This is a genomic window from Phytohabitans maris, assembly GCF_031085175.1.
GTDB lineage: Bacteria > Actinomycetota > Actinomycetes > Mycobacteriales > Micromonosporaceae > Phytohabitans > Phytohabitans maris.
Genome location: NZ_JAVHUY010000020.1, coordinates 56,373 through 114,043, shown reverse-complemented (window position 1 = coordinate 114,043; position 57,671 = coordinate 56,373). Strand labels below are relative to the sequence as shown.

The 57,671-nt window shown below is 72.0% G+C and carries 49 protein-coding genes (1 of these 49 only partly in view); 32 read left to right on the top strand and 17 right to left on the bottom strand.

Annotated features, from left to right (window positions below; translation table 11 throughout):
• A protein-coding gene (locus RB614_RS22090; RefSeq protein WP_308714480.1) for a hypothetical protein crosses the window boundary here: on the top strand, nt 1-137 show its 3' portion. It extends 739 nt beyond the left edge of the window; 137 of the gene's 876 nt are visible here — the last part of the coding sequence; the start codon falls outside the window, past its left edge; its stop codon occupies nt 135-137.
• On the opposite strand, the gene RB614_RS22085 is transcribed toward RB614_RS22090, so the two are convergent.
• Complete coding sequence (locus RB614_RS22085; RefSeq protein WP_308714479.1) at nt 106-891, bottom strand: SDR family NAD(P)-dependent oxidoreductase; 786 nt, start codon at nt 889-891, stop codon at nt 106-108. The two genes, RB614_RS22090 and RB614_RS22085, sit on opposite strands and share 32 nt — an antisense overlap.
• 74 nt (nt 892-965) lie before the next feature.
• Here RB614_RS22085 and RB614_RS22080 point away from each other — a divergent pair, with 74 nt between their 5' ends.
• Nucleotides 966-2,168 carry a hypothetical protein gene (locus tag RB614_RS22080; protein ID WP_308714478.1) on the top strand — a complete coding sequence of 401 codons (1,203 nt, stop codon included), beginning with the start codon at nt 966-968 and terminating at the stop codon, nt 2,166-2,168.
• A 45-nt stretch (nt 2,169-2,213) separates the two neighbouring features.
• On the opposite strand, the gene RB614_RS22075 is transcribed toward RB614_RS22080, so the two are convergent.
• Nucleotides 2,214-2,753, bottom strand: coding sequence for a TetR/AcrR family transcriptional regulator (locus RB614_RS22075; protein ID WP_308714477.1), 540 nt, complete (start codon nt 2,751-2,753; stop codon nt 2,214-2,216).
• 140 nt (nt 2,754-2,893) lie between these two features.
• Between RB614_RS22075 and RB614_RS22070 the strand changes: the two genes are divergently transcribed.
• Complete coding sequence (locus RB614_RS22070; protein WP_308714476.1) at nt 2,894-3,838, top strand: SDR family NAD(P)-dependent oxidoreductase; 945 nt, start codon at nt 2,894-2,896, stop codon at nt 3,836-3,838.
• Between the two features lie 61 nt (nt 3,839-3,899).
• Here the strand turns inward: RB614_RS22070 and RB614_RS22065 are convergent, their stop codons facing one another.
• Complete coding sequence (locus tag RB614_RS22065; protein WP_308714475.1) at nt 3,900-5,006, bottom strand: polysaccharide deacetylase family protein; 1,107 nt, start codon at nt 5,004-5,006, stop codon at nt 3,900-3,902.
• A gap of 278 nt (nt 5,007-5,284) precedes the next feature.
• On the opposite strand from RB614_RS22065, the gene RB614_RS22060 reads away from it, so the two are divergent.
• Together RB614_RS22060 and RB614_RS22055 are read left to right on the top strand one after the other, a co-directional pair.
• Nucleotides 5,285-6,607, top strand: coding sequence for a cytochrome ubiquinol oxidase subunit I (locus RB614_RS22060; RefSeq protein WP_308714474.1), 1,323 nt, complete (start codon nt 5,285-5,287; stop codon nt 6,605-6,607).
• A 28-nt stretch (nt 6,608-6,635) separates the two neighbouring features.
• Entirely contained in the window at nt 6,636-7,670 is a 1,035-nt protein-coding gene (locus RB614_RS22055; protein ID WP_308714473.1) for a cytochrome d ubiquinol oxidase subunit II, read from the top strand.
• A 61-nt stretch (nt 7,671-7,731) separates the two neighbouring features.
• On the opposite strand, the gene RB614_RS22050 is transcribed toward RB614_RS22055, so the two are convergent.
• The 5 genes from RB614_RS22050 to RB614_RS22030 form a co-directional block, all read right to left on the bottom strand.
• Nucleotides 7,732-8,709: a pirin family protein gene (locus RB614_RS22050; protein ID WP_308714472.1), complete on the bottom strand. Its 978-nt coding sequence runs from the start codon at nt 8,707-8,709 to the stop codon at nt 7,732-7,734.
• A gap of 10 nt (nt 8,710-8,719) precedes the next feature.
• Entirely contained in the window at nt 8,720-8,905 is a 186-nt protein-coding gene (locus RB614_RS22045) for a DUF6104 family protein (protein WP_308714471.1), read from the bottom strand.
• Nucleotides 8,892-12,605: a multifunctional oxoglutarate decarboxylase/oxoglutarate dehydrogenase thiamine pyrophosphate-binding subunit/dihydrolipoyllysine-residue succinyltransferase subunit gene (locus tag RB614_RS22040; protein ID WP_308714470.1), complete on the bottom strand. Its 3,714-nt coding sequence runs from the start codon at nt 12,603-12,605 to the stop codon at nt 8,892-8,894. Before RB614_RS22040 ends, RB614_RS22045 begins: the two co-directional genes overlap by 14 nt.
• A gap of 197 nt (nt 12,606-12,802) precedes the next feature.
• Nucleotides 12,803-13,621 carry an ABC transporter permease gene (locus RB614_RS22035; protein ID WP_308714469.1) on the bottom strand — a complete coding sequence of 273 codons (819 nt, stop codon included), beginning with the start codon at nt 13,619-13,621 and terminating at the stop codon, nt 12,803-12,805.
• The gene (locus RB614_RS22030) at nt 13,618-14,529 is read right to left on the bottom strand and encodes an ABC transporter ATP-binding protein (protein ID WP_308714468.1); all 912 of its coding nucleotides are present in this window, start codon (nt 14,527-14,529) and stop codon (nt 13,618-13,620) included. The genes RB614_RS22035 and RB614_RS22030 overlap by 4 nt, the downstream gene beginning before the upstream one ends.
• Nucleotides 14,530-14,778: 249 nt before the next feature.
• Between RB614_RS22030 and RB614_RS22025 the strand changes: the two genes are divergently transcribed.
• The 8 genes from RB614_RS22025 (at nt 14,779) to RB614_RS21990 (ending at nt 25,661) form a co-directional block, all read left to right on the top strand.
• On the top strand, nt 14,779-15,582 hold the full coding sequence (locus RB614_RS22025; protein WP_308714467.1) for a GNAT family N-acetyltransferase: 804 nt from the start codon (nt 14,779-14,781) through the stop codon (nt 15,580-15,582).
• On the top strand, nt 15,579-16,409 hold the full coding sequence (locus tag RB614_RS22020; RefSeq protein ID WP_308714466.1) for a lysophospholipid acyltransferase family protein: 831 nt from the start codon (nt 15,579-15,581) through the stop codon (nt 16,407-16,409). Before RB614_RS22025 ends, RB614_RS22020 begins: the two co-directional genes overlap by 4 nt.
• A 70-nt stretch (nt 16,410-16,479) precedes the next feature.
• A complete protein-coding gene (locus RB614_RS22015; RefSeq protein ID WP_308714465.1) occupies nt 16,480-17,322 on the top strand; it encodes a DUF4097 family beta strand repeat-containing protein in 843 nt (280 codons plus the stop codon).
• Nucleotides 17,319-17,951 carry a PadR family transcriptional regulator gene (locus RB614_RS22010; RefSeq protein WP_308714464.1) on the top strand — a complete coding sequence of 211 codons (633 nt, stop codon included), beginning with the start codon at nt 17,319-17,321 and terminating at the stop codon, nt 17,949-17,951. The genes RB614_RS22015 and RB614_RS22010 overlap by 4 nt, the downstream gene beginning before the upstream one ends.
• Before the next feature lie 69 nt (nt 17,952-18,020).
• On the top strand, nt 18,021-18,722 hold the full coding sequence (locus RB614_RS22005; protein WP_308714463.1) for a response regulator transcription factor: 702 nt from the start codon (nt 18,021-18,023) through the stop codon (nt 18,720-18,722).
• 17 nt (nt 18,723-18,739) lie between these two features.
• The gene (locus RB614_RS22000) at nt 18,740-20,314 is read left to right on the top strand and encodes a sensor histidine kinase (protein ID WP_308714462.1); all 1,575 of its coding nucleotides are present in this window, start codon (nt 18,740-18,742) and stop codon (nt 20,312-20,314) included.
• A gap of 63 nt (nt 20,315-20,377) precedes the next feature.
• Entirely contained in the window at nt 20,378-22,006 is a 1,629-nt protein-coding gene (locus RB614_RS21995) for a trypsin-like peptidase domain-containing protein (protein WP_308714461.1), read from the top strand.
• Nucleotides 22,007-22,259: 253 nt separating this feature from the next.
• Nucleotides 22,260-25,661: a cyclic nucleotide-binding protein gene (locus RB614_RS21990; RefSeq protein ID WP_308714460.1), complete on the top strand. Its 3,402-nt coding sequence runs from the start codon at nt 22,260-22,262 to the stop codon at nt 25,659-25,661.
• A gap of 237 nt (nt 25,662-25,898) precedes the next feature.
• Here RB614_RS21990 and RB614_RS21985 read toward each other — a convergent pair whose 3' ends face one another.
• Nucleotides 25,899-26,060 carry a hypothetical protein gene (locus RB614_RS21985; protein ID WP_308714459.1) on the bottom strand — a complete coding sequence of 54 codons (162 nt, stop codon included), beginning with the start codon at nt 26,058-26,060 and terminating at the stop codon, nt 25,899-25,901.
• Between RB614_RS21985 and RB614_RS21980 the strand changes: the two genes are divergently transcribed.
• From RB614_RS21980 to RB614_RS21970, 3 genes are all read left to right on the top strand, one after another.
• Nucleotides 26,059-27,900, top strand: coding sequence for an Os1348 family NHLP clan protein (locus RB614_RS21980; protein WP_308714458.1), 1,842 nt, complete (start codon nt 26,059-26,061; stop codon nt 27,898-27,900). The two genes, RB614_RS21985 and RB614_RS21980, sit on opposite strands and share 2 nt — an antisense overlap.
• Before the next feature lie 92 nt (nt 27,901-27,992).
• On the top strand, nt 27,993-29,306 hold the full coding sequence (locus RB614_RS21975) for an ABC transporter ATP-binding protein (RefSeq protein WP_308714457.1): 1,314 nt from the start codon (nt 27,993-27,995) through the stop codon (nt 29,304-29,306).
• Between the two features lie 514 nt (nt 29,307-29,820).
• Nucleotides 29,821-31,338 (top strand): chitinase, encoded by a 1,518-nt coding sequence (locus tag RB614_RS21970; protein WP_428983084.1) that lies wholly within the window; start codon nt 29,821-29,823, stop codon nt 31,336-31,338.
• On the opposite strand, the gene RB614_RS21965 is transcribed toward RB614_RS21970, so the two are convergent.
• A complete protein-coding gene (locus tag RB614_RS21965) occupies nt 31,335-32,834 on the bottom strand; it encodes a serine/threonine-protein kinase (RefSeq protein WP_308714456.1) in 1,500 nt (499 codons plus the stop codon). The two genes, RB614_RS21970 and RB614_RS21965, sit on opposite strands and share 4 nt — an antisense overlap.
• Nucleotides 32,835-33,003: 169 nt before the next feature.
• Here RB614_RS21965 and RB614_RS21960 point away from each other — a divergent pair, with 169 nt between their 5' ends.
• The 7 genes from RB614_RS21960 to RB614_RS21930 all read left to right on the top strand — a co-directional run bounded on the left by RB614_RS21960 (nt 33,004) and on the right by RB614_RS21930 (nt 38,874).
• A complete protein-coding gene (locus RB614_RS21960; RefSeq protein WP_308714529.1) occupies nt 33,004-33,840 on the top strand; it encodes a patatin-like phospholipase family protein in 837 nt (278 codons plus the stop codon).
• Nucleotides 33,840-34,847 (top strand): 1-acyl-sn-glycerol-3-phosphate acyltransferase, encoded by a 1,008-nt coding sequence (locus RB614_RS21955; RefSeq protein WP_308714455.1) that lies wholly within the window; start codon nt 33,840-33,842, stop codon nt 34,845-34,847. Before RB614_RS21960 ends, RB614_RS21955 begins: the two co-directional genes overlap by 1 nt.
• 25 nt (nt 34,848-34,872) lie before the next feature.
• The gene (gene cutA / locus RB614_RS21950) at nt 34,873-35,193 is read left to right on the top strand and encodes a divalent-cation tolerance protein CutA (protein WP_308714454.1); all 321 of its coding nucleotides are present in this window, start codon (nt 34,873-34,875) and stop codon (nt 35,191-35,193) included.
• A gap of 138 nt (nt 35,194-35,331) precedes the next feature.
• Nucleotides 35,332-36,354, top strand: coding sequence for a fatty acid desaturase family protein (locus RB614_RS21945; RefSeq protein ID WP_308714453.1), 1,023 nt, complete (start codon nt 35,332-35,334; stop codon nt 36,352-36,354).
• Nucleotides 36,355-36,394: 40 nt separating this feature from the next.
• Nucleotides 36,395-37,420 carry a cation diffusion facilitator family transporter gene (locus tag RB614_RS21940; RefSeq protein WP_308714452.1) on the top strand — a complete coding sequence of 342 codons (1,026 nt, stop codon included), beginning with the start codon at nt 36,395-36,397 and terminating at the stop codon, nt 37,418-37,420.
• Nucleotides 37,417-37,677 carry a 4a-hydroxytetrahydrobiopterin dehydratase gene (locus RB614_RS21935; RefSeq protein ID WP_308714451.1) on the top strand — a complete coding sequence of 87 codons (261 nt, stop codon included), beginning with the start codon at nt 37,417-37,419 and terminating at the stop codon, nt 37,675-37,677. The genes RB614_RS21940 and RB614_RS21935 overlap by 4 nt, the downstream gene beginning before the upstream one ends.
• Before the next feature lie 60 nt (nt 37,678-37,737).
• Nucleotides 37,738-38,874, top strand: a complete 1,137-nt coding sequence (locus RB614_RS21930; protein WP_308714450.1) for an FHA domain-containing protein — start codon at nt 37,738-37,740, stop codon at nt 38,872-38,874.
• Here RB614_RS21930 and RB614_RS21925 read toward each other — a convergent pair whose 3' ends face one another.
• A complete protein-coding gene (locus RB614_RS21925) occupies nt 38,875-39,444 on the bottom strand; it encodes a TetR/AcrR family transcriptional regulator (RefSeq protein ID WP_308714449.1) in 570 nt (189 codons plus the stop codon).
• A gap of 104 nt (nt 39,445-39,548) precedes the next feature.
• On the opposite strand from RB614_RS21925, the gene RB614_RS21920 reads away from it, so the two are divergent.
• The gene (locus RB614_RS21920; protein WP_308714448.1) at nt 39,549-40,481 is read left to right on the top strand and encodes an NmrA/HSCARG family protein; all 933 of its coding nucleotides are present in this window, start codon (nt 39,549-39,551) and stop codon (nt 40,479-40,481) included.
• A 302-nt stretch (nt 40,482-40,783) separates the two neighbouring features.
• Here RB614_RS21920 and rocD read toward each other — a convergent pair whose 3' ends face one another.
• The 3 genes from rocD to RB614_RS21905 all read right to left on the bottom strand — a co-directional run bounded on the left by rocD (nt 40,784) and on the right by RB614_RS21905 (nt 43,597).
• Nucleotides 40,784-41,992, bottom strand: coding sequence for an ornithine--oxo-acid transaminase (rocD, locus tag RB614_RS21915; RefSeq protein ID WP_308714528.1), 1,209 nt, complete (start codon nt 41,990-41,992; stop codon nt 40,784-40,786).
• Complete coding sequence (ddaH, locus tag RB614_RS21910) at nt 41,992-42,792, bottom strand: dimethylargininase (RefSeq protein ID WP_308714527.1); 801 nt, start codon at nt 42,790-42,792, stop codon at nt 41,992-41,994. The genes rocD and ddaH overlap by 1 nt, the downstream gene beginning before the upstream one ends.
• Nucleotides 42,793-43,039: 247 nt before the next feature.
• Entirely contained in the window at nt 43,040-43,597 is a 558-nt protein-coding gene (locus tag RB614_RS21905; RefSeq protein ID WP_308714447.1) for a hypothetical protein, read from the bottom strand.
• Between the two features lie 241 nt (nt 43,598-43,838).
• On the opposite strand from RB614_RS21905, the gene RB614_RS21900 reads away from it, so the two are divergent.
• The 5 genes from RB614_RS21900 (at nt 43,839) to RB614_RS21880 (ending at nt 48,206) form a co-directional block, all read left to right on the top strand.
• Nucleotides 43,839-44,657: an Fpg/Nei family DNA glycosylase gene (locus RB614_RS21900; protein ID WP_308714446.1), complete on the top strand. Its 819-nt coding sequence runs from the start codon at nt 43,839-43,841 to the stop codon at nt 44,655-44,657.
• Nucleotides 44,658-44,734: 77 nt separating this feature from the next.
• Nucleotides 44,735-45,835 carry a carboxylate-amine ligase gene (locus tag RB614_RS21895; RefSeq protein WP_308714445.1) on the top strand — a complete coding sequence of 367 codons (1,101 nt, stop codon included), beginning with the start codon at nt 44,735-44,737 and terminating at the stop codon, nt 45,833-45,835.
• A 327-nt stretch (nt 45,836-46,162) separates the two neighbouring features.
• Entirely contained in the window at nt 46,163-46,453 is a 291-nt protein-coding gene (locus tag RB614_RS21890; protein WP_308714444.1) for a hypothetical protein, read from the top strand.
• A complete protein-coding gene (locus RB614_RS21885) occupies nt 46,420-46,713 on the top strand; it encodes a hypothetical protein (protein ID WP_308714443.1) in 294 nt (97 codons plus the stop codon). The genes RB614_RS21890 and RB614_RS21885 overlap by 34 nt, the downstream gene beginning before the upstream one ends.
• 83 nt (nt 46,714-46,796) lie before the next feature.
• The gene (locus tag RB614_RS21880) at nt 46,797-48,206 is read left to right on the top strand and encodes a carbohydrate-binding protein (RefSeq protein WP_428983083.1); all 1,410 of its coding nucleotides are present in this window, start codon (nt 46,797-46,799) and stop codon (nt 48,204-48,206) included.
• 84 nt (nt 48,207-48,290) lie between these two features.
• On the opposite strand, the gene RB614_RS21875 is transcribed toward RB614_RS21880, so the two are convergent.
• A complete protein-coding gene (locus tag RB614_RS21875; protein WP_308714525.1) occupies nt 48,291-49,262 on the bottom strand; it encodes a LacI family DNA-binding transcriptional regulator in 972 nt (323 codons plus the stop codon).
• A 122-nt stretch (nt 49,263-49,384) separates the two neighbouring features.
• Nucleotides 49,385-52,507, bottom strand: coding sequence for a GH92 family glycosyl hydrolase (locus RB614_RS21870; RefSeq protein WP_308714442.1), 3,123 nt, complete (start codon nt 52,505-52,507; stop codon nt 49,385-49,387).
• A 142-nt stretch (nt 52,508-52,649) separates the two neighbouring features.
• Here RB614_RS21870 and RB614_RS21865 point away from each other — a divergent pair, with 142 nt between their 5' ends.
• A complete protein-coding gene (locus RB614_RS21865; protein WP_308714441.1) occupies nt 52,650-54,035 on the top strand; it encodes a chitinase in 1,386 nt (461 codons plus the stop codon).
• A 9-nt stretch (nt 54,036-54,044) separates the two neighbouring features.
• Nucleotides 54,045-55,589 carry a cellulose binding domain-containing protein gene (locus RB614_RS21860; protein ID WP_308714440.1) on the top strand — a complete coding sequence of 515 codons (1,545 nt, stop codon included), beginning with the start codon at nt 54,045-54,047 and terminating at the stop codon, nt 55,587-55,589.
• A 60-nt stretch (nt 55,590-55,649) separates the two neighbouring features.
• On the opposite strand, the gene RB614_RS21855 is transcribed toward RB614_RS21860, so the two are convergent.
• Nucleotides 55,650-56,651, bottom strand: a complete 1,002-nt coding sequence (locus RB614_RS21855) for a LacI family DNA-binding transcriptional regulator (protein ID WP_308714439.1) — start codon at nt 56,649-56,651, stop codon at nt 55,650-55,652.
• 191 nt (nt 56,652-56,842) lie between these two features.
• On the opposite strand from RB614_RS21855, the gene RB614_RS21850 reads away from it, so the two are divergent.
• Nucleotides 56,843-57,598 carry an SDR family oxidoreductase gene (locus tag RB614_RS21850; RefSeq protein ID WP_308714438.1) on the top strand — a complete coding sequence of 252 codons (756 nt, stop codon included), beginning with the start codon at nt 56,843-56,845 and terminating at the stop codon, nt 57,596-57,598.
• Nucleotides 57,599-57,671 lie beyond the last annotated feature (73 nt).

Here is a 57,671-nt window from a genome sequence, read left to right as displayed (position 1 = left end):
CCGACTTCCAGCCGCGGATCGACGCGGTCCGCGAGCGGCAGCCCGACCTGTGTTTCGTGGGAGTCAAGACGGCCCCCGCCGCCGTCCGCCGGCCGCGCCCTCGGCTCATCCCCGCGTTCGGGTCAGCGACTCGCTGAGATCCCGCAGGCGCTTGCGAAAGTCCAGGTCGTACGCCTGGTCCAGGGCCCGCCCCGGGCGATCGCGATCGAAGTAGCGGCCGGTCACGCCCGCCAGCGCCGGGTCGACGACGAGGCGCAGCGTCGACCGCAGTCCCGTCTCCAGCGTGTCGACCTGGGGCGTACCGGCCTGGCGCACCATCGTCGTCGGCATCAGGGTCGCCGGGTGCAGGCAGTTGGCGGTCACGCCGGTGCCGGCCAGCTCCTCGGCCAGGTCGAAGGTGTACGCGACGAGGGCCAGCTTCGCCCGCCGGTACGCCTCCGTGCCGTCGTAGCCGCGCTCCATCATCGGATCGTCCACATCGAAGGGTCGCTGCCCGACCGAGGCCACGTTGACGATCCGGGCCGGCGCCGACCGCTTCAGCCGCGGGATCAGGAGCCGGGTCAGCAGGTACGGCGCGAGGTAGTTGACGGCCAGCCGCAGCTCGTACCCGTCCGCGGAGAGCTGCCGGGGTGCGCCGGGTGCGCCGAAGCCGATGCCCGCGTTGTTGACCAGCACGTCCAGGTCGCCCTCGACCGCGGCGGCCAGGCGGCGCACCTCGGCGAGGGAGGCGAGGTCGGCCTGGATCGCCTGGGCGCCGGTCCGCTCGGCCACCTCGGCGAGCCGCTCGGTGTCGCGGCCGTGCACGACGAGCTGGTACCCCCGCTCGGCCAGCGCGAACGCGAGTGCCCGCCCCAGCCCGTCCGACGCCCCGGTGACCAAGACCCGTGTCATCGCTCCACGTTATCGGGGTACTGAGGCCCGTACGGGGGACCGACGTGGCGCCGCCCAGCCGTTAGATTCGGCGGGTGCGCCTGAGAGCCGGATCGTTGCTGCTGGTCGCCGCGCTCCTCGCGGGGTGTGGTGGCGGTGACGAGCGGGGTGCGGATCCGCCGCCGCCCGCCCCGACCGAGGGCGGTGCGGTGGCCACCGAGGCGCCCGCCGGAACGGCCGCGCTGGGCGCCGCGCCCACCACCAAGCCGCCCGCCTCGAAGAAGCCGCCGGCCGCCGTGCCGCGCGCCGGCAACCCCAACGGCAAGGCGTCGGTGCCGGCCGAGGGGCGCGCGGTCGACACCAGCAAGCCGGACCGCGTCGTGGGCAACGGCACGCCGGCCAGCTGCACCTCCAAGGCGGTCGTCTCGGCGGTGGCGGCCGGCGGGATCATCACGTTCTCCTGCGGTCCCGACCCGATCACCATCACGATGGCGCAGACCGCAAAGATCAAGAACTCCACCCGCAAGGTGGTCATCGACGGCGGCGGCAAGGTCACGCTCAGCGGCGGCGGCAAGCGCCGGATCATCTACCAGAACACCTGTGACGAGGCTCAGGGCTGGGAAAACTCCGACTGCACCAACCAGGACCACCCCCACCTCACCGTGCAAAACATCACCCTCGCCGACGGCAGCTCGATCGGCGTCGACCCCGACATCGAGGTGACCAACGGCGGTGGTGGCGGCGCGCTCTACGTGCGGGGCGGGCGGTTCAAGGTGGTCAACACCAAGTTCGTCCGCAACAAGTGCGACAGCGGCGGCCCCGACCTCGGCGGCGCGGCGATCCGCGCCCTGGACCAAAACCAGGACCTCCCCGTGTACGTGGTGAGCAGCACCTTCGGCGGTGCCTCCGGCCAGGGCGGGCGCTGCTCCAACGGTGGCGCGCTGAGCAGCATCGGCGTCTCGTGGATCGTGCTCAACAGCCTGTTCAGCTACAACGAGGCGATCGGGTACGGCGCCAACCAGGCCGCCAACGGCACGCCCGGCGGCGGCAACGGCGGCGCGATGTACTTCGACGGCAACACCATCACCGTCCGGGTGGCCGGCACCATCATGGAGCGCAACCACGCCCGCGAGGGCGGCGGCGCGATCTTCTTCGTCAGCAACGACCTCAGCGGCAGCCTCAAGCTGGAAAACTCCACGCTGCGGCGCAACCCGAGCGACGAGTTCGAGACGCTGCCGGGGATCTTCTACCGCGGCACCAGCAAGCTCCCGTCGATCACCGGCCCCAAGCCGACCTGACGGCGGGCAGCGTGAGCGACTCGCGCAGACCCGGCAGCGCGGCGGTCACGTGCGGTAGCGGAGGCCGTCGACGAGCAGGTCGAGGAGGCGGCCGGCCTGGTCGCGCTCGCCGGCGGCCATCGAGACGCCGCTCAGGGCGATGAGTACGTCGCCGGGCTGCGCGTCCGGCCGGATCACGCCGGCCGCCACACCCGCCTCCAGCAGCGCGGTGATCGCGGTGGTGAGCCGGTCGCGGCTCTGCGCGTACGGGTTGACGCCGGCCGCGATCACCACCCGCAGCGCGTCGGACATCTCCCGCTTGGTGCCCATGTAGTCGACGAAGCGGTCCATCCAGGTGCGGAGCGCCTGGTCCGGCGGCTGGCCGGCGAGCAGGTCGTCCACCGAGTCGCAGAGCCGGGCGAGCTCGTTGCGGTACGCGGCCTCGATCAGCGCCTCCCGCGTGGGGAAGTGCCGGTAGAGCGTGCCGATTCCGACGCCCGCGTCCTTGGCGATCGCGTCGAGCGTGACGTCCGGCCCGTCCTGCGAGAACGCGCGGACCGCGGCGTCGAGCAGCCGCTCGCGGTTGCGCTGTGCGTCGGCGCGCACCGTGTTCCTCCCCGTGGGTGGTGCAGGTCACTGGTTACCGGAGGAGGCTCCGCTTAGTGTTGGCGGTGAAGTGGAGGCCCCTCCGTTTTAGCGTACAGGTTGGGTGCTCCAAGGGGTCCGACGATCGAGACGGGAAGATCATGACTGGGACCACACGCATCACCACGCCGTTCAACGCCGAGTCCACGGCCGCCGAAGTGGTGGCGGGGATCGACCTGAGCGGCCGCCGGGCGATCGTCACGGGTGGCGCGTCCGGCATCGGCATCGAGACCGCGCGGGCGCTGGCCGGCGCCGGCGCCGAGGTCACGCTCGCGGTCCGCAACCTCGCGGCGGGCGAGCGTACCGCCGAGGACATCACCGCCACCACCGGCAACAAGCAGGTGTACGTCGCGCCGCTCGAACTCGCCGACCGTTCCTCCGTCGCCGCACTCGTCACGGCGTGGGAGGGCCCGCTGCACATCCTGGTCAACAACGCCGGTGTGATGGCGCCGCCGCTGACCCGAACCGCCGATGGGTGGGAGCTCCAGTTCGCCACCAACCACCTCGGCCACTTCGGCCTCGCGACCGGGCTGCACCGGGCGCTGGCCGAGGCGGGCGGGGCGCGCGTCGTGTCGGTCAGCTCCTCCGCGCACCAGCGCTCGCCGGTCGTCTTCGACGACATCAACTTCGAGCGCCGCGAGTACCTGCCGTGGGAGGGGTACGGCCAGTCCAAGACCGCCAACGTGCTCTTCGCGGTCGAGGCGAGCAAGCGGTGGGCCGGCGACGGCATCACCGTGAACGCGCTGCACCCGGGCGGCATCCGCACGGGCCTCCAGAGGTACGTCAGCGAGGAGGAGCTCGCCCGCCTCCGTGCCCGGGCCGGCGCCAGCGTAGCGGCCTGGAAGACGCCGGAGCAGGGCGCCGCCACCTCGGTACTGCTCGCCACGTCGCCGCTGCTCGACGGCGTGGGCGGTCGCTACTTCGAGGACTGCGACGAGGCCGTGGCGCACCAGCCGGGCTCGGTGCGCGGCGTGGCCGGGTACGCCCTGGACCCGGAGGCGGCCGCCCGGCTCTGGGCGGTCAGCGAGGAGCTGCTCGGCTCCTGAGCGTGATCGAAGCTCCCGCCAAGTCGTTAGAGCTACTTGGCGGGAGCTTCGATCACGGCGTTCAGGCGACCGTGCAGGCGGTGCCGTTCAGGGTGAACGACGCGGGACGGCCGGTGTTTCCGGTGTGGGTCGCCTGGAAGCCGATGCCGACCGAGGCGCTCGGCGCGATGCTCCCGTTGTACGCGGCGTTGCGAGCGGTCACCGCCCCGCTGCTCGGCGAGTACGACGCGTTCCAGCCGGACGTGATCGTCTGTCCACTGGGGAGGGTGAAGGCCAGCGTCCAGCCGTTCACCGCCGCGCTGCTCGTGTTGGTGATGGTGATCGACGCGGTCAGTCCGGTGTTCCAGGCGCTGACCGTGTAGCCGACGCGGCACGCACCGTCACCACCGGGCGGGGGCGTGGTGACCGGCGGCGTGGTCGTCGGTGGGGTCGTCGGCGGCCGGGTGGTCGGCGGCGTGGTCGGGTTGCCGCCGTCCGGCGCGACCGCCCGGCCGGTCGACGTGGAGATCATGCCGGCGCACAGGTTGCGGCTGGCCAGGTTGGACGCGATCTGCGGCACCGCCTGGATCGTCGTCTGGTAGCCGTCGTGCATCAGGATCACCTGGCCGTTCTGCAGGCGGCCGGCGGCCTGGACGATCGCGCTGGTGCTGGCGCCGTTCCAGTCTTGCGAGTCGACGTCCCACAGCACCTCGGTGAGGCCGAGCTGGGACTCGATCGAGCGGATGGTCGCGTTGGTCTCGCCGTACGGCGGGCGGAAGAGGCGCGGCGTCTGCCCGGTCGCCTGCTGGATCGCCTGCTGCGTCTGGGTCAGCTCCGAGGTGATCTGCTGGCTGCTCATCTGCGGCAGGTGGGGATGGGTCCAGCTGTGGTTGCCGACCCACATGCCGGCCGAGACCTGGGCCCGGGCGAGCGCCGAGTTTTGCTGGACGCGCTGGCCGATGTTGAAGAACGTGGCCCGCAGGCCGGCCGAGGTCAGCGCGTTGAGCAGCGCGGTCGTCGTACCGGAGTTGGGACCGTCGTCGTACGTGAGGCCGACGTAGCCACCGCTGCAGTCGGCGGCCGCGCTGGAGGGCGTGGCGGCGACGGTCAGCGTGAGGGCGGCCGCGGCCGCGGTGGCCAGCGAGGCCAGGGCGGCTGCCGTACGTCGGGACAGGCGGGTGGGCGGCATGGCGGCTCCTGGGCGTGGGGTGGATGTTGCGGGGCCGTGATGAAACATTCCGTAGTATGAGCCGGAACGTATGCGAGCGCAACATCCATCAATATAGCCAGGTCAGGACCGCACATCTAGCTCAGGTCGAGTGGGTTACGATGCGCTTTCGGCAGAGTGCCTGAGACTGTATTCCGGAAAATATGCGTCTGTTACGGGCGTCGCTCTGCCGCCCGTAGAGCGAAAAATGGTCCCCTTCGTCGCGGTTGGGCGTTCCCTTCCCGGGGTAGCCCAGCCGCGTGATCGAGGACCTGGCCGCGGCGCGCCTGCAGATGGCGCTGTCGCTGGGCTGGCACATCGTGATCGCCTCGTTCGGCGTGGGGATGCCGGCGGTCACCCTCTTTGCGGAGTGGCGGGGTTACCGCACCGGCGACCCGGTGTACACCCGTCTCGCCCACCGCTGGGCCAAGTCGATGGGGGTGCTGTTCGCCGTCGGCGCGGTCTCCGGCACGATCCTGTCGTTCGAGATGGGGCTGCTCTGGCCGGGGCTGATGGACCGGTACGGCGACGTGATCGGGCTGCCGTTCGCGCTGGAGGGCTTCGCGTTCTTCATCGAGGCGATCTTCCTCGGCATCTACCTGTACGCCTGGGACCGGCTGCCGCCCCGAGCACACCTGCTCTCCGGCATCCCGCTCTGCGTGGCCGGGGTGGCGTCCGCGTTCTTCGTCGTCAGCGCGAACGCGTGGATGAACCAGCCGCGCGGCTTCGATCTGGTCTCCGGCGAGGTGACCGACGTGAACCCGTGGGTGGCGATGTTCAACCCGGCGACGCCGCCGCAGACGGTACACATGATCGTGGCGGCCTTCATGGTCACCGGCTTCGGCATCGCCGGCGTGTACGCGGTGGCGTACCTGCGCGGGCGGCGGGACCGGTACCACCGGCTGGGCTTCGCCGTGCCGTTCACGATCGCCGCCCTGCTCGCGCCGGTGCAGGTCGTCGTCGGCGACTGGGCGGCCCGCTTCCTGGCCGAGTACCAGCCGACCAAGCTCGCCGCCCTGGAAGGGCTGGCCCGGACGGAGCGGGGCGCGCCCCTCTCGCTCGGCGGCGTCTACCTCGACGGTGAGCTCCGCTACGCCGTGGCGATCCCGAACGCGCTCTCCCTCCTCGCCCACGGCAGCCCGAACGCCGAGGTCATCGGCCTCGACCAGGTGCCGGACGACGCGGAGCCGCCGGTGACCGTGGTGAAGTGGGCGTTCCAGGTGATGGTGGCGATCGGCTTCGGCCTGCTCGGGCTGGCCGGCTGGTGGGCACTGGCCTGGTGGCGGCGGCGCGGGCCGCCGCGCTCGGCCTGGTTCTGGCGGGCCGCGGCCGTCGCCGGGATCGGGGCCGCCGTCGCAGTCGAGGCCGGATGGGTCGTCACGGAGGTGGGGCGCCAACCCTGGATCGTGTACGGGCACCTGCGCACCGCCGAGGCCGTCAACCCGGCGCCGGGGCTGGCCACCGGGCTGCTGATCGTCGCCTCCGTGTACCTGGTGCTGACGGTGGCCACCGTGACCGTGCTCCGCCGGATGGCCCGCCGCGCCGCCGAGGAGCCGGTCGCGCCCCAGGAGGAGACGCCGTGAGCGAGCGAACCAGAAGGCACAGCGCGATATGAGCGTCGCGGACGCGCTGCTCGGGGTGCTGTGGCTGGGGCTGACGCTGTATACGCTGCTCGGCGGCGCGGACTTCGGTGGCGGCTTCTGGGACCTGGTCTCCGGCGGCGCGCGGCGGGGTGCCAGCCGGCGGGAGCTGATCGAGCACTCGATCGGTCCGGTGTGGGAGGCCAACCACGTCTGGCTGATCCTCGTGGTGACGCTCTTCTGGACCGCGTTCCCGCCCGCGTTCGCCTCGTTCGCGTCCACGCTGTACATCCCGCTGACGCTCGCCGCGCTCGGCATCATCGGGCGGGGCGCGGCGTTCGCGTTCCGCAAGGCCAGCGAAACCCTCGGCGAGCGGCGCCTCTACGGCGCCGCCTTCGCCGCCTCGTCCGTCCTCACCCCCTTCTTCCTGGGTACGGCCGTCGGCGGGATCGCCTCCCGCCGGGTGCCGAGCGGCGTGGCGGCCGGCGACATCTGGACGAGCTGGCTCAACCCGACGTCCATCTACTGTGGAGTGCTGGCGGTCGGCGTCTGCGCGTACCTGGCCGCCGTGTACCTGATCGCCGACGCGCGCCGCGCGAACAAGCCGGTGCTGGTCGCCGAGTTCCGCCGGCGGGCGCTGGTCACCGGCGTGGTGGTCGGCGCCGTCGCGCTGGCCGGTGTCGCGGTGCTCGCGGCGGACGCCCCGGCCCTCTACGACGGCCTGCGCGGCCAGGGACTGCCGGTGGCGGCCGTCTCGATCGTGGCCGGGTTGGTGTCGCTGGTGCTGATCGCCGCCGGCCGCTACCGGCTGGTCCGGGTCACCGCCGCCCTCGCCGTGGCCGCCATGCTCTGGGCGTGGGGTGCGGCCCAGTACCCGCTGCTCCTGCCCCCGGACCTGACGGTGGACGAGGCCGCCGGCGCCCCGATGGTCCTCTCCACCGTGCTGGGCGCCCTCGGGATCGGCGCGCTCCTGCTGGTCCCGTCGCTGCTCTGGCTCTTCACCATCTTCCAGCGCACGCCCGGCGCCCACCGCGCCCCACCCCCTGGCTCCCCTCCCGCGGGTTGACCAGGGACTTCGTGGCCCGGCACGCCGGCGGACCCGCCCACCAGGTCCCTGATCAACTTGGTTAGTGGGTCTTGCCGTGGCGGTCGCGGGACTTGAGGCGGGTCGTGGGCATCGCCGGGGCGGGGAGCCGGTCGCCGGCGTAGCCGCGGACCTCGCCGAAGCGGGGCGCGGCCGCCATCCACTCCTCGCGGGCCGCGACAATCTCCTCGTGCGTGCGCCCCACGAAGTTCCACCACATGACCAGCGGCTCCTCGAACGGCACGCCGCCGAGCAGGAACAGCCGCGTCTCGTCGGCCGCGCTCAGCGCCAGCGTCTCCCGCCCGCTGCCGAGGTAGAGCAGCGCGCCTGGGTCGAGCGGGCTGCCGCCGACCAGCGCGGTACCGGTGAGCGTGATCGCCGCGTACTCGAAGTCGGGCCGGAGCGGGACCGAGACCTCGGCGCCACCGGCGAGCGCGACGTCGGCGCCGAAGAGCGGGGTGTGTACCCGCGCCGGCGAGCGGAGGTCGCCGAGCTCGCCGACCACGAGCGTGATCGTCGCGCCCTCGCCGCGGAGCACCGGCATCGCCGCGTGGTGCTCGAACCGCGCCGCACCCGCCCGGGCACCCTCCGGGAGCGCCACCCACAGCTGCAGCCCGTGCATGCCCGGCGGGTGGTCGGGTGGCGACTCCTCGGAGTGCGAGATGCCGTGGCCGGAGGTCATCAGGTTGAGCTGGCCGGGCACGATCGTCTGCAGGCTGCCCAGGCTGTCGCGGTGCAGCACCTCGCCGTCGAGCAGCCAGGTCACCGTCTGCAGGCCGGTGTGCGGGTGCGGCGGCACCTGCATGCCCGGCCCGCTGCCGATGTCTTCCGGTCCGAAGTGGTCGGCGAAGCACCAGGCGCCCACCATGCGCCGCTCGCGGTGCGGGAGCAGGCGGCGGACCACCGTGTACTTGCCGATGGGCACGTCGTGGCCGGGCAGCAGCACGCTCGTCGGCGCGGTGATCACCGTCGCGGTGCCGCCGCAGAGCGTCTCCTGCGGGTCCGCCTCCAGGTTGCTCATGAGCGGAGCCCTACTCGTCGTCGAGGTCGTCGTCGTCCAGCCGGGCCAGCCAAGTGGCGAACCGCTCGATCGGCGTCTCGAACTCCGGGTTGAGGTCGACGAAGTCGCGCAGCCGCTCGGCCACCCACTCCATCGTCACCGACTCGTCGCCGCGCCGCTCGGCCAGCTCCTCGATGCCGCGGTCAGTGAAGTACATGGAAGGCGGCCTCCATCAGCGCGGCCTGCTCGCCCTCGTGCAGCTTCGCCGAACCCACGGAAGGGGCGGCCGCCGCCGGGCGGGAGATCCGCCGCAGGCGCACGCCTTCGAGGTGCTCCAGCAGGTTGAGCGCGATGAACGACCAGGCGCCCTGGTTGGCCGGCTCCTCCTGGACCCAGGCGAAGTCCTCCGCCGCGGTGTAGACCGCGAGGGCCGCCTTGAGCTCCTCGATCGGCAGCGGGTAGAGCTGCTCCATCCGGAGGATCGCGGTGTCGGTGATCTTGCGGTCGGCCCGCGCCTGGAACAGGTCGTAGTAGACCTTGCCGCTGCAGAGCAGCACCCGCTTGACCTGGTCGGCCGGGGGCGCGCCCGGGTCGGCGATGACCGGCTGGAACGTACCGGTGGTGAAGTCCTCCACCGCGGAGACGGCGAGCCGGTGACGCAGCAGTGACTTGGGCGTGAAGACCACGAGCGGCTTGCGCTTGACCGACAGGCCCTGCCGGCGCAACAGGTGGAAGTAGTTGGCCGGAGTGGTCGGGATCGCCACCCGCATGTTGTCTTCGGCGCAGAGCTGCAGGTAGCGCTCGGGCCGCCCGGAGGTGTGGTCGGGGCCCTGGCCCTCGTGGCTGTGCGGCAGCAGCAGCGTCAGCGACGACTGCTGGCCCCACTTGACCTCGCCGGAGGAGACGAACTCGTCGACCACGGACTGCGCGCCGTTGGCGAAGTCGCCGAACTGCGCCTCCCACAGCACCAGCGCCTCGGTGTTTTCCACCGAGTAGCCGTACTCGAAGCCCATCGCGGCGAACTCGGACAGCAGCGAGTCGTGCACGAAGAACCGGGCCCGCTCCTCGGCCAGCGCGGAGAGCGGCAGGTAGTCGTTGCCGGTACGGGCGTCCACGATGGACGCGTGCCGCTGGACGAAGGTGCCGCGGCGGGAGTCCTGGCCGGCGAGGCGGACGGTCACGCCGTCGTGCAGCAGCGCGCCGAACGCGATGATCTCGCCGAAGCCCCAGTCGATCGCGCCCTCGACGGACATCTTGGCCCGCCGGTCGAGCAGCTGCTGGATGCGCTTGTGCGGCGTGAAGCCGTCGGGCAGGTTGACGTGCGCGTCGCCGACCGCCTTGACGACCGCGGCGTCGACGGCGGTCTCCACCTTCGGCTCCGGCTCGGGCTGCCGGCTGCGGCTCGGGCGGGTCTCCGTGGTGACCGCGTCGCGGGTCGCCTTGAAGACCTGCTCCAGCTGGGCCTGGTAGTCGCGGAGCAGCTCCTCCGCGTCGCCGACGGTGATGTCGCCGCGGCCGATCAGCTCCTCGGTGTAGAGCTTTCGCACCGAGCGCTTCTTGTCGATGATCGCGTACATCAGCGGGTTGGTCATCGACGGGTCGTCGCCCTCGTTGTGGCCGCGCCGGCGGTAGCAGACCAGGTCGATCACGACGTCCTTGTTGAACGCCTGCCGGTACTCGAACGCCAGCCGGGCGACCCGGACGACCGCCTCGGGGTCGTCGCCGTTGACGTGGAAGATCGGCGCCTGGATCATCCGGGCCACGTCGGTGGAGTAGAGCGAGGAGCGGCTGTACTCCGGGGCGGTGGTGAAGCCGACCTGGTTGTTGACCACCACGTGCACCGAGCCGCCGGTGCGGTAGCCGCGCAGCTGGGAGAGGTTGAGCGTCTCGGCCACCACGCCCTGCCCGGCGAACGCGGCGTCGCCGTGCACCGCGAGCGGCAGCACGGTGTAGCCCTCCAGCTTGAGGTCGATCCGGTCCTGCTTGGCCCGGACGATGCCCTCCATCACCGGGTCGACGGCCTCGAGGTGGGACGGGTTGGCGGTCACCGACACGGGGATCGAGTGCTCGCCGTCGGGCGTCGTGAACTTGCCGACCTGACCCAGGTGGTACTTGACGTCGCCGGAGCCGTGCGCGGTCTTGGGGTCGATGTGCCCCTCGAACTCCGAGAAGATCTTCTCGTACGGCTTGCCGACGATGTTGGCCAGCACGTTGAGCCGGCCGCGGTGGGCCATGCCGATGACGACCTCGTCGAGCTCGGCCTCGGCGGACGCCTGGAGCACCTCGTCGAGGAGCGGGATCAGTGACTCGGCGCCCTCCAGCGAGAAGCGCTTCTGCCCGACGTACTTGGTCTGCAGGAAGGTCTCGAAAGCCTCCGCCGCGTTCAGCCTGTTGAGGATGTGCTTCTGCTCGCCGGCGTCCGGCTTCTCGTACTTGCGCTCGATCCGCTCCTGGATCCAGCGCCGCTCCTCCGGGTCCTGGATGTGCATGTACTCCACGCCGACCCGCCGGCAGTACGAGTCGCGCAGCACGCCGAGGATCTCGCGCAGCTTCATCCGCTGCTTGCCGGCGAAACCGGCGACCGGGAAGTAGCGGTCGAGGTCCCAGAGGGTGAGGCCGTGCTGCAGCACGTCGAGATCCGGGTGCTTGCGGATCTGGAACTCCAGCGGGTCGGTGTCGGCCATGAGGTGGCCGCGCACCCGGTACGCGTGGATCAGCTCGTGCACCCGGGCGGTCTTGTTGATCTGGCCCTCGGAGCTGGCCACCACGTCGCGGACCCAGCGCACCGGCTCGTACGGCAGGCGCAGCGAGGTGAAGATCTCGTCGTAGAAGCCGTGCTCGCCGAGCAGCAGCTCGTGGATCGTCTTGAGGAATTCGCCGGACTGCGCGCCCTGGATGATCCGGTGGTCGTACGTGCTGGTCAGTGTGATGATCTTGCTGACCGCGAGGTCGGCGAGGGTCTCCTCGGACATACCCGCGTAGGGCGCCGGGTACTCCATCGCGCCGACGCCGATGATCGTGCCCTGCCCGGTCATCAGCCGCGGCATCGAGTGCACGGTGCCGATGCCACCCGGGTTGGTCAGCGAGATCGTGGTGCCGGAGTAGTCCTCCATGGTCAGCTCGTTGCGGCGGGCGCGCCGGACCACGTCCTCGTACGCCTGCCAGAACTGCCGGAAGTCCATCTGCTCGGTGCCCTTGATGCTCGGCACCACGAGCGCGCGCGAGCCGTCCGGCTTGGCGAGGTCGATCGCGATGCCGAGGTTGACGTGGGCGGGCTCGACCAGCGCCGGCTTACCGTCGACCTCCGCGTACGAGCTGTTCATCTCCGGGTAGGTGGCGAGCGCCTTGACCAGCGCATACCCGATCAGGTGGGTGAAGCTGACCTTGCCGCCGCGCCCCCGCGCGAGGTGATTGTTGATCACGATGCGGTTGTCGACCAGCAGCTTGGCCGGCACCGCCCGCACGCTCGTCGCGGTGGGGACGGCCAGCGAGGCGTCCATGTTTTGCACGATGCGGGCGGCGACGCCGCGCAGCGTGGTGGTCTTGGCGTCGGTCGGGACGGCGGTGGCGGGCTGCTTGGCCGGCTGCTTCGCGGCCTCCTTGGGAGCGGCCTTCGCGGTCGCCTTCGCCGCGGTGCCGACGGCCGCCTTCGCCTCGGCGCGGGGCTTCGCGCCGTCCGGGCCGGGCTTGGCGCCGTCGGTGGCGGGCGTGGCGGGCGCGCTCTTGGCGGCGGCGGGCGGAGCGGTGGTGGCCGGCTGTGCCGGGGCCTCCGGCTTGTAGTCGGCGAAGAAGTCGTGCCAGGCGGGGTCTACGCTGGCCGGATCGGCGAGATAGCGCTGGTACATCTCCTCGACGATCCACTCGTTGGGCCCGAAGCCCGCCAGCGGGTTGTCCTGCGATGCCTGTTGGGTCGACACGGCCGGTAATCGCCTCTTTCACGCGGTGAACGTCTTGGGCGGGGACTCAGAAGTCGGCATCAAGGCTACGCCGTGCCTATAACGGGTGCGTGGCCGCCGTCTGCCCGTGTCGTGATTCACAAATGTCACAGGCGCGGGCGGGGCGCCCCGTGGGTCACGGAGCGCCCCGGACAGCAACTGCGTGTGGTCGCGACTGGCTACGAGATGTCCCGCGTACGGGTGATCATCGTGCCGATCACGCCGGTGACCGCCACCCACGCGACGAGCACCACCGCGCCGACCCAGTACTGGGGCTGGCCCGGGATGTTGGTGCCGCTGACCATCAGGCCGGAGGCGATCGAGGGCAGGCCGAACTGCAGGTCCTCGAACCACTCCCAGTCGAGCCAGTTGGCGATCAGCGAGAAGAAGACCGCGCCGGCGATCGTGCCGATCAGGTAGAGCACCACCGCGGTCACCGTCGCGCCGATCTGGCTGCGGATCAGCACGCCGAACCCGACCCCGAGGATCCCCCAGAGGACGTAGGCGAGCAGGTTCAGCCCGATCGCCCGGATTACCGACGTATCGCCCAGATGGCTGGAGAAGCCCTCGGCGTTCAGGAAGATGATCGTCGCCGGGATGTTGAGCGCGGTGGTGACGAGCCAGTAGCCGAAGCCGGCGAGCGCGGCCGCGACGAACTTGGCGACGATCACCGCGGTCCGGTGCGGCGTGGTGAGGAACGTCGTGGTCACCGTCTGGTGCTGGAACTCGCTGGTGATCACCACGATGCCGAGCAGCAGCACGAAGAGCAGCCCGAAGAACTGGCCCGACGTGTAGAGGTTGGCCGCCTGGTAGACCTCGTCGTACGTCGCCGAGACCTGCGGACCGGCCCCCTCCGGCGGCGGCTCGGTGAGCGAGTAGTGCGCGCCCACCGCGTTGATCAGGAAGGTCAGCGCCAGCATGGCGAACGCGCCGAGCCCGAACAGCCACCACGCGTTCGTGGTACGGATCTTGAGGAACTCGCTCCGGACCAGGTTCATCGGATGGCCGCCTTTCCCGCGGTGAGCTCGAGGAACACGCGTTCCAGGTCGGGCCGTTCGACGGTCAGCTCGTGCAGCTCGACGCCCGCCTTGAGGGCGGCCCGCCCCACGCCGGGCGCGTCCACCCCGGTGACCAGCAGGGCGCCGTCGCCGTTCGGGGTGACCGTGGCGTTCAGCTCGGCGAGGGCCGAGGTGAGCTCCTCCACCTGCGGCGTACGCACCCGCACCTCCGCGCTGTGCGCCATCGAGTCCATCACCTGCGTGACCGTGCCCTGGCGGACCAGCTTGCCGGCGGCGATGATCACCAGGTCGTCGGCGAGCAGCTGCATCTCGGAGAGCAGGTGGCTGGAGACGAGCACGGTACGCCCGTGCGCGGCGAGCGACTTGAGCAGGTCACGCATCCACCGGATGCCCTCGGGGTCGAGGCCGTTGGCCGGCTCGTCGAGCACCAGCACCTTGGGATCGCCCAGCATCGCGGCCGCGATGCCGAGCCGCTGCCGCATACCGAGCGAGTACCCCTTGAACTTGCGCTTGGCGGCCGGGGTGAGGCCGACCATGGCCAGTACCTCGTCGGCCCTGCTGCGCGGAAAGCCGGCCGCCGCGCAGATCACCCGCAGGTGGTTGATGCCCGTGCGTCCCTTGTGCGCGCTGGATGCCTCCAGCACCGCGCCCACGGTGTGCAGGGGGTCCTTCAGGTCGGCGTACCGCTGGCCGCCGATCGTGGCCGTGCCGGCGGTCGGCTTGACCAGGTTGAGCAGCATGCGCAGCGTCGTCGTCTTACCCGCACCGTTGGGGCCCAGGAAGCCCGTCACGCGGCCCGGTTCGACGGTAAACGACAAGTTGTCGACCGCTCTGACGTTTTTGTAATGTTTCGTCAGCCCGGACACGACAATCTGCCCGTCAGACATCTCTCTCCTCCCGTGGACACGGCGCGAAGCCCGCGCCGCGCGCACACAGGGTGACGGTTGCGAAGGGGATTTTCAATCCCGCCGCGTACCGGGAATCTCATCCGGCACGGCGTTGATCCCCAGCTTGTGGGGCGAGAGGGGCCGCTGAGTAACCACTCACGTGCGCACGGTCCCACATTCCAGATAAGCGCCACGCGTGATACACGCACGGGATACTCGCTGATCACCGTGGATGCCTACACAGAGAGCATGGCTGTACTCCTCACCAGCGCGGCATCCGCGGGGTCCACCGGCACCAGCGGATACTCGCTGCTGATCGCCGATGACGGCGCGGAGGTCGCCGCCGCACAGCGGCTGCGCTACGACGTCTTCGCCGCGGAACTGGGCGCCAACCTGCCCACCGCCGGCTCGGGACTCGACACCGACGAGTTCGACGAGTTCTGTGACCACCTCATCGTGCGCGAGGACGCGACGGGTGCGGTCGTCGGCACGTACCGGATGCTCCCGCCGCACGCCGCTGCCCGCGCCGGCCGCCGGTACTCCGACACCGAGTTCGAGATGGGCGCGCTGAGCCCGCTGCGGGACCACCTCGTGGAGACCGGGCGCTCGTGCGTGCACCCCGACCACCGCAGCGGCGCGGTGATCAACCTGATGTGGGCCGGGATCGCCCGGTACCTGCACCTCAAGAACCTGCGCTGGCTCGGCGGCTGCGCCTCGGTCCCGCTCGCCGAGGGCCCGGAGATCGCCGCCGGCGTGTGGGACCTGGTCCGCACCAAGCACATGTCGCCGCCCGCGCTGCGGGTGCGGCCGCGCCACCCGTGGCTGGCCGAGCCGGGCGCCGCCGAGGCGGTCGCCGCGCACACCGGCCGGGCCACCGTCCCGCCCCTGCTCCGCGGCTACCTGCGGCTGGGCGCGTGGATCTGCGGAGAGCCGGCGTACGACCCGGACTTCGGTGTCGCCGACCTGTACGTGCTGCTCTCGCTCGACCGGATGGACCCGAGATACCTCAAGCACTTCCTCGGAAGCGGGCGCAGCCTTGGAGACCGGGCATGAGCACCGCGATGAGCACGCTGTGGCAGCCGCGGTCGGACTGCGGTCCGGAGTGCCTGCCCGGCCCGGAGGCGAGCGCGCGCGTCTCGCGGGTGCGCCAGGTGGCCCGCTTCTTTGCCCTGATCGGCGCGCTGATCGGCGGGGTGGCGTTGCTCCCCGTACTCCCTCTTATGAACCAGCGCGGGCGCCGGGCCGCCGGACGGGCCTGGGCCCGGTCGATCCTGGCGGCCCTGGAGATCCGGCTGGTGACCAAGGGGCGGCTGCCCGCGGAGAAGGCGCTGCTGGTGTCCAACCACATCTCCTGGCTGGACATCGTCGCGGTGCTCGCGGTGGCGCCGGCCCGGATGCTGGCCAAGCACGACGTGCGGGACTGGCCGGTGATCGGCCGGCTGGCCGCGTCGGCCGGCACGATCTTCGTGGACCGGACGCGGCCGCGGGCCCTGCCGGGCACGGTGGCCGACGTCGCCGCGGCGCTGCGCGGTGGCGGGGTGGTCGCGGTCTTCCCGGAGGGTACGACCTGGTGCGGCGCGATGGCCGGCCACTTCCGTCCGGCGATGTTCCAGGCGGCGCTGGACGCCGGCGCGCAGGTGGTGCCGGTCGCGATCAACTACGGTGAGCGGCCGACCACGGTCGCGTTCCTCGGCGAGGACAGCCTGTGGGTGTCGCTGCGCCGGGTGCTGGCCGTGCGGCGGCTCACCGTGTCGGTGACCGCGACGCCCGCGCTGCACCCGGAGGCGGTCGCGACCCGGCGCCAGCTGGCCCGGGTGGCTGAGGCCGCGGTGCGCACCGAGGGCCCGGTCTACCAGGGGGCGATGGGCCTGGCCGCGTAGTTTTGGGGCCGGCCGTAGGTCGCGACCGGACCGCTAGCCTATCGCGATGTATCGCGTTAGGCTGAGGGGCATGCCCACCTGGACGGTCGACGCACCGCAGCGGCTCAGCTTCGAGGAGCCGGTCACCCGCCTTGACGTGTATCTCATATCCGGCCGGCTCAACGTGGTCGGCACCGACGGGCCGGCCCGCGTCGAGATCGCCAACGCCGGGACCAAACCGATCATCGTGGCGGAGCGCGACGGGCATCTCACCGTGCGGCACGAGCGGATCCCCAGGTGGCCGAGCTTCCTGCGCTGGCTGCTCCAGTTCGGCCGGCGGGTCCGGGTCGACGTCTCGATCGCCGTGCCGGTCGACGCCCGCGCCGATCTCCACCTCGTCGAGGGCTCGGTGATCGTCTCGGGGCTGCGCCGGGAGACGTTCGTCGACGTCACCTCCGGCCGCATCACGCTGATGGGCCTCGGCGGGCGCACGGTCGCCAAGCTCGTCTCCGGGCCGGTCGAGGCGCTCGGCGTGGCCGGCGACCTGACCATGGAGACGATCTCCGGCGAGCTGATCCTGGCCGACAGCTCAGCCGAGCGGGTGCACGCCCGCGCCGTCTCCGGCTCGATCACCTGCGACCTGGACAACCCGCGACGCAGCGAGATCCGGCTCGGCACCACCTCGGGCAGCGTGACCGTGCGGGTGCGCGAAGACAGCGACCTGAGCGTCCACCTGCACACCATGTCGGGGCGGATCACCAGCGCGTTCCCGGGGCTGCGCTCGGGCGGCCCGTCCTGGACCAGGGACGCGCAGGGCGTGCTCGGCGCCGGCGAGGGCAAGCTCTGGGCGAGCACCACCTCCGGCAGCATCGCGCTGCTCTCCAGACCCGCGCCCGATCCGCAGGACGCCGAGCCCGAGGACGCGGCGATATGACCGCCGTGTTCAGCCACGGGCGGCTCCGGCTCTACCTGCTCAAGCTGCTCGACGAGGGTCCCAAGCACGGGTACGAGCTGATCCGGCTGCTGGAAAACCGCTTCCTGGGGCTGTACGCGCCGAGTGCCGGCACCATCTACCCGCGGCTGCAGCGGATGGAGGCCGAGGGGCTGGTCTCGCACACGGCCGCCGGCGGTCGAAAGGTGTACGAGATCACCGACGCCGGCCGCGCCGAGCTGCGCCAGCGGGCGGGCGAGCTGGAGGCCCTGGAGTCGGACATCCGTGCCTCGGTCGAAGACCTGGCCACGCTCGCCAACGAGATACAGGACGAGGTGCGCGGCTCGGTGCGCGACCTCAAGCGCGAGCTCAGCCAGGCGGCGCGGGAGACCCGGCGCGGCGGCGGGCGGGACTACCACTGGGAGTTCCAGTGGGCGGGGCCCGGGTCGCCCACCCGTGGCGAGCCGGCCTCGGGCAGCGCGCTCGACGAGCTGGAAAAGCGGATCGACGCGTTCGCGGCGGAGGTACGGCAGCTGGTGCGCGGCGCCCGGCTCACCGAGGGGCAGGCGCGTACGGCGACGCGGGTGCTCGACGCCTCGCTGGTCACGCTCCGGCGCCTCTTCCGCGGCTGACGGCTACTCTCAGGTTCTTCTCAGCGACTCCCCAGTCACGGCCCAGCGCCGAGGGGAATGATGACTGGTATGGCCGCACCGCAGACTGAGGCGAGACTGCTCGTCGTCGAGGACGATCCAAACATCCTCGAGCTGCTCTCCGCCAGCCTGCGCTTCGCCGGATTCGACGTGTCGACCGCGACCAGCGGCAGCGCGGCGGTCAACGCCGCCAAGGACCGCCGTCCCGATCTGGTGGTGCTCGACGTGATGCTTCCCGACCTCGACGGGTTCGAGGTCATCCGGCTGATGCGGGAGAGCGGCACGCGTACGCCGGTTGTGTTCCTCACCGCCCGGGACGCCACCGACGACAAGATCCGCGGCCTCACGCTCGGCGGCGACGACTACGTCACCAAGCCGTTCAGCCTGGAGGAGCTCACCGCCCGCATCCGGGCCGTGCTCCGCCGCACCACCGCCGGCGAGCAGTCGCCCTCCCGTCTCACCTTCGCCGACCTGGAGCTCGACGAGGAGACGCACGAGGTCTACCGGGCCGGCGAGCGCATCCAGCTCTCGCCCACCGAGTTCAAGCTGCTGCGCTACCTGATGCTCAATGCCAACCGCGTGCTTTCCAAGGCGCAGATCCTCGACCACGTGTGGAATTACGACTTCCGCGGCGATGACAACATCGTGGAGTCGTACATCTCTTATCTGCGCCGCAAGGTCGACACGACCCAGCCGCGTCTGATCCACACCCTGCGTGGCGTCGGCTACGTCTTGCGAAAGCCGGCGACCTGACCGCTTGGTGGGCGGCAATGTTAAAGCTGGTCCGGCGCGTCCCGCTCCGCGTCAAGCTGGTGACCTCGGTCCTCGTACTGGTCGGCGCGGCGCTCCTGGTGATCAGCATCGGCAGTGCGTTCGCCCTGCGCAGCTACCTCATCGACAAGGTCGACGCCGAGTTGGGCGTGCTCAGCTCGGCGGCGCAGGCGTCGGCGATGAGTGGGCAGAAGGTCTTCGTCGGCCTCTCCACCGACATCGTGGTCGCCACCGTCCGCCCGGACTCGGACGAACCGCCGCTGGTCGACTCTCCGAACCTCGTCAAGGCCAGCCAGTTGCCCCGGCTCCCGCAGGACTACGCGGGTTTCCAGGAGCGCATCGGCGAGCCGTTCACGGTTAAGGCGCCCGACCAGCGGGTGCGGTGGCGGGTGCAGGTCACCCAGCTGCCAAACGGCTGGCTGGTGGCGGTGGCGCAGAGCCTTGTCGACGTCGACGAGGCGGTCACCCGGCTGATCTGGGTCGACGCGCTCGTCGGCGGCGCGGTGCTGATCCTGCTGGCTACGATCGGCGCGGCGATCGTCCGCAGCAGCCTTGGACCGCTCAACGAGATCGAGCGCACCGCCGCCGCGATCGCCGGCGGTGACCTGACCCGCCGCGTGCCCGACCCCGAGCCGGGGGAGGAGGAGCCGCAGACCGAGCTGGGCCGGCTCTCCCGCGCGCTCAACTCGATGCTGGCGCAGATCGAGGCCGCGTTCACCGCCCGCGCCGACTCCGAGACGGCCGCCCGGGCGGCGGAGTCGGCGGCCCGCGACGCCGCGTTCGCCGCCCAGGCCTCCGAGGCCCGGGCCCGCCGTTCCGAGGAGCGGATGCGGCAGTTCGTCGCGGACGCCTCGCACGAGCTGCGCACCCCGCTGACCACGATCCGCGGCTTCGCCGAGTTGTACCGGCAGGGCGCCGCCGGTTCGCCGGAAGACATCGCCCGACTCGTCCGCCGGATCGAAGACGAGGCGTCCCGGATGGGGCTGCTCGTCGAAGACCTGCTGCTGCTGGCCCGCCTCGACCGCGAGCGCCCGGTGGAGCTGGCGCCGGTCGAGCTGCCGGTGCTGGCCGCCGACGCCGTGCAGGCCGCCCGCGCGATGGCGCCCGACCGGGAGATCCACCTGGAGGTCGCTCCGGGCGCCGGACAGCTGGTCGTGCTCGGTGACGACGCCCGGCTGCGCCAGGTGATCGGCAACCTGATGACCAACGCGCTCACGCACACCCCGGCCGACGCCTCGGTTACCCTGCGCCTACTGGCCGACCGGCGCGGCGGCCAGGGCGAGGCGGTGGTCGAGGTCGCGGACACCGGCCCGGGCCTCACCGCCGAGCAGGCCGAACGGGTCTTCGAGCGCTTCTACCGCGCCGACGCCGCGCGCACCCGGCGGGTCGACGGCTCCACCGGCAGCGGCCTGGGGCTGGCCATCGTGGCCGCGCTGGTCGCCGCGCACAACGGCACCGTCGAGGTCGACTCCACCCCGGACAAAGGCGCGACCTTCCGGGTACGACTGCCGCTGGCGCCGGACGACGGCGAGGCGCTCGCGCTCGACGACGGTGAGCAGCCCGACGGCCCGTAATTCACAGCGAACGTTCAGTGCCGTCTCAGGAGCGTTGAAGAGCGAGCGGGGAAGGTAAATGTCATGAGCGAGCATGAGACCAACCCGCAGCGGCAGCCGGTCAGCCCCGACGCCGAGCCGTCGCACCCGACCTCCGAGCTGCCCCCCGCCGCACGGGAGCAGTCCGGCTCTTCCGACGAGACCCAGCAGGTCCCGGTCGTCTCCGAGCAGCCCACCCCGCCCGCCCCGGCTCCTTCCGCGGCGCCGGACACGCCCGCCCCGGACGCGACCGCCCCGATCCCGGCCACGCCGCCCGCGCCTCCGGCCTTCACCGCCCCGGCCGCGACGCCCGCCGGCCCGGCGCCGGGGCACTACGCTCCGCCGCCCAGCCCGTGGCAGCACCCCGACCGTGCCCACCAGCCGACCTGGCCGGGCAACGCGGGATACCCCAGCGCCGGCGTGCCGCCGGTGACCGCGCCTCCGGCCGGCGCTCCCGGCCCGGTCTCCCCGGGGCCCGCGGCGCACGGCCCGGTGCCGCCGGGCGCGGTGCCGCCGCCGGCGAGCGGCGTTCCCCACTACGGCCCGCTCCCGCCCGGCCAGGTGCCGGTGTGGGCGCAGCCGCCCGGTGCCCCGCCCGGGCAGCACCAGCGCTCCGGCCGCTTCGGGCGTTACGCGATGCTCGGCGTCGCCGCGCTCGTGCTGATGGCCGGCTCCGGCGTGGCCGGCGGCGCGATCGCGACCGCCCTCGACGACTCGCCCGCCACGGTCAACCGCACCTACTCCGCGGCCCCCGTCCTCAACCAGGCGGATCTGCCGGGCATCGCGGCCAAGGTGGCGGGGAGCGTCGTCTCGATCACCGCGGGCAACGCCGGCGGCTCCGGCGTCGTCCTGAGCGAAGACGGATACGTGCTGACCAACAACCACGTCGTGGAGAGCGTGGGGAGCGGCACGATAGGCCTGACCTTCGCCGACGGTAAGACGGCCTCGGCCAAGGTCGTGGGCACCGACCCGCGCACCGACCTCGCCGTGATCAAGGCAGACGGTGTCTCGGGCCTCACCGCGGCGGCGTTCGGCGACAGCGACGGGATGCAGGTCGGTGACACCGTGCTCGCCCTCGGCAGCCCGCTCGGCCTCGACGGCTCGGTGACCTCCGGCATCATCAGCGCCAAGGACCGCACCATCCAGACCGGCGACGACCAGCAGCGCGACCCGTTCTCCCGGCAGCAGCAGGCGCCGGTCAGCTCGATCTCCGGTCTGTTGCAGACCGACGCGGCGATCAACCCGGGCAACTCGGGCGGTGCCCTGATCAACACCCGGGGCGAGGTGATCGGCATCAACACCGCGATCCTCACCGCGGGGCAGAGCTCGGGCAACATCGGCGTCGGCTTCGCCATCCCGAGCAACAAGGCCAAGTCGGTCGCCGACGCCCTGCGCAACGGTGAAAAGGTCAGCCACCCGTCACTCGGTGTCTCGGTCAACGACGCGGACGGTGGCGGCGCGCTGATCGGCTCGGTCACCGAAGGCAGCCCCGCCGCCAAGGCCGGCCTCCAGCAGGGCGACGTGGTGACGAAGTTCGGCGACAAGAACATCAGCGACTCCGACGACCTCGTGGGCGCCGTGCAGGCCGGCAAGGTCGGCGACCAGGTGCAGATCACGTTCAAGCGAAATGGTCAGGAGCAGACGGCAACCGTGACGCTCGCTGAAGCGTCCTAACAAGCAGTACCGGCGCACGACGGGCGGACCGGTGCCACACAACGGCACTCCGCCTCCTCCCCAAAGAGCGGCGGGCGACGTGGACCTCGGGGGTTGGCCACGTTGCCCGCCGCTCGCGCTTACTCTGCGTTGAATTGGCTGTACGGGTGTTGTCAGGTAGCGGACTGGCTGTCCCAGTGGTCGATGTCTGATCCGTACTCTGCATCCCGCAACCTTGGGGGAGGGGCAGAGGGTGACGGTCGTAGAGACCCGCGTGAGTGTGTGGGAAGCGCTCGCGGGCCGCGCGCCGGGACGGCCGGTCGGTCCGGCTGACCCGGGGCTGTGGGCCGCGGTGGTCGAGCGGCTCAACCCTGCGCGGGCCAGGCCCGTGCTGCGGCTCGGCATCGAGGCCGTCGAGCTGGTCAACGTGCGTGACGTGCCGTACGTGATGCTCCGCTCGCCGGACGACCGCGGCGGCGCCTGCTACCTGCGCCTCTCGCCGGAGGAGTGGCAGCTCGCGCAGCTGATGGACGGCACCCGTACCGTGGCCCGCCTGGTCGCCGACTTCGCCCGGATCAGCGGCCGGCTCGCGCCCGAGCAGGTCACCCGCGTCGTCGCCGACCTGGCCGGCAACCGGATGCTCGCCGAGCTGCCGGTCGACGCGTTCCGCCCGCTCGACGCGGTCGCCCGCCGCCCCTGGCCGCTCCGCGTCGGGCGTGGGCTGCTGGCCGTGGCGCGTGGCCGCCGCATGGTGCTGGCCGACGTCGACCCGCTGGTCACGTTCCTGTACCGGGCCGGCGGCCGGGCGCTCTTCACCCGCGCGGTCGGGTTCGTGCTGGCGGCGGTCGCCGCGCTCGGCCTCGTGCTCTTCGGCTGGACCTGGTGGCGCGGCGAGCAGGCCGTCTTCCTGACCGGCGGGTCGTACGCGGCGGGCGCCGCCGTGCTGCTCGCGCTCAACGTGCTCGCCCTCGCCTGCCACGAGCTGGGCCACGCGCTCGCCACCAAACACGCCGGGCGGCGGGTGCCGGCGGCCGGGTTCCTGGTCTACTTCGGCATCCCGTCGATCTTCGTGGACACCACCGACGTGTGGATGGCGGGGCGGCGCGCCCGCATGCTCACCACCGCCTCCGGCCCGGCGGCCGGCCTGATCCTCGCCGGCCTCGCCCAGATCGTCGGGCTCCTCGTGCCCGAGGCGGCGCCGTGGGCGTTCAAGCTCGCCTTCGCCTGGTACCTGAACGCGCTGTTCAACCTCAACCCGTTCCTCGCGCTCGACGGCTACTACTTCCTGATGGACTGGCTGGAGATCGCCAACCTGCGCGCCCGCGGCCTGGCGTACGTGGTGGCCCGCATCCGCCGCCGCCCGCCGTCCTGGACCCAGCTCGACCGGGAAGGGCGGATCATCGCCCTGTACGGCACGCTCGCCGTACTCTGGCTGGTCATCGCCGTCAACCTCGGCTGGCGGATCTGGACCGACCGGGTCGAAGGGCTGATAACCGGGCTGTGGCGCTCCGGCTGGCCGGCCCGCCTGCTGCTCTTCGCGGTCGTGGTGGGGCTCGCCGCGCCGCTGGTCTACCTGCTCGCCGGGTGGCTCGGCCGGCTCTGGCGCAAGGCCCGGCGGCGGGCGGCCGAGCGCCGGATCGCCTCCGACCTGCCCCGCCGGGTCGACGCGCTGCGCGCCTCGGCGCTCGGCCGGCTGCCGCTCGACCGCCTCACCCACCTCGCGACCCACGCCAGCTGGGTGCACCCCCGCACCGGGCAGCAGATGGTCTTCGCCGGCGCCGCCCAGCCCGCCGTGTACGTCGTGGTCGAGGGCGCCATGGAGGGCCGCCGCCCCGGCGATCCCGCGGGCACCGTACGCGAGCGGCTCGGCCCGGGCGGCGTGATCGGCCTCGCGGCGGCGGTCACCGGCTCGCCCGCCACGCTCGCCTGGCACACCGCCGGCACGACACTGCTCGCCGTACCGCCCGCGCTGGTCGCCACCGCCGTGGGCCGGCTGCCCGGACCGCCCCCGGCCGACCGGGCTGAGGCCGAGTCGCTCTTCGCCGACACGCCGGCCCTCGACGGGCTCGCCGCCGAGGAGAAGATCGGCCTCATCGCGCAGGCCCGCCCCACCGCGCTCGAACCGGGCGCACCGGTCGTACTCCCCGCAGCGCACGCCGCGCTGGTCATCGCCACCGGCGTGGTGGTCCTGCCGGACGGCACCGAGCTTCGCCGCGGCACGATGATCGGGCCGATGGGGCACCCGATGGACGAGCCCGTCGCGTACGCCCGCACGCACGTGCGCCTCTGGACCATCCCGGCCGTCTCCGGGCTGCCGCTCCTGCTCGGCGCCTCACCCGCCGGCGCCGCCGCCGAACCCGGCCCGGTGGTGCGGGGGAGGGCCGCGCCCGCCGCCGGCGTACACCCGGCCGCCGACTACCCGCCGCTCGCCTCGCCGCCCGGCCCGCCGCCCCCCGCCGACGAGGAGGTCGACCGGCGGTTCGAACGGCGCATGTGGTGGCTGGTACTGCTCTTCCTGCTGCTGGCCATCGGCACCGGCGTCGCCAACCTCATCCCCGGGCCGGCGTGGGCCGAGATGCCCGGCGACAAGGCACTGCTCAGCGCCGAACGCGGTCGCGTCGTCGCCACCCTCGACGGGCGCACGGTCACGCTGGACGCGGGCGACCGCCTCTACGTGGCCGAGGGCAGCGACATCCGCGTACAGTCCCGGTCCGCCGGCCGCCTCACCTTCCGGGGCGGGGCCGCGCTCGTACTCTGCGCCGAGACCCGCACCGACGTCGGTCCTCTGTGGAGCACCGGGCGCCGGCAGGTGCAGCCGCACGGCACGCTGACCCTCGACGGTGGACGGATGCTGGCCGACACCGCCTCGACCAGCGGGGCGTTCGCGGCGCTGGCCCTGCAGATCGGCAGCGACACCAGCCAGATCGTCAACGACGGACCCGCCTGGTACTCGGTGACGGCCGGCGACGCGGTGGTCTCCGACGGCAAGGTCGACGTCAACGGCACCCGCCAGCCCGTGACCAACCGCTCGCTCACCTGCGGCGACGGCGTAGTCGTACGCCCGCCGGCCGGCACGCCGTCAGACAGCCCGTCGCCGTCGGAGTCGCTGATCCCCGAGGAGACCCCCACCCCGACGCCCACGCCCGCACCGACGACCAGCCCGGTCGAGGACGACGACCCCACCACCCCGGACGACCCCACCGACCCCGGAGCAGACCCGACAACACCCGGTGTACCCCCCACCACCCCAGGCCGCACGCTGCCGCCCCCGACAACGCCGACGACTGGCCCTCCGAGTGAGCCGCCGCCGTCAAGCAGCCCGCCGCCTTCCACAACGCCGCCTCCCCAGGACACCACCCCACCGACCGTCTCAGTCGCTGCTGACCCGAGAAGTGTCTTCTGCGGTTCGGACGAAACCATCAGGGTCACGGGCTCTGCCAAGGACAACGCGAGCGAACCCGGTCGGATCTCTGTCCGGGGATCGTGGACGATGGGCGAACTCAGCGGTCAGATCTCTCTGTCCGGAAGTGGCGCGGAATTCAGCGGCAGCTTCGTCCTGCCGGCAGAGGCGGGTCGGCAGAACGCATCGGGAGTCGTCATAACCGTCACTGGAACAGACGAGGCGAAGAACTCGGGATCGGGCGAAACTTCCGTTAGCTGCATCATCATCGGCTGAGGAGACATGGGTGCTTTGTTGGTTTTGCGCTAAAGCGGCGCGTGGGGGATGCCGGTTCTGCGGGCGCGGCATCTGCGAGGATCACGCGCGCTTCGGGCCGTTCCTCCTGGAGGTGCACCGCTCCGAAGCCCGGCGCCGCGCCGAAGGGCTGGTGGTCGAGGACGCCCTCCAGTGCGGCACGTGCCGGCCGCGGCCGCAGCCCGTTCCCATGCCCGAGCTGGACTGAGCGCGCACCGGTCACCGCGCCTCCGCGGCCGGGTCGTCGGCGCCTGAGCCCTCAACCCGGACGCCTTTCTCGGCGAGCCCGGCCAGCACCGCCTCCTGCCGGGCTGCCTGTCGCGAAGCGTGGCTGACCTGGGGATGTATCCCGTTGCTGTTCCGGGCTACCGTGACCGTCATGAGCGACTTCGATGCCGTGCTGGAGCGGCTGGTCACCGACCAGGCGTTCGCGGCGGCGCTGGCGGCCGACCCAGCCGCGGCGCTCGCCGGCTACCGGCTCGACCCGGACGAGATCGAGCTGCTGCACAGCCAGGTCGGCGGCGAGACCGGCGGCCAGCACGCCGTCGAGGTGCGCACCAACCAGTCCAGCCTCTTCGGCATGCTCTCCCCGCTGGTCGGCATGGCCGGCGCCCTGCCGAGCCTCGCCGACAACCTCCCAGGAAGCGGCGGCAGCACCGGGACCGCCGGCAGCCTCGCCAGCGGCGGCAGCGCCGGGATCGGCGGCAGCCTCGGCAGCGGCGGCGGGGCCGGGACTGGCAGCGGCTTCGGCCCAGCCGACACCTCCGGCCAAGGCGCCGGCTTTGCCGCGGACGGCTCCAGCGCCGGCTTCGCCGCAGACCGGTCCAGCGCGGGCTTTACGACGGATGGCGCCGCGCCGGGCGGAAGCGTCAAGGCCGACGGCTTCGGCCCAGCCGAGGAAGCCGTTCCCGGCTACCCACCAGCCCAGCCCGCACCCAGCACGCCCGGTCTCGGCGCATCCGGCCAGCTCGGACCCGGCGCGTCCGGGCTCGGTGCGCCCGGCCAGCCCGCCCCCAGCGCGCCTGGATTCGGCGCCCCCGGCCAGCCCGGCTTCGGCGCGGCGGGCCAGGGCGGGTTCGGCATGCCAGGCCAGGCGGGCTTTGGCGCGGCGGGCCAGGCTGGGTTCGGCGCGGCGCCGGGCGGCGAGGGGCATGCGGGCTTCGGTGTCGCTCCCGGCGCTGAGGGCCACGCCGGCTTCGGTGCGGCGCCTGGCGGGCACGGCGGCGCAGAGGGGTTCGGCGCGCCAGCAGGTCACGGTGGGTTCGGGCCGGCGGAAGGCGGCGGGCCCGGGGCGGGTTGGCCTTCAGCCGGGGGGCCGGCAGGCGCATGGCCGCCCGCCGAGGGAGCCGGTCCACCCGTGCCGGGAGCCGGACCGCCCGTGCCGGGAGCCGGACCGCCCGTGCCCGGCGCTGGGTCGGGCCTGCCGGGAGCGGGGACACCGGCGCCGGGTGCCGGATCGGCCCCGCCGGGAGCCGGACTGCCGGTGCCGGGTGCCGGGTCGGACATGCCGGGAGCCGGGCCGCCCGCGCCGGGAGCTGGATCTTTCGCGCCAGGAATTGGGTCGGCCGTGCCGGGCGCGGGGTCGGCCGCGCCGGGAGTTGGGCCGGCGGTGGCGGGTGTGGGGCCGGCTGGTCAGGTCTTTGCCGGCGGGCTGCATCAGGGCGGCGGGTTCGGCAGCATCGGCGGGGGGATCGGTGACGCGCTCGCGCCGGGCGGTGCGCAGGTCGATGCGGCCGGGGGTGACTACGCGGTCCCGGAGGGCTACCACGCCGGCCTCGACCTCGACGGTGACGGCCGCGACGACGAGCACATCCTGCGTGGGCGCGCGGACGGAGGCGTCGACATCCTGGTCGACCGCGACGGCGACGGGCGGGTCGACATCATCGGCCACGACGACGATGCCGATGGGCATGTGGAGTCCGCCGACTACGACAAGGACGGTGACGGTCACTTCGAGCGCACGCGCTACGACGACGACGGCGACGGCTGGCTCGACCGCACCGTCCGCAACGAAGAGCCAACCAGCAGCAGCGAAGACCCCACCAGCGGCGGCGAAGATCCCACCAGCGGCAACGAAGATCCCACCAGCGGCAACGAAGGCGCCACCGGGATCAACGAAGACCTCGCCAGGGCCAACGAATACCCCGCCGGCGTTCACGAAGAACAGGCGGGCGGCACGATCGACCTGGCGTCCATCGCGAAGCATCTCCGGATGTCCTGATCACCATCTGGCTACGATCATGTACCACCCAGGGCGCCGGCCCTAGCGCGGACGCCACCTCGCGCACGACGATGGTCGGGGGAGGTGGTTCCGTGGTCGCCATCGCCACCGACCGGCTGACAAAGGTGTTTCCCGACGGCACCGTCGCGGTCGACGAGGTGACCATCGAGGCTGCGTCCGGCGAGTTTCTCGTGCTGCTCGGGCCGACCGGCTGCGGCAAGTCGACGATCCTCCGTCTGGTCGCCGGGCTGGAGGAGGAGACCAGCGGCCACGTGCTGATCGACGGCCAGGTGGTCGACCGCCTCAGCGCCAAGGATCGCCGGGTGGCGATGGTGTTTCAGGATTACGCGCTCTATCCACACCTGACGGTCGCGCAAAACATCGGCTTCCCGCTGCGCGCCGGCCACGAGCCCGCCACCGGCACCGAGGCGCGGGTGGCCGAGGTGGCCGAGCAGTTGGGGGTGACCGACCTGCTGCACCGGCTTCCCGGCCACCTCTCCGGCGGCCAGCGGCAGCGCGTGGCGATGGCCCGGGCGATCGTCCGCAAGCCGCAGGCATTCCTCCTCGACGAGCCGCTGTCCAATCTCGACGCGGGCCTGCGCGCGGAGCTTCGCACCGACGTGGCCGCCCTCGCCCGGCGCCTCGGCGTGACCACGCTCTACGTGACGCACGACCAGACCGAGGCGATGACGATGGCCGACCGGGTCGCGGTGCTGCGCCGCGGCGTGCTCCAGCAGGTCGGCCCGCCCGCCGAGGTGTACGGCGACCCGGCCACCCTCTTCGTCGCCGCGTTCATCGGCACGCCCCGGACCAACCTGCTGCAGGGCGCCATCTACCTCGAACCCGAGCGCACCGTCGTCGATCTCGGGTCGCAGCTGCTGGAGATCCCGCCCAACGAGGCGCTCGCCGGCCACCACAACGACCGGGTCACCGTGGCCGTGCGCGCCGACGCGCTGCGGCCCGTGCCGGACGGCGGCGGGCAGGGGCCGGTGCTACGCGGCAAGGTGCGGCTGGTGGAAAACCTCGGCCACGAGGCGCTGGTCCACCTCGACACCGGCATCGTGCCTACGCCGATCGAGGAGTCGCGGCTGGAGCACCCGGAGACCGGCCAGCACCTGGCCGACGTGATCGCCGAGGATCCGCCGGCCGGGCACCCGTTTCGCCAGGCGCTGGCCCGCATGATGCCGCACGCGCGGCAGGAGGCGCAGCCGGCGACCGCCCGCACCGAGTACGGCTTCTATCCGGTCTACGACGCCGAGCTCGCCGATCAGCCGCCCCTCGGCGACGTGGTCGTCCGCGTGCCGGCGCCGGTGCTGCCCCGCCGCGGCGAGTCGATGACGGTGCGGGTCGACGTCGACAAGCTGATGCTCTTCGACCGCGGCGGCCACCGCATCCGCACCGCCTGAAGCCCGCCAAGTGCCCGGCAACCGTCCGGCAACCGCATCCGCACCGCCCGAGAGGCCCCGGCAAGAGCCGGGCAAGCGGTCAGCCACCGCATCCGCCCGCCCGAGAGCCGGGTAAGTGCCCGGCCGCCGCGTCCGCACCGCCTGAGAGTGCCCGGCGAGAGCCGGGCAAGAGAGGCACCGGCGAGAGCCGGGCAACCGCCGGGCCGCCGCGTCCGCGCCGCCTGAGAGGCCCGCCCGAGAGCCGGTAAGTGCCCGGCCGCCGCGTCCGCACCGCCCCGGAGGCCCCGGCGAGAGCCGGGCAAGCGCCAGCCACCGGCATCCGCGCCGCCTGAAAGCTCGGCAAGCGCCAGGCAAGGTCGCCGAGCTGATCCGCCGGAGGCCGAGGAGCCGCGCCGCGCAAGGACGCCGGGAGCGATCGAGCGGCGACCCGAAAGAGCGGCGACAAAAAGGACAGCCCCTTTACAAGAACTGTTAAGAGTCTTAATAATTGGCCATCCTTCGATGGGAGGCCGCAGTGACCCGTACCCGTACCCTCATCACCGCCCTGGCCGCGGGCGTCCTCGCCGCGACGGCCGCGATCTGGCTGGCGCCGGCGGCGTCGGCGGCGACGCCGACCGCTGTGTTCACGAAGACTTCTGACTGGGGTTCTGGTTGGGAGGGGAAGTACACGATTACGAACGGGGGTGCGTCGACGATCACGTCGTGGGCGGTGGTCTTCGACTTGCCGGCTGGTACGACGGTCGGCACGTACTGGGATGCGCTGATGACGTCGTCGGGTCAGCGGTACACCTTTACCAACAGGTCCTGGAACGGGACGCTCGCTCCGGGTGCGAGCACTTCGTTCGGCTTCCTGGGTAACGGCTCGGGGTCGCCGCTCAACTGCACGCTCAACGGCCAGCCGTGTGGCGGCGGAACGACGCCAACGAGTGCGCCGCCCACCACCGCGCCGCCGACGACCGCGCCGCCGACGACCCAGCCACCCACGAGCCCGCCGCCCAACACCGGGCTCCCCAAGCACGCGCTGATCGGCTACCTGCACGCCAGCTTCGCCAACGGCTCCGGTTACCTGCGGATGGCCGACGTACCCGCCGACTGGGACATCATCAACCTCGCCTTCGGCGAGCCGACCAGTGTCACCTCCGGCGACATCCGGTTCCGGCTCTGCCCGGCCAGCGAGTGCCCCGGCGTGGAGTCGGAGGCCGAGTTCATCGCGGCCATCCGGGCCAAGCAGCAGCAGGGCAAGAAGGTGCTCATCTCGATCGGCGGCCAGAACGGTCAGGTCCAGCTCACCACCACAGCGGCGCGGGACGCGTTCGTGAGCTCGGTCAGCGCGATCATCGACCGGTACGGGCTCAACGGGCTCGACATCGACTTCGAGGGGCACTCGCTCTCGCTCAACACCGGCGACACCGACTTCCGCAACCCGACCACGCCGGTGATCGTCAACCTCATCTCCGCGCTGCGCACGCTCAAGCAGCGGTACGGCTCCGGCTTCGTCCTCACCATGGCGCCGGAGACGTTCTTCGTGCAGCTCGGCTACCAGTACTACGGCTCGGGGCCGTGGGGCGGGCAGGACCCGCGCGCCGGCTCGTACCTGCCGGTGATCTACGCGCTGCGCAACGACATCACCGTGCTGCACGTGCAGGACTACAACTCGGGGCCGATCATGGGGCTGGACAACCAGTACCACACGATGGGCGGCGCCGACTTCCACATCGCGATGACCGACATGCTGCTCGCCGGCTTCCCGGTCGCGGGCAACACCGCCAACGCCTTCCCGGCCCTCCGTGAGGACCAGGTCGCGTTCGGCACGCCGGCGGCGGTGAGCGCCGGCAACGGGTACGTCGCGCCGGCCGGCGTGCAGCAGGCGGTCAACTGCCTGGTGCGGGGGCAGAGCTGCGGCTCGTACACCCCGCGCAGTGGCACCAACCCCAACTTCCGGGGACTCATGACCTGGTCGATCAACTGGGACCGGTACTACGGCTGGGAGTTCCGCAACAGCCACCGGCCGTTCCTGAACTCCCTGCCCTAAGCCGCCGTCGCCAGCCGGGCGAGCGAGGCGTCGAGCGCGTCGCCGTACACCCGGTCGATCGAACCCTCCAGCACGCGTTGGGAGACCTTCGCACGGAGCTCGGCCACCGGTCCCCTGAGATCCACCGGGCCGGTGGCCAGCTTTGCCTCCAGGCTGTGCACCAGGTTGTCGAGGTCCTGGCCGGCGTCCGGGCGGATCGCGCCCCCGGCGACGCCCTCGTCGATGAGGCGGCCGATCTCCGCGATCACCTCGCGCACCGACGGGGTCCGCGGTGGGGTCGTGGCCGGCGCCGAGGCCGGCGGTGCGATCGGGCTGACCTCCGCGGAGGGCGTGGCCGCGGCGGCCGGTGGCGGCGCCGTCGTGGGGGCCGCGGCCTCCGTCGTGCGCGCGGCGGTCCCGGCCGGCGGCGAGCCACTCAGCGACATTCCCAGAAGTACGGCGGCCGCGAGCGCTGCCGCCGCGGCGGTGACCGCCACGGCCAGCCGGATACGGCGCGACCGCCGGTGTGCGGGCGCCCACTCCGGTGCCGCCTCGGACGGCAGCTTTACCCCGGGCGCCGCGGCGGGCGACGGAGGCGATGGGGGAGCCGGCGGTGTCGGCGTGACCAGCACGGTCGGGAGCGTGACCGTCGGCGACAGCATGGTGGCGGCCTGCGGGTCGGCCGGGAGCAGCTGGTCGCGGAGCACCTCGCCGACCTGGCGCGCGGTGGGGCGCCCGCGCGGGTTGCGCGACAGGCAGCGGAAGCAGATGTCGGCCACCGCCGGCGGCAACCCGGGCACCCCGACCAGCCGGGGCACCTCCGGATCTTCCAGGGCGCGGGTGAGGTCCTCCCAGGTGTCCGCCGGGTACGGTGGGTGCCCGGTCAGCGTCTCGAAGAGCAGCACCCCCAGGCAGTACGTGTCGGTGGCCGGCTGCGCGGGCGTGCCGTCGAGCCGCTCCGGCGCCACGTACGCCGGGGTGCCGAACGTGTCGCCCTCCTCGTCTTCGTCGGGCGCGCCGATGTGCGTGGCGATGCCGAAGTCGAGCACCTTGGCGCCGACCGAGGTCATCATGATGTTGGCCGGCGTGACGTCGCGATGGACGATGCCGAGGCGGTGCGCGGCGGCGAGCGCCTCGGCCACCTGCGCGCAGATCTCGACCGCCGCCATCCACGGCAGCGCCCCCTCGGTCAGCCGCGCCTCCAGCTCCTCGCCGGAGAGCAGCTCCATCACCACGAACGCGGTCACCGTGCCGTCCGGCGCGATCTCCTCGCCGTAGTCGTGGACCGCGGTCACGTGCGGGTGCACGAGCTGGGCGGCCGCCCGGGCCTCCTCGCGCACCATGTCGCGAAACTTGGCGTCGGCCGCCAGCGACGGCGCGAGCACCTTCACCGCGACGACCCGGTCGAGCACCTCGTCACGGGCGCGCCAGATGACCGACATGCCACCCGCACCGATGTTGTCGATCAAGCGGTAGCGCCGGGCGAGCAGGCCACCCGGCTGCAAGGGTGCCGTCATCCGCGGCAATGCCATCGTGTCGCACCTGCCTCAGGGTGGGGAGGTCGTATCAGGCTGCGTGAATCTAGTCTCGCTGTCAACGGTGACTCGGACACTCCTGACCGTTATCACGTGGCGTCATCTCGCGCCCGCGAAACGCGACGCGACTCGCCGTGCCACCATGAACGGCATGGTCAGCGGCCCGGTGGCGTTCGTGCTCGGCGGTGGCGGTGTGCTCGGCGCCGTCGAGGTCGGCATGCTCCGCGCCCTCTTCCGGGCCGGCATCCGACCCGATCTCGTGCTCGGCACCTCCATCGGGGCGGTAAACGGTGCCCTTGTGGCCGCCGAACCCACCGAATCGGTCACCGACCGCCTCGTCCGCTTGTGGGCTTCCCCCGAGGCGAGCGAGGTGTACGGCGACTCGGTCGCCCGCCAGCTCCGCCGCTTCGCCGCCCGCACCCATCTGCACTCGCCCCGCCCCCTGCGCCGCCTGCTGGAGCGCGAGCTTGGCGAGGCGACCCGCTTCGACGAGCTGAAGGTGCCGTTCCGGTGCTGCGCGGCGAGCATCGAGCGGGCCGCCGAGCACTGGTTCGAGAGCGGGCCGGTGGTCGAGGCGGTGCTCGCCTCGGCGGCGGTGCCCGGGCTGCTCCCGCCCGCCGAGATCAACGGCGAGCACTTCGTCGACGGCGGCATCGTCAACTCGATCCCGGTCGGCGAGGCGGTGGCCGCCGGTGCCAAGCAGGTCTTCGTGCTCCAGGTGGGGCGCATCGAGCGGCCGCTCAGCCCGCCGCGCCGGCCGTGGGAGGTGGCGCAGGTGGCGTTCGAGATCGCCCGGCGGCACCGCTTCGCCCGCGAGATGGCCGGGCTCCCCGACGACGTCGACGTGCACGTGCTGCCCACCGGGGGCGGCGAGCCGCGCGACGACACCCCGTGGGCGTACCGTGACCGGGCCGCGGTGGGCCGCCGCATCAGCCGGGCCTACACGGCGTCCCGCCGCTACCTTCAGTCCTATGTGGACGGCAGTTGATGCGGCTGCCACCCCGGTGGGTACGCCGGATCGTGCTCGGTCCGCTGGTGGTCGTGCTCGCCCTGTTCGCGGTGACGACGATTCCACTGTGGCTACTGCTGGCGGCGGCGGCCTCCCCGCTCGTACCCGGCCGCCTGCGCCTGCTCCGTCTCTTGTGGATCGTCGTGGTGTACCTGGTGTGGGACGCGGCCGCGCTGGTCACCCTCTTCGCGCTGTGGCTCGCTTCCGGCTTCGGGTGGAAGGTGCGCTCGCCGGCCTTCCAGCGGGCGCACTACGTGCTGACCGGCCGCTTCCTGCGCGCCCTCTTCTGGCAGGGGCGGTGGGCGCTGCGGGTGAGCCTCGACGTGGTCGGCACCGACCCGGACACCGCCGCGCCCGGCCGGCCCGAGGTGGTGCTGTGCCGGCACGCCGGACCGGGTGACTCGTTCATCCTCATCCAGGCGCTCGTCAACTGGTACGACCGGGAGCCGCGGATCGTCCTCAAGGACACGCTCCAGTGGGATCCCGCCATCGACGTGATGCTCAACCGCCTGCCCAACCGCTTCGTCGCGCCGGGGCGTACGCCCGGAGCCTCCATCGAGGCACAGATCGGCCATCTGGCCACTGGGCTGGACGACAACGACGTTCTGGTCATCTTCCCGGAAGGCGGCAACTTCACCCCACGGCGGCGCATCCGGGCCATCGAGCGGCTGCGCGCCCGCGGGCACGAGGAGATGGCGGCGCGGGCGGAGCGCATGCGAAACGTCCTCGCGCCGCAGCCTGGTGGGATGCTCGCCGCCCTCGATGCCGCCCCCGATGCCGGGGTGGTATTCGTGGCCCACACCGGGCTCGACCGCATGCTGACGGTCGCCGATGTGTGGCGCGAGCTGCCGATGGACAAACGCCTGGTCATGCGCTTTTGGTCGGTGCCGCCGGAGGAGGTGCCGCAGGATCGTGAGGAGCGGATCGCGTGGCTGTACGACTGGTGGGCCCGGATCGACAAGTGGATCGAAGCGTATCGCCTGTAACGCGCCTCGCGTATGGTGTCCGCCCGTGGAGCAGATCTGTCTGGTAACGACGGTTGTGGACGCCCGGTCGGTGGCCGACGTCCTCGCCGCCTCCGCCGTCGCCGGGCGCCTCGCGGCCTCCGCGCGGGTCGGCGGCCCGGTGGACAGCACATACTGGTGGGACGGCCGCGTCGAAACCGCACAAGAGTGGTCGGTCCAGTTCAAGACGGCGCCAGATCGCCTCGACGCGCTCGTCGACCACGTGCGCGTGGCCCATCCCTATGACGTTCCCGAGATCCTCGTGACCACCGTCGCGAGCGGCAATCCCGACTACCACTCCTGGATCCTCGACCAGACGCGCCACTGACCCTTAGGGGTAGCGTTACCCCTACCCCACTTACGGGGGTTCCCAGGGTTACAGATGGCCGGCACAATGCGGAGACTTGTCTGCATGGCGCCTCGCCGACCCCGTCGGGGCGAAAGCCCTACGACGTGAGGAGAGGCAATGCCGGTCGGTGTGTTGGTGGAGCCTACTCGAAAACGAGGCAGCGACTTCGCGCAGCTCTCGAAGCGTGTCAATGCGGCGGGCCTGATGGCGCGCCGACCCGGGTGGTACGCGGCGAAGATCGCGTTCACCGCGGCGCTGTTCATCGGGGGATGGGTGGCCTTCTTCGCGGTCGGCGACTCATGGTGGCAGCTGCTGGTGGCCGTGTTCCTCGCCGTGGCCACCACCCAGGTGGCGTTCCTCGGCCACGACGCGGGGCACCGCCAGATGTTTCGCACCCGCCGGCCCAGTGAGGTGACCGGGCTCATCGCGGGCAACCTGGCCACCGGCCTCAGCTACGGCTGGTGGATGGACAAGCACACCCGCCACCACGCCAACCCCAACCACGAAGACGAGGACCCCGACGTGGGAGCCGGCGCTCTGGTGTGGACACACGAGCAGGCGTCGGAGCGCCGCGGTTTCGGGCGCTGGCTGGCCCGGTGGCAGGCGTTCCTGTTCTTCCCGCTGCTCACGCTCGAAGGGCTCAACCTGCACTACGCGAGCTTCCGCGCGCTGAAGGACTCGCCGATGCGGCACCGGCGGCTGGAGGCGGTGCTGCTGGTCGTGCACCTCGCCGTCTACCTCGCCGTGGTCTTCACGGTCCTCTCACCCGGACTGGCCCTGCTGTTCATCGCTGTCCACCAAGGACTGTGGGGTGTCTACATGGGATGCTCGTTCGCCCCCAACCACAAGGGCATGCCGGTGCTCACCGCCGAAGACGACCTCGACTACCTGCGCAAGCAGGTGCTCACCTCGCGCAACGTACGGGGTGGAAAGGTCGTCGACTTCGCGCTGGGCGGGCTCAACTACCAGATCGAGCACCACCTCTTCCCGAGCATGCCCCGCCCCAACCTCCGCAAGGCGCAGCCGATCGTCCGGGAGTACTGCGCGGAGAAGGGCATCGCGTACGAGGAGGCCGGCTTGATCGACTCGTACGGCCAGGCGCTGCGGCACCTGCACGAGGCGGGTAACCCACCACGCTGAGCGGCGGCGCGGCGGCTCTCGGTGCGGCAGGATGGGGGCCATGTCGCACGAGCACGACCACCCGCACCACCACCACGACGGTTGGTGGCGGCGGGTGGTCCACGCCGTCCGGCCACACTCGCACGACACCGCCGACCACGTCGACACGGAGCTGGAGGGGAGCCGCGAGGGCATCCGGGCGGTGTGGATCTCGCTCGCGGTGCTCGGCACCACCGCGCTGCTCCAGGCCGCCGTGGTCGCCTGGTCCGGCTCCGTGGCCCTGCTCGGCGACACCCTGCACAACCTCGCCGACGCGCTGACGGCCGTGCCGCTGGCGATCGCCTTCGCGCTCGGGCGGCGGCCACCCACCCGGCGGTACACGTACGGTTTCGGCCGGGCCGAAGACTTGGCCGGCATCGTGATCGTCGCGTTCATCGCGGCGTCCGCGGTGATCGCCGGCGTCGAGGCGGTACGGCGACTGCTAAACCCGGCCGACGTCGACCACCTGCCCGCGGTGGCGCTGGCCGGCCTGCTCGGGTTCGCCGGCAACGAGATCGTCGCGCGCTACCGGATCCGGGTCGGTCGCCGGATCGGCTCGGCCGCCCTCGTCGCCGACGGGCTCCACGCCCGCACCGACGGCTTCACCTCGCTCGGCGTGCTGGCCAGCGCGGGTGGCCTCGCGCTCGGTTGGCGGTGGGCCGACCCGGTGGTCGGTCTCGCCATCACCGCGGCCATCCTCGTCGTGCTCGCCGGCGCGGCCCGCCAGGTGTACCGGCGGCTGATGGACGCGGTCGACCCGGAGCTCGTCGACGCGGTCGAGCACGCGCTGGCGCACACCGAGGGCGTGTGCGGCGTGGGCACGGTCCGGGTGCGCTGGATCGGCCACCGGATGCGCGCCGAGTGCGAGATCGTCGTCGACCCCACCCTCACCGTGGTGCAGGCGCACGCGGTGGCGGTCGCGGCGGAGCACAGCCTGCTGCACGCCGTACCACGGCTCGGGTCGGCGATCGTGCACGCGGACCCGCAGCCCACCGCGGGCAGTGACCACCACGAAGCGGTGGCCCATCATCGAAGGGAACTCTTATGACGCTGGCGGATCTGCCGGCCTGGAGCGGCGACGAGACGGAAATCACGCGCACCGCCGAACTGCCCGGTTTCATGGACGCGATCGCGGTCGTCGACCGGGTCGCGGTGGTCGCCGAGGAGATGAACCACCACCCGGATATCGACATCCGGTGGCGGACGCTGACATTCCGGTGCAGCACCCACTCGGCCGGCAAGGTGACCGAGCGCGACTACGAGCTGGCCCGGCGGATCGACGAAATCGTGGCAAACCAGGCCTGACCTGCTCCTGCCGCCGCCGGCGGATCGCGGCGGCTGGTGGGGATCGGGCAGGATGTCGGCGTGAGGTTCGAAGTCAGCAAGGTGCTCGACGCCATCGAGCAGCGCCTCACCACCGATCCCGCGCTGGCCCGGGCCGTGGTCGACCTCGCCGAGGTGGTGCGTTACGCCGACCTCGACGGCGGCCGCCCGGCCAGCTTGCTGCGGCTGGGGCTGGTGGTCGACGCGCTCGCCACCCAGCTAGCCGAAGACAACGCGGCCGTCTACGCGGTGGTGCACCGCGGGCTGCTCTCCGACGCCGACCTGACGTCCAACGAGCGGATGGTCGTGCGCCGCTGGGCCGACGACGGGCTGGTCGAGGTGCTGCCCACGGTGGGTGACCGGGTGCTGGAGGTCGCCGACCTGCTGGGGCTGCCGGTGCTGAGCCGCCTGCGGTTCGAGGGGGTCCGCGAGCGGTACGGGTGGCTGGCCGGCCAGGCCGGCCGGCTGATGGCGCCGGTGCCCGGCAAGGCCGGTGCCACGCTGGTCGCCCAGGTCGGTGGCGGCTCGGCGCCCTCGATCGGCTCACCCGACCCGGTCGGCGCCAAGGTGCTCGCCCGGCTCTGGCGCTGCCCCGAGTCCAACTGCGCCAACTTCGGCGGGGGCGGCGGTGCCTTCGCCGACCTGGCGCCCGAGCGGCGGGCCGGCGGCCAGCCCCCGCCCACGCTGCACACCGGCTCGCCCACCTGCCCGCGGCACAGCAAGCCGCTCAGCGACATCGGCCCCCGCCCGCCCGCCGAGGCGCTGGCGGTCCGGGTCGGCGGCGTGATCCGCCGCCGCTTCGTCGTCGCCGAGGACGCGCCGGTCGTGGTCGGCCGCGCGCCGGAAAAGGGCGGCATCATGCTCGGCCAGTGGCTGAGCGAGGAGGCGCGGCGGTGGATCAGCCGCAGCCACGTGCGCTTCGAGATGCGCGGCAGCGAGGTCGTGGCCCAGGACGTGAGCACCAACGGCACGGGCGTCCGGCCGGGCGGCTCGATGGACGACGCCGAGCGCATGACCCTCAAGCGGCAGACCCGCGTGCTGTCACCGGGCGACCTGATCGAGCTGTACCCCGGTGTGCACGTCGGCAAGGCGCGGACCCTGACCTCCGCGGCCCCGCTGAACGCGCCCTCGGTGATGGCCGAGGCCCCGACGCTTTCGATGCGGATCCTCGAGCGCTGATCAGGACCGCCCCGGGCTGACGCCGGCCACGGTCAGGCCGAGCAGCCGGCTCGCCTCGGCGGCGGGGTCCGGGTGGTTCTCCGTGGCCAGGGCGATGCCGGTGATCAGCGCGAGCAGGTCGGCGATGGTCACGCCCGGGGTCAGCACGCCGTCGCGCGCGGCACGGCGTACCAGCGGGTCGCCCGCCTCGGTGAGCCGCCCGGTGGCGCAGTGCTCGTGCGCGGTGTCGGGATCGGTCGCCATGTCGTACGTCAGCGCGACGGCCAGCCCCCGGATCGCCGCCGCGTGCGCGGTGACCTCGCCCAGCCAGGCCAGCAGCGCGGCCCGGGAGTCGCGCGCCCCGGCGAGGTCCCGGGCGCGGGTGCAGAGCGTCTCGATCCGCTCGCGGAAGACCGCCTCCAGCAGGGCGTGGCGGGTGGGGAAGTGCCGCCGCAGGGTGGCCGATCCGACTCCGGCGGTGCGGGCGATCTGTTCCAGGGACGCGTCGGCGCCGTACGTGGCGACCGCCTCCTCGGCCACGGCGAGCAGGCGCGTGTAGTTGCGGCGGGCGTCCGCACGCTGGCCAGTCATCGGGTCACCTCGAGGTTGCTAAGTGGCGGGGCCCGCCGTATCTTATCCCGAGCAGAAACGGCGGACCCCGCCGTTTAGCGAACACGCAGCACAGGAGGAGCCTCGTGTCCACCGATCCCGCACCCGTCCTGGTCATCGGCGCCACCGGACAGCAGGGCGGCGCCACCGCCCGCGCCCTGCTCGCGGCGGGCGCTTCCGTCCGGGCGCTGGTCCGCAACCCGGCTTCCGACCGGGCCAGGGCGGTCGAAGCGCTCGGCGCCAGACTTGTCGCCGGCGACCTTCGCGACCGCGACTCCGTGTTTCGGGCCGCGGAAGGGGTCCGCGCCGTCTTCTCGGTGCAGATGCCCGAGATGAGCGAAAGCGGCATCGACTTCGACGGCGAGCTGAGCCAGGCCGTCAACCTGATCGACGGCGCGATGGCCGCGGGCGTACCGCACTTCGTGCACACGTCCGTCTCCGGCGCCGGGCAGCAAGCCGGGTTTCCCGGCTGGGCCGAGGGCCGCTGGGCGCCGCTGGAGCCCTACTACGCCGCCAAGGCCGGGATCCAGGACCGGGTACGCGAGGCGGGCTTCAAGCACTGGACGCTCGTCAAGCCCGGCTTCTTCATGGAAAACTTCCTGCCCTCCGCCGCGTACCTGCTTCCCCGCGGCGTCGAGGGCGGCCTCGCGACCGTGCTGAAGCCGCAGACCCGGCTCTCCCTGGTCGCGGTCGACGACATCGGCACCACGGCCGCCGCGGCCATCGCCGCACCGCACCGGTTCGACGGGGTCGAGCTGGAACTGGCCAGCGACTACCTCACGCTGACGGACATCGCCAAGACCCTCTCCCGCGCCCTGGGCACCGAGCTGACCGCGCCCGACATGACCGAGGAGGAGGCGATCGCCGCGGGCATGCCGGCGTGGGCGGGCCTGTCGCACGAGCTCATGAACGTGGCCGGGCAACCCGCCCGCCCCGAGTACGCCCGCGCCCTCGACATCCCACTCACCCCCTTCGCGGAGTGGGTCACCCGCCTCGCGCCGCCTCGCCGCTCGTCGTAGCGCGTTTCAAAGCTTTGGGCTACCGCGACGTCCGTCGTGGCCCAGACCGTTGCTCCCGCGGCCTCACCGCCCGCGGTTGGCACAACCCCGGCGGCGTGGCGCCGCCCTGCTCTCGATGGTTGTGAATCTAGAACGTTTAGGGCGGATATAGAGCCCTAAACGTTCTAGATCGGCTTCGGATCTGCTCCCGCCCGCCCGGACCACCGCGGACGTCGCGGTAGCTCAGCCAGCGGGCCTCGAGCTCTGTGGTCCCTGCCGCCTTTCGCGGGCGGGCCGTTCCGGCTGGTCGGTGGCGCGGGCGGTCAGAGGATGGCGGCGAGCTGCTCCACCGCCCAGTCGAGCTCGGCCGGCTCGACCACCAGGGGTGGGGCGAGGCGGATCGTGGAGCCGTGCGTGTCCTTGGCCAGTACGCCCCGCTCGGCCAGGCGCTCGCAGGCCGCCCGGCCGGTCATCAGGGCCGGGTCGATGTCGATGCCGGCCCACAGCCCGCGCCCGCGCACCGCGAGCAGGCCGTGCCCGACCAGCGCGCCCAGGTCGGCGTGGAGCCGGGCGCCGAGCTCGGCCGAGCGGCGCTGGAACTCGCCGGTCTTCAGCAGGCCGACCACCTCGGTGGCGACCGCGCAGGCCAGCGGATTGCCGCCGAACGTCGAGCCGTGCTCACCCGGCCGCAGCACGCCCAGCACGTCCTGGTCGGCGGCGACCGCCGAGACCGGCACGATGCCGCCGCCGAGGGCCTTGCCCAGCACGTACATGTCGGGGACCACGCCCTCGTGGTCACAGGCGAACGTGGTGCCGGTGCGCCCCAGCCCGGACTGGATCTCGTCGGCCACGAAGAGCACCCGGTTTTCGGTGCAGAGCGCGCGCACGCCGGGCAGGTAGCCCTCGGGCGGCACGATCACGCCCTGCTCGCCCTGGATCGGTTCGAGCAGCACGGCCACGGTCGTCTCGTCGATCGCGGCTTCGAGGGCCGCGAGGTCGCCGTAGGGGACGACCTTGAAACCCGGCGTGTACGGCCCGAAGTCGGCGCGGGCGTCCGGATCGGTGGAGAAGCTGACGATCGTGGTGGTACGCCCGTGGAAGTTGCCCTCCGCCACCACGATGGTCGCCTTGTCGTGCGGCACGCCCTTGACCCGGTACCCCCACTTGCGGGCCACCTTGATGGCGGTCTCGACGGCCTCGGCGCCGGTGTTCATGGGCAGGACGAGGTCCTTGCCGCAGAGCTCGGCCAGCGCCCGGCAGAACGCGGCGAACTGGTCGTGCACGAACGCCCGGCTGGTCAGCGTGAGCCGGTCGAGCTGGGCGTGCGCGGCGGCGATCAGGGCGGGGTGGCGGTGCCCGAAGTTGAGGGCCGAGTAGCCGGCGAGGCAGTCGAGGTAGCGCTTGCCGTCGATGTCGGTGACCCAGGCGCCCGCGGCGGAGGAGATCACCACCGGCAGCGGGTGGTAGTTGTGCGCCGTCCACCGTTCGGCCTCGGCGACCGCGGCGGGCGTGCGTACAAGATCATCCACGATCACGACCGTACCTCCAGGGTGCAGCACTTCGGGCCGCCACCGGCCTTGCGTAGCTCGGACAAATCAACACCAATTGTGTCGTACCCGCGATCGCGTAGCTGGGCCGACAAGCCGCTGGCCTGCATCGGGAGCACGACGTGGCGCCCGTCGCTGACCGCGTTGAGCCCGAGCACCGCGGCATCCGCCGCCGTCGCGAGGATCGCGTCCGGGAAGAGCCGGCGCAGGGCGGCCTGGCTGCCGGGGGAGAAGGCCTCCGGGAGGTACGCGACGGTCTTCTCGTCGAGCACGCAGAGCGCGGTGTCGAGGTGGTAGAAGCGCGGGTCGACCAGGCGCAGCGTCACGGTCGGCCGGCCGAAGATCTCCTGGGCCCGGTCGTGGGCGGCGGTGGTGGTACGGAAGCCGGTGCCGGCCAGCAGCAGGTCACCGGCGAGGAGGAGGTCACCCTCGCCCTCGTTGACGTGCTTGGCCTCGTGCACCTCGAAGCCGGCCCGCTCGAACCAGTGCGCGTACGCCGGCGCCTCGGCGGCCCGCTGCGGGTCGCGAAACTCCACCGCCAGCACCTTGCCGTCGACGACGGTGGCGCCGTTGGCCGCGAACACCATGTCCGGCAGCCCCGGGAGCGGGTCGATCTCCTCGACGGTGTGGCCGAGGTCGCGGTAGACGCCGCGCAGCGCTTCCCACTGTCGCACCGCGAGATCGGCGTCGACCGGAGCGCTGGGGTCCATCCACGGGTTTATCGCGTACTCCACGGCGAAGTACGTCGGCCGGCACATGAGGTATCGCCGGCTGGTGGCGTCCATCGTCATGCGCTCTACGCTATTGGCGCGTGAGCGTCCCGAACCACCGATGAGCCTTGCTTGAGGCGGAGATTCGTTGCGTGTTTGACCGCGTCAGCGGTCAATTCATTGCGTGGCGCCGTTTGTTGGGGTCTGCCGCCGTCAGCTGTGGAGCGGCCAGGTCCGGCCGCCCGTTCAGTCGTGGGGCGGCCTGGTCCGGCCGCCCGTTCAGTCGTGGGGCGGCCTGGTCCGGCCGCCCCACCACCCTGCGTCAGAACCGGTCGACGGTCTGGGCGTCGAGCCAGTCGCGCAGCTCGCCGACCTTGTCGCTGGCCGTGCTGATCCAGGCCAGCGAGTCGGTCACCACGAGGATGCCGAAGACGACCGCACCCAGGCCGAGCACGAGCGCCAGCATTGCCTCGGTCCGGCCGGCCACGTGCCGGCGGCGGGTCGCCGAGATGCCGCCGACCGCGAGCAGCGTGGCCAGTCCGCCGGCCGCGATGCCGTAGCCGGCCAGCACGCCGGTGAGCACGGCCAGCGCGCCCACGACACCGACGATCAGTCCGAGCGTCGCCATGAGGCTGGACCGCGGCCGCGGCCCCAACGGCTCGGCGACCGGCTCCGGCTCGCGGCGGGGTTCCACCCGCTCCACCGGCTTGATCCGCTCGGTCGGCGTCTCGTCACCGGCCACCGGCCGCTCGCGGACCGCCGTACGACCGGCGGCCCGCCCGAAGGCCCGTTCGTCGGCCCGGCCTTCCGCCTTGCCCTGGGCGTGGGCTTCCTCTTCACGTTGCGCCTCGCCTCGACGCGTCAAGGATGGGATCCGCACCGCGGCGCACCTCCTCATGCGGGCGCGGAGCACTTCCGTTTGGCCACCGCGCGGGGGATGCCCATCGGCATACCCAGATGGGTGAGAACTCATGCACCCTCGCCCCGGCCCGGCGCCGCGGCTCTGGCCCGGCGGCGCCGATCCGCCGGCCACAGTGGGCCGACCCGGCGGCGCGAATCAGGCCCCGGGCGCGCGGGTCCGGCGCGGACGCGGCGGGCCGGGGCCTGGGTAAGGTTTCGGCGTGCCCGAAGGCCACACCATCCACCGGCTCGCCGCCCAGCACCGTTCCCTGCTCGCCGGGCGGCGGGTCACCGTCTCCAGCCCGCAGGGGCGCTTCGCGGCCGGCGCCGCCCGGCTCACCGGCACCGTGCTGCTGGACACCGAGGCGTACGGCAAGCACCTGCTGCACCACTACGACGGCGGCCGGACACTGCACGTGCACCTGGGGCTGTACGGGGTGTTCACCGACGGGGAGGCGCCCACCCCGCCGCCGGTGGGTCAGGTGCGGCTGCGGCTGGAGACCGAGCGCCACTGGATCGACCTGCGCGGCCCGGCCGCCTGCGAGCTGCTCGACGAGCCCGACGCGCTCCGGGCCCGGCTCGGTGCCGACCCGCTGCGCGACGACGCCGACCCGGACACCGCGTACGCCCGGATCCGGCGCAGCACCACGCCGCTGGCCGCCCTGCTGCTGGACCAGTCCACTGTGGCCGGACCTGGTCTGGTGTACGTCTCCGAGGTGCTCTTCCGCGCGGGCATCCCGCCGACCCGGGCCGGCCGCCTGCTCACCCCGGCCCAGTGGGGCGACCTCTGGGCCGACCTGCGCGAGCTGATGAAGGAAGGGGTCAGCCGCGGCCGCATCGACACGGTGCACAGCCAGCACATGCCCGAGGCGATGGGCCGGGCGCCGAGGGTCGACCGCCACGGCGGCGAGGTGTACGTCTACCGCCGCGCCGGCCAGCCCTGCCTGATCTGCGGCACCGAGATCCAGCGCTCCGGCCTGGCCGGCCGCAACTCGTACTGGTGCCCCACCTGCCAGCCCGCGCAAGGCCGTCCCGCGTAAAGGCTCCCGGTCGGCGCCCATTATGGGAGTATTTTTCGGGAAACGACGGTGTTTCCAGTGGCGAGGGATCTGGGTACATGGCAGCGGTGCGGCTGACGGTTGGCGTGGAGGAGGAGTTCCTCCTTCTGGACGCCGAAAAGAGTCAGGCGGCGCCGGCCGTCGACGCGGTGCTGGCCGAGGTCGGCGACGACCTGCGCGGCCAGGTTGCGCGCGAGTACCTGACCAGCCAGATCGAGATCAACAGCCCGCCCGGGCTCGACCTGCGGGCGCTGCGGCACTCGCTGGGCCTCCTCCGCGCCGGGATCGCGAGCGCTGCGGCGCGGGCGGGCGCGCGGGTGGCCGCGATCGGCTGCTGCCCGGTCAACGGCCCCGAGCCGCCGGTGGTGGACGAGCCGCGCTTCCACCGCATGGTCGAACGCTTCGGCGCGCTCTCGCCCGGCCCCGGGCTCAACGGGATACACGTCCACATTGGAATCACCGACCCGCACACCGGCGTCCAGGTGCTCAACCACCTGCGCCCCTGGCTCCCCCTGCTGCACGCGGCGACGACCAACTCGCCCTTCGCGGAGGGCCGGGACAGCGGGTACGCGAGCTGGCGCTCGGTGATGTGGGAGCGGTGGCCGTCGGTGGGCCCCACGCCCTACCTGGAGTCGCACGACCACTACGAAGACCTGGTGACGCGGCTGATCTCCGCCGGCGCGATGCTCGACGAGGCGATGCTCTACTGGTACGCCCGCCTCTCCGCCCGCTACCCCACGGTCGAGCTCCGCATCGGCGACGTCTGCCCCAGCCTCGACGACACGATCCTGGTGGCCGCGCTCGCCCGCGGCCTGGTCGGCACGGTGCTCGCCGACATCGAGGCCGGCCGCCCGGCCCCGCGCATCGACCACCACCTGCTCGCCGCCGCGCACTGGCGCGCCGCCCACGACGGCCTGGCCGGCCTCCTGGTCGACCCGGCCGACCAGCGGAGCCGCCCCGCGTGGCACCTCTTCCAGCGCCTCTTCGACACCGTCCGGCCCGAGCTGGAGCGCAGCGGCGACCTGGAGCTCGCGACCCTCCTCATGGGACGGTTGCGGGCACGGGGCACCGGAGCCTCCCGCCAGCGTGCCGTCTACGCCCGCACCGGCGACATGGCCGCCGTCCTCGACCACCTCACGCTCCCCGCGACACCCGCGTAGCGACCTTTTCTTTCCACAGATTTGCCCCGGTCCGCGCCAGCCGCTGACCGTTTGCGCGGGGTCCCCGGGGAAACGTGGAGCGCAGCGGAGCGTTTTCTTGGGGTGCTTTCCCGCGGGCACCGCTGCGGCCGGCGGCTCGCTGCGCTCGCCGACTTCCCCGGCCTCCGCTGCCAGGTCTGCGCGGGGTTGTCGCCGGATCGGGCGTTCGTGCGCGGAGCTCTGGAGCTGCCCGCACGAACGGGGCACCTCGGAACGGCGTCCGTGCCCGCGCCGGCCGGCGACGCCGGTGCCTCGGGGCGGTGGCGGGGGGCTTCTAGGCTGGCGGGCGTGCGGGCGTTGACGGGACTGCTGGGTGCGTGGGCGATCGCCCTCGCGTTCGCGGGTCAGCCTGCCGAGGTCGCGGTCGCGGTGGCCGTCGGCCTGCTCGCCGTTGCGGTCGCCGGGCATCTCGCCGGCGCGCTGCGGGCGATCCCGGAGCGGCCGGTCGGATGGACCGCCGCGCCGGTGCGGTCACGGGCCGCCGTGCCGCGCTACGTCGATCCGGACGCCGCCGGGCGCCCGCGTCCCCGACGACGCTCGCCGGGGTGCCGCTCGGGCATCACCTCACCGACGGGCTGAGCGCCGCCGCCATCCCGGTCTACCTGGTGCTCTTCGCCCTGCTGGCGGCCCTTGCCCGGCGCTCGGCGAGGCGGATGCGGGAGGCGCCGGTGCCCGCCGGAGCCGGCCCGGAGGTCGAGCGGATGCGGCGGGTCGTCGCGCTGCTGCCCTACGGCACGCTCGTGGTGGCCGCGTTCGTGCCGCTGGCGGTCGGGCTGTACCTCGTCACCACGACCGCGTGGACGGCGCTGGAACAAACGGTTTTCCAGAGATATCGATGAGTGTTGACAATTTGTTGTCCCGGACGTAAAACTCTGTGAGAGCGCTCTCACGGCCCACCGCCACCCCCACAGAGAGGCCAGACATGAGAGACCGACAGGGCACCTCCAGACCCCGCCGCGGCCGCGTGCTGATCGCCGCTGCGGCGGCTTCCACCGTGGTCGCGGCCATGCTCGCGGTGACCATGAACGCCAACGCCGCGCTGCCACCCACCCCGTCCGGCTGGAGCCTCGTCTGGAGCGACGACTTCACCGGCGGGGCCAACACCCTCCCCTCCTCGGCAAACTGGATCATCGACACCGGCACGCAGTACCCGGGCGGCCCGGCGAACTGGGGCACCGGCGAGATCCAGACGTACACGAACAGCACCTCCAACCTCCGCCAGGACGGCAACGGCAACCTGGTGATCACGCCGATCCGCAGCGGCTCCGGCCAGTGGACCTCGGCGCGGATCGAGACGGTGCGCTCCAACTTCAAGCCCCCGGCCGGCGGTGAGCTGCGCATCGAGGGGCGCATCCAGATGCCCAACGTCACCGGCGCGGGCGCGGCCGGCTACTGGCCGGCGTTCTGGGCCCTCGGCTCGCCCTACCGCGGCCAGTACTGGAACTGGCCGGGGATCGGCGAGTTCGACATCATGGAGAACGTCAACGGGATCAACTCGGTCTGGGGTGTGCTCCACTGTGGAGTCAACCCGGGCGGCCCGTGCAACGAGACCACCGGCATCGGCGCCAACCGCGCCTGCCCCGGCAGCTCCTGCCAGTCGGCGTTCCACACCTACCGCTTCGAGTGGGACACCAACCCGCAGCAGCTGCGCTGGTACGTGGACGGCCAGCTCTACCACACCGTCAGCCAGTCGCAGGTCGGCGAGCCGCACTGGACCAACATGACCAGCCACGCCGGCTACTTCATCCTGCTCAACGTGGCGATGGGCGGCGCCTTCCCGAACGCGGTACCCGGTGGGCAGACGCCGACCGCGGCGACCGTCTCGGGCGTCCCGATGCTGGTGGACTACGTCGCGGTCTACCAGACGGGCGGGGGCACCAACCCGACCACGCCGCCACCCAACACCACGCCACCGCCGAGCGGCAGCCGGGACGCGTACGCGACCATCCAGGCGGAGTCGTTCAACGCGCAGAACGGGGTGCAGACCGAGACGTGCAGCGAGGGCGGCCTCAACGTCAGCCACATCGCGAACGGTGACTGGGTGCGCTACGACAACGTCAACTTCGGCTCCAGCTCGCCGATCGACTTCGTCGCCCGGGTCGCGTCCGGCGCGGCCGGAGGCGTCAGCGGCCTGATCCAGGTGCGCCTGGACAGCCCGACCGGCCCGGTGCTCGGCAGCTTCGCGCTCGCCAACACGGGCGGCTGGCAGAGCTGGCAGACGGTTCCCGGCAACGTCTCCGGCGTGACCGGCACGAGAACGGTCTACCTCACGTTCTCCAGCGGCCAGCCGGCCGACTTCGTCAACGTCAACTGGTTCCACTTCCGGAGGTAGGTAAAGCCTTCGCCGGGGCGGCCCCGACCCGCCCCGGCGAAGCCTCAGGCCCCGACCTGTCCCGGCGAAGCCTCGGGACAGGCGTCAGGACAGGCCGCGCTCCACCAGGGTGGTTGGGAGGGTGACCGTGCGCGGCCAGGAGCGCTCACCCGCGATCCGCTGGAAGAGCAGGTCCACCGCCGTACGCGCGAGCTGGCGCGTGTCGTAGGAGACCACCGTAAACCGCTGCGGCATCAGGAACGACAGCTCGAAGTCGTCGAAGCCGACCACCTCGACCTGGCTCTTGCGCCGCCACAGCTCCTGCAGCACGCCGACGGTGATCCGGTTGTTGAGGCTGAAGAACGCGGTCGGCGGCTCGTCGGCGGCGAGCATCCCGGCCACCGCCGCGGCCGCCGTGTCCGGGTCGTGCACGCCCTCGGCGACCAGCCGCTCGTCGTACCCGATGCCGGCCGCGGCCAGCGCCTCCTGCGCGCCGCCCACCCGTTCCCGCATGGTGTAGACGGCGACCGAGTCGAGCAGGATGCCGATCCGCCGGTGGCCGTGCTCCACCAGTCGCCGCACGCCGGCCTGGGCGCCGCCCCGGTTGTCGAGCAGCACGGTGTCGGCGAGCAGCCCGCCCGCCGGCCGGTCGAGGAAGACCACCGGCGTGCCCATCTCGACCTCGGGCCGCAGGTACGAGTGGTCGTATCCGGCCGGCACGACCAGCAGCCCGTCGACCCGGCGCGAGCAGAGGTCGCGGAGCAGCTGCTGCTCGCGCTGCGGGTCCTCCTCCGAGCTGGCGGTGATCAGCAGGGTCTCGTGCTGGGCGGCCGCCTCGGCCGCGATCGCCGCGATCGTGGAGTAGAACGGGTTGGCCAGGTCTTCGATGATCAGCCCGATCGTGGCCGTGGACTGCCCGGACCGCAGCGTGCGGGCCAGGTGGTTGCGGCGAAAGCCCAGCTCCGCCACGCTCGCCAACACCCGGTCGATGAGCTGCTGCTGCACGTTGGGCTCGTTGTTGATGACGCGGGAGACCGTCTTGATGCTCACGCCCGCGTGCCGGGCGACGTCGACCATGGTCGGCCGGCGGGCGACCTCGGGCCCGCGCCGGACCGGGTGGGCGGAGCGACCCGCGCCGCTCCCACCCACCTGGTCCGATGCCTCAGCACTCATCTGTGGCACGGTACCTTGCGAAAGGGCTACGCATAGACCTCCACTTCGTAAATTCGGGCGGCCGAATCGCTCGTCTGGGTGGCCGTTATGACATTCAGGCGCACCAATCTGGCCGAGGCGCCCACCGCGTGCTCGGTCACCGCGGCCGTGTTGCCGCGCGGGGAGGCGACGGTCGTCCAGGTCGTGCCGTTCGTGGAGATCTGGAGGTCGAAGTCGCGGGTGTTCCAGTCCGCGCTCTCGCCGCCCGCGCCCGCGTGCCGCACGGTGACCGAGCCGACGGTGAACGTGCCGCCCAGGTCGACCTGCCACCACTTGGAGCCGCCCAGCGAGCACCACTTGTCGGTGTTGCCGCCGCTCACGCTCCCGTTGACCGCCTTGGCCGGGCCTTCGTCGGCGTTGCAGGACGAGTCGGCGGTCGCCGTCTTGCCGAGCGCCACATTGGACGGTCCGCCGCCACCGCCGCCGTACACCTCGAACTCGGTGATCCGGGCGGCGTTGTTGCCGTCGTTGGCCGCAGTCGTGATGCTGAGCCGCACGTAGCGGGCCGTGGCCGTGGCGACCGGATGGTACGTGCGGCTGGTCCGGTTGCCCGACACCGTGACCCGGTTCGTCCACGTCGTACCGTCCACACTGGTCTCGATCGTGAACGCCCCGGTGTTCCAGCCGGTGCTCTCCCCGGCGAGGCCGGCGTGCTTGACCACGAACGAGGTGACGCTCTGGCTGCCGCCCAGGTCGACCTGGAGCGTCTTGGTGCCGGCCGCGGTGGAGCACCACTTGCTGTCCCGGCCGAGCAGGCCGTCGAAGGCCTCCGCCGGCCCCTCACTCGCCGCGCAGGCCGCCGAGCCGGTGGCCGGGCGGTTCAGCGCGAGGTTCGTGCCGAGCGACGGCGCCGCCGGGGGCGGCGTGAAGCCATCGTTGAACGACGGCGGGACGTCCGCGGGATTGGTGCCCCACGCGCTCGGCGAGCCACCCATCGTGTACGAGAGTGTGGCCCCGCCGGCGATGTCGGCGTATCGCAGCCAGGGGCGCTGTGTCGCCGTGCCGCCGACCGAGAGGCCCTGCACGTAGCGGCCGGTGCCGGTGGAGTTGATCTGGATGTCGCCGCTCGGCCGGTCGACCAGGATCGACGGGAAGAGCGGGCCGTGCAGGGCGAGCGTGTCCGCGCCGGGCGTCGGCGGGTACATGCCGAGCGCCGCCCAGACGTACCAGGCGGAGGTGGCGCCGAGGTCGTCGTTGCCGGGCAGGCCACCCGCGCCGGTGGTGAACGACTCGGTCATCACCCGCCGCACCACGTCGCTCGTGCGGTACGGCGCGGCGGCGAAGTGGTACGCCCACGGCACGCCGTGCTCGGGCTCGTTGCCGATGTAGAAGTAGGGCAGCGAGAGCCCGCCGTTGAGCTGCGTGAAGTGGTGGTCGAGGCGCTGCACCGCGGTCTCCCGGCCACCCATCAGGTTGATCAGCGAGCCGAAGTTGTACGGCACCATCCAGGTGTACTGGGACGCGTTTCCCTCGGTGTATCCACTGTGGTTGGCGGGGTCGAGCGGCCACGGCCAGGTGCCGCTGTCGTTGCGGTCGTGCACGTACTGCGACTCGGTGTTGAAGACGTTGCGCCAGAACTGCGCCCGCTGCATGTACGTGCTGTACTTCGCGGTGTCGCCGAGCGCCCGGGCGAACTGGGCGACCGCGAAGTCCGAAGCCGAGTACTCCAGCGAGTCCGACGGGTCCTCGTGGATGTACCCCCGGCTCACGTACCCGCTCTGCAGGCCGCGGATCGGGCTGCCCTGCGCGGTGCCGCCGTTGGAGCTCGCGTGCATGAGGTTGAGCGCGGCGGTGGTGTCGAAGCCACGCACGCCGAACGCGTACATGCTGGAGACGATGATCGGGCCGGGGTCGCCGGTCATGATGAACGCCTCGTTGTGGTTGTGCGACCACTTCGGCAGCAGGCCGCCCTGCTGGCCGTCGAGCACCATCGACTTGGCGATGTCGCTCGCCTCGACCGGGGCGATCAGCGCGATCAGCGAGGCCCACGAGCGGTAGATGTCCCAGCCGGAGTAGTTCTGGTACACGGTGTGGCTGGCCGTGTGGATCGCGTTGTCGAAGCCGCGGTACTGGCCGTTGACGTCACTGGCGATGTTCGGGTTGATCAGCACCCGGTAGAGCGCGGTGTAGAACTTCTGCAGGTCGGCGGCGGCCCCGCCGGTCGCCTGCACCCGGTTGAGGATCGCGTTCCACTCGGCGTTGGCGGCCGCGCGTACGCCGGCGAAGTCGAAGCCGCTCTGCTCGGCCGCGAGGTTGGCCTGCGCGCCGGCCTGGCTGACGTACGAGATGCCGACCTTCACCTGGACGACCGCGTTGCCCGACGTGTCGAACGTGAGGTAGCCGCCCGAGTTGACCCCGCTGGCGCTGGTCGAGCCGGCGCTGACCGTCCCGCCCAGCCAGGTGCCCACACCGGACGGTGCCCGGTCGAACTCCATCCGGTAGAAGATCTGGTACGGCTTGGAGTTGCCGCAGAAGCCGCCGCCGGTGACCGAACCGGTGACGGTGCTGCCGCTGATCGAAATCGTGCCGTTGCGGTTGCCGGTGGCGCTCCGGCTCGGGTTGACGAGCACCCGCGCGGTGGTCGTCGCCGGGTATGTGAGGCGGAGGATGCCGGTGCGCTTGGTGGCCGAGAGCTCCACCTGGGTGTTGCCGTAGTTGCTCAGCACGGCCTTGTAGTAGCCGGCCTGGGCCACCTCGGCGCTCTTGGTCTGTGTGGCGGAGTAGGAGGTCCAGCTCGTCCCGGGTGAGGCGCCGACCGCCCCGGTGATCGGCAGGATGCCGAGGTCCTCGTTGTTGGCGCAGCCCGCGCCGTTGAAGTGGGTGAAGCTGAACTCCTGGATCTGGGTGTCGCTGAACCGGTAGCCGGACGGCGAGGCGTTGGGGGTGTCCGGGCTCAGCTGCACCATGCCGAACGGCGCCACCGGGCCGGGCACGGTGCTCCCGCCCGCGCCGCCGGGGACGGGGTTCGGCGAGTTGCTGTCGTCGGTGCCGATGAACGGGTTGACGTGCGGGGTGAGGTCGAGGACGGCCGCCTGTGCCGGCGGCGGGGCGAGGATGGCCGCTCCTCCGGCGGCTGCGAGCAGGGCGACGCAGAACGTTGCTAACCGCATGGCTCCTCCCGGGCCTTCGATACAACGTTGTCAGGGGGTGGAAATAGATAAGTACCAGTACAGATAACTGTCAACCTCTCAGGGGTCTTTACAGTTACTGTTAACAGTCCTAATAATTAGGCAACCGTCCATGGAGGTTGCCGTGTCCCGTTCCAGAGCCCTGCTCATCACGCTCGCGATGGCCCTGACCGCCGGGGTCGCGGCGATCTGGCTGGCGCCGGCGGCGTCGGCGGCGACGCCGACCGCTGTGTTCACGAAGACTTCTGACTGGGGTTCTGGTTGGGAGGGGAAGTACACGATTACGAACGGGGGTGCGTCGACGATCACGTCGTGGGCGGTGGTCTTCGACTTGCCGGCTGGTACGACGGTCGGCACGTACTGGGATGCGCTGATGACGTCGTCGGGTCAGCGGTACACCTTTACCAACAGGTCCTGGAACGGGACGCTCGCTCCGGGTGCGAGCACTTCGTTCGGCTTCCTGGGCAACGGCTCGGGGTCGCCGCTCAACTGCACGCTCAACGGCCAACCCTGCGGCGGCGGAACGACGCCGACCACCGCGCCTCCCACGACGACCGCGCCGCCTCCCACGAGCCCGCCGCCTTCCACGAGCCCGCCGCCCAACACCGGGCCGCTGCCCAAGCACTTCCTCACCGGGTACTGGCACAACTTCGTCAACCCCGCGGTCGAGCTGCGGCTGCGCGACGTCCCCAACGAGTACGACCTGGTGGCGGTCGCCTTCGCCGAGGCGAGCAGCACGCCCGGCGCGGTGACCTTCGGCGTCGACCCGGGGCTGGCGAGCGCGCTCGGCGGCTACACCAACGCCGCCTTCAAGGCCGACGTGCAGGCGCTCAAGGCGCGCGGCAAGAAGGTCATCCTCTCCGTGGGCGGCGAGGCCGGCCGCGTCTCCGTCGGTGACTCGGGTGCCGCGACCAACTTCGCCAACTCGGTCTTCGCGATCATGCAGGAGTACGGCTTCGACGGCGTCGACATCGACCTGGAGAACGGCCTCAACCCCACGTACATGGGTCAGGCGCTGCGCTCACTCCGCTCCCGGGTCGGCGCCAACCTGATCATCACGATGGCGCCGCAGACCATCGACATGCAGTCGACCGGCGCGTCGTACTTCCGCCTAGCGCTGGACATCGTCGACATCCTCACGGTCGTACACACGCAGTTCTACAACTCCGGCTCGATGCTCGGCTGCGACCAGTCCTTCGCGTACTCCCAGGGGACGGTCAACTTCCTCACCGCGCTCGCCTGCATCCAGCTCGAAAACGGGCTCCGCCCCGACCAGGTCGCGCTCGGCCTGCCGGCCGGACCCGGTGCGGCCGGTGGCGGCGTCGTCGCGCCCAGCGTGGTCAACCAGGCGCTCGACTGCCTGGCCCGCGCCACCAACTGCGGCAGCTTCCGGCCGCCGCGCACGTACCCCGGCATCCGGGGCGCGATGACCTGGTCGATCAACTGGGACGTCGCGAACGGCAACAACTTCGCCCGCACCGTCAAGCCGCACCTCAACACCCTCCCGTAGGAGTACGCAGTGAGAAGACTCCTCACCCTCGCGCTCATGTCGACGGTGGCCGCTGCCGCCGCCGTCGCCGTGGCCACGCCCGCCTCCGCCGCGACCGCGACCTTCGCCCGCACGTCGAGCTGGGGCACCGGGTACGAAGCCAAGTTCACCGTCACCAACGACACCTCGACCACGATCAACGGCTGGAACGTGCAGTTCGACCTGCCGTCCGGCAGCACGATGGGCACCTACTGGGACGCGCTGCTCACCTCGTCAGGGCAGCACCACACGTTCACCAACCGCTCGTGGAACGGGACGCTGGCGCCGGGCGGCACCGCGTCGTTCGGCTTCATCGTCACCGGCAACGGCGACCCGACCAACTGCACGGTCAACGGCGGCTCGTGCGCCGGCGGCGGCCCGACCAACCCCGGCGCGCCCGGTACGCCGGGCAACTTCCGGGTCACCGGTACCACGAACACCGGCGTCTCCCTCGCCTGGAACGCCTCGTCCGGCACGGTCACCGGCTACCGGGTGTACGAGGGCTCCACCGTGCGGGCCACGGTCACCGGTACCTCGACCACGATTTCCGGGCTCGGCGCCTGCACCTCGCACAGCTACACGGTCGCGGCGTACAACTCCTCGGGCGAGTCGGCCCGCTCCGGCGCGGTCTCCGCCAACACGACCGGCTGCCCGACCGGCGGCGGCCCGATGGCGGCGGCGCCGTACATCTATCCGGGCTGGGGCAACCCGCCAGCACCGTCCACTGTGATGAGTGCGACCGGGATCCGCTGGTTCACGATGGCGTTCATCCTCTCGGCCGGCGGCTGCACGCCCGGCTGGGACGGCGGCCCGCTGACCGGCGGCACCCACGCCAGCACGATCAGCGCGATCCGGGCGGCCGGCGGTGACGTGATCCCGTCGATCGGCGGCTGGAGCGGCAACAAGCTCGGTCCGAACTGCTCCACCCCGCAGGCCCTCGCCGCCGCGTACCAGCAGGTGATCAACACGTTCAGCCTGAAGGCGATCGACGTCGACATCGAAAACACCGACGAGTTCGAGAACCCGACGGTGCAGGACCGCATCCTGGGCGCCATGAAGATCGTCAAGCAGAACAACCCCGGCATCAAGACGATCATCACGTTCGGTACGACCACGAGCGGGCCGTCCGCGACCGGTATCCGGCTGATCAACCAGGCGGCCGCGTTGCAGGCCAACATCGACGTGTTCACGATCATGCCGTTCGACTTCGGCGGCGGCGCGAACATGTACCAGAGCACCGTCAACGCCTCGGAAGGGCTGAAGAACGCGCTGAAGACGGCCTTCGGCTGGAGCGACGCGGTCGCCTACAGCCACATGGGCATCTCCGGCATGAACGGCCTCTCCGACCAGCAGGAGCTGACCAGCCCGGCGACCTGGACCCAGATCCGCGACTGGGCCAAGGCGCGTGGCCTGGCACGGCTGGCGTTCTGGGCGGTCAACCGGGACCGGCCCTGCCCGGGTGGCGGCGTGGTCTCCAACTGCAGCGGCATCTCCCAGTCCGACTGGGAGTTCACCCGGATCACCGCCGGCTTCTAGCCACCATTTCATGATCAAAGCTCCCGCCACGTCGCTAGAACGGCATGACGGGAGCTTTGATCACGGGCGGGGGCGCAGTGAGCTGTCCCGGATCTGGAGCTTTGTCTCCAGGGTGAGCGTCATGGGCGGGCGCTCGGGCTCGGCGATCCGCTGGGTGAGCAGGGCGGCCGCCTCGCGGCCCAGCTCGTACGTCGGCTGGGCGACCGTGGTCAGCGAGGGGCGTACGAGGTGGGCCCAGGGCAGGTCGTCAAAGCCCACCACGCCCATCTCGTCCGGCACCGGGATCCGGCTGTCGACAAGGCACTCGACCGCGCCGACCGTCATCAGGTTGTTGGTCGCGAAGAGCGCGTCGGGGCGGAGGCGCAGGCCGAGCAGCGCGGCCATCGCCCGGTAGCCGCCCTCCTCCCGGAAGTCGCCGTGCCGCACCAGCTCCTCCTCGCACGGGCGGCCGTGCTCCTCCAGGGCCCGCCGGTAGCCGCGCAGCCGCCGGGTGGCGGTGAAGACGCCGGCCGGCCCGGTCACGCAGGCGATCCGCCGGTAGCCGGACTCGATCAGGTGGGTGGTGGCCAGGTAGGCACCCTGCTCGTTGTCGACAAGTACGGTGTCGACGTGCGCGCCGCCCTGCTGGCGATCGATCACCACGACCGGTACGCGGGCATCGGCCAGCCGGTTGACGTGCTGCGCCTTGCCGGCGGGGGAGATGATGACGCCGGCCATCTGCTCGGCGAGCGCCGCGTCGACGTACTGCCCTTCCTTGGCCGGATCTTCGTCGGTGTTGCAGAGCACGACCGAGTACCCGGAGCGCTGGGCGCCGTCCTCCACGCCGCGGACCAGCGAGGTGTAGAACGGGTTGCTGATGTCGGAGATGATGACCGCCCAGAGCGTGGTGCGGCTGCGCCGCAGGTTGCGGGCGACGGCGTTGGGCCGGTAGGCGAGCTCCCGCATGGCGTCGCGGACCCGCTCCGCCAGCGCCGGGTCCACATTGGCGTGTCCGTTGGCGACCCGGGACACCGTCGCCGGTGACACCTCCGCCCGCCGCGCGACGTCATAGATCGTCGCCATGGCACCTCCCCCCTCAGAAGCCCCGCTTTGCCGCCCCGGAATGATCGCAGAATGGGCACGGACTGCGATGTCCCTCGACCACGATACGTATTCGCCGCACCCCGTGGACTGCCCGAAAATTCCCCGAGGGAGGGAAAGAATCACAGCTCAGCGCGGGGGACGGCGGGATTACTCCCCGGTACGCTGCCGGAATGACTGAGCAGCGAATCGCGATCGTGACCGGTGCCGCGCGCGGTATCGGGGCGGCGACATCCAAGCGGCTGGCCGCCGATGGCATGGCGGTGGCGGTGGTCGACCTGGACGAGGCGGCCGGCAAGGCGACGGTGGACAGCATCGTGGCCGCCGGTGGGCGGGCGCTCGCCATCGGCGCGGACGTTGCCGACCGGGCCCAGGTCGACGCGGCGGTCGAGCGGGTGGTGGCCGAGCTCGGGCCGCCGACCGTACTGGTCAACAACGCCGGCGTGCTCCGCGACAACCTGCTCTTCAAGATGACCGACGACGACTGGGACACCGTGCTCTCGGTGCACCTGCGCGGCGCGTTCCTCTTCAGCCGGGCCACCCAGGCGCACATGGTCCAGGCGAAGTGGGGCCGTATCGTCAACCTCTCCAGCACCTCCGCGCTGGGCAACCGCGGCCAGGCCAACTACGCCGCCGCCAAGGCCGGCATGCAGGGCTTCACGAAGACGCTGGCGATCGAGCTCGGCCCGTTCGGCGTGACGGCCAACGCGGTCGCGCCCGGCTTCATCGTCACCGAGATGACCGCCTCCACGGCCGCCCGGCTCGGCGTCGACTTCGCGGAGTTTCAAAAGGCGCGGGCCGCGGAGACGCCGGTGCGCCGGGCCGGCACCCCGGACGACGTCGCGCACACCGTGTCGTACCTGGTGAGCGAGGGCGCCTCGTTCGTAAGCGGCCAGGTGATCTACGTAGCCGGCGGCCCCCGCGACTAGCGATCTCTCGGAGTCGGGGTGATGGGGAGGAGGGGTGACCGGGACCGAAGGCGGAGGGTGAGGCCGCGGGAGC

Coding starts and splice junctions, on each gene's coding strand:
- RB614_RS22020 (WP_308714466.1), top strand. CDS start 15,579: ATGAGCACCGCGATGAGCACGCTGTGGCAGCCGCGGTCGGACTGCGGT.
- RB614_RS21945 (WP_308714453.1), top strand. CDS start 35,332: ATGCCGGTCGGTGTGTTGGTGGAGCCTACTCGAAAACGAGGCAGCGAC.
- RB614_RS21935 (WP_308714451.1), top strand. CDS start 37,417: ATGACGCTGGCGGATCTGCCGGCCTGGAGCGGCGACGAGACGGAAATC.
- RB614_RS21995 (WP_308714461.1), top strand. CDS start 20,378: ATGAGCGAGCATGAGACCAACCCGCAGCGGCAGCCGGTCAGCCCCGAC.
- RB614_RS22085 (WP_308714479.1), bottom strand. CDS start 891: ATGACACGGGTCTTGGTCACCGGGGCGTCGGACGGGCTGGGGCGGGCA.
- RB614_RS21850 (WP_308714438.1), top strand. CDS start 56,843: ATGACTGAGCAGCGAATCGCGATCGTGACCGGTGCCGCGCGCGGTATC.
- RB614_RS22055 (WP_308714473.1), top strand. CDS start 6,636: ATGAGCGTCGCGGACGCGCTGCTCGGGGTGCTGTGGCTGGGGCTGACG.
- RB614_RS22035 (WP_308714469.1), bottom strand. CDS start 13,621: ATGAACCTGGTCCGGAGCGAGTTCCTCAAGATCCGTACCACGAACGCG.
- RB614_RS21875 (WP_308714525.1), bottom strand. CDS start 49,262: ATGGTCGACGTCGCCCGGCACGCGGGCGTGAGCATCAAGACGGTCTCC.
- RB614_RS22010 (WP_308714464.1), top strand. CDS start 17,319: ATGACCGCCGTGTTCAGCCACGGGCGGCTCCGGCTCTACCTGCTCAAG.
- RB614_RS21980 (WP_308714458.1), top strand. CDS start 26,059: ATGAGCGACTTCGATGCCGTGCTGGAGCGGCTGGTCACCGACCAGGCG.
- RB614_RS21895 (WP_308714445.1), top strand. CDS start 44,735: ATGGCAGCGGTGCGGCTGACGGTTGGCGTGGAGGAGGAGTTCCTCCTT.
- RB614_RS21940 (WP_308714452.1), top strand. CDS start 36,395: ATGTCGCACGAGCACGACCACCCGCACCACCACCACGACGGTTGGTGG.
- ddaH (WP_308714527.1), bottom strand. CDS start 42,792: ATGGACGCCACCAGCCGGCGATACCTCATGTGCCGGCCGACGTACTTC.
- RB614_RS22070 (WP_308714476.1), top strand. CDS start 2,894: ATGACTGGGACCACACGCATCACCACGCCGTTCAACGCCGAGTCCACG.
- RB614_RS21985 (WP_308714459.1), bottom strand. CDS start 26,060: ATGACGGTCACGGTAGCCCGGAACAGCAACGGGATACATCCCCAGGTC.
- RB614_RS22065 (WP_308714475.1), bottom strand. CDS start 5,006: ATGCCGCCCACCCGCCTGTCCCGACGTACGGCAGCCGCCCTGGCCTCG.
- RB614_RS21925 (WP_308714449.1), bottom strand. CDS start 39,444: ATGACTGGCCAGCGTGCGGACGCCCGCCGCAACTACACGCGCCTGCTC.
- RB614_RS22000 (WP_308714462.1), top strand. CDS start 18,740: ATGTTAAAGCTGGTCCGGCGCGTCCCGCTCCGCGTCAAGCTGGTGACC.
- RB614_RS21960 (WP_308714529.1), top strand. CDS start 33,004: ATGGTCAGCGGCCCGGTGGCGTTCGTGCTCGGCGGTGGCGGTGTGCTC.
- RB614_RS21965 (WP_308714456.1), bottom strand. CDS start 32,834: ATGACGGCACCCTTGCAGCCGGGTGGCCTGCTCGCCCGGCGCTACCGC.
- RB614_RS22050 (WP_308714472.1), bottom strand. CDS start 8,709: ATGAGCAACCTGGAGGCGGACCCGCAGGAGACGCTCTGCGGCGGCACC.
- RB614_RS21870 (WP_308714442.1), bottom strand. CDS start 52,507: ATGCGGTTAGCAACGTTCTGCGTCGCCCTGCTCGCAGCCGCCGGAGGA.
- RB614_RS21880 (WP_428983083.1), top strand. CDS start 46,797: ATGAGAGACCGACAGGGCACCTCCAGACCCCGCCGCGGCCGCGTGCTG.
- RB614_RS22005 (WP_308714463.1), top strand. CDS start 18,021: ATGGCCGCACCGCAGACTGAGGCGAGACTGCTCGTCGTCGAGGACGAT.
- RB614_RS22025 (WP_308714467.1), top strand. CDS start 14,779: ATGGCTGTACTCCTCACCAGCGCGGCATCCGCGGGGTCCACCGGCACC.
- RB614_RS21855 (WP_308714439.1), bottom strand. CDS start 56,651: ATGGCGACGATCTATGACGTCGCGCGGCGGGCGGAGGTGTCACCGGCG.
- RB614_RS21955 (WP_308714455.1), top strand. CDS start 33,840: ATGCGGCTGCCACCCCGGTGGGTACGCCGGATCGTGCTCGGTCCGCTG.
- RB614_RS22030 (WP_308714468.1), bottom strand. CDS start 14,529: ATGTCTGACGGGCAGATTGTCGTGTCCGGGCTGACGAAACATTACAAA.
- RB614_RS22045 (WP_308714471.1), bottom strand. CDS start 8,905: ATGTACTTCACTGACCGCGGCATCGAGGAGCTGGCCGAGCGGCGCGGC.
- RB614_RS22015 (WP_308714465.1), top strand. CDS start 16,480: ATGCCCACCTGGACGGTCGACGCACCGCAGCGGCTCAGCTTCGAGGAG.